The organism is Exiguobacterium antarcticum DSM 14480, from assembly GCF_000685865.1.
Classification (GTDB): domain Bacteria; phylum Bacillota; class Bacilli; order Exiguobacteriales; family Exiguobacteriaceae; genus Exiguobacterium_A; species Exiguobacterium_A antarcticum.
The window spans coordinates 1-57,671 of sequence record NZ_JMKS01000004.1; the positions used below are offsets into that span (position 1 = coordinate 1).

General features: G+C 45.5%; 55 protein-coding genes, 2 tRNA genes and 1 pseudogene (1 of these 58 running past the window's edge). 33 read left to right on the forward strand and 25 right to left on the reverse strand.

Annotation, left to right across the window (positions count from 1 at the left end):
• Positions 1 to 199 precede the first annotated feature (199 nt).
• Both putP and P404_RS0110590 read right to left on the reverse strand, forming a co-directional pair.
• Positions 200 to 1,672, reverse strand: coding sequence for a sodium/proline symporter PutP (gene putP, locus P404_RS0110585; protein WP_014970554.1), 1,473 nt, complete (start codon positions 1,670 to 1,672; stop codon positions 200 to 202).
• Positions 1,673 to 2,021: 349 nt separating this feature from the next.
• The gene (locus P404_RS0110590; protein WP_026830738.1) at positions 2,022 to 3,200 is read right to left on the reverse strand and encodes a MalY/PatB family protein; all 1,179 of its coding nucleotides are present in this window, start codon (positions 3,198 to 3,200) and stop codon (positions 2,022 to 2,024) included.
• 150 nt (positions 3,201 to 3,350) lie between these two features.
• On the opposite strand from P404_RS0110590, the gene P404_RS0110595 reads away from it, so the two are divergent.
• From P404_RS0110595 to P404_RS18050, 4 genes are all read left to right on the forward strand, one after another.
• On the forward strand, positions 3,351 to 3,548 hold the full coding sequence (locus tag P404_RS0110595) for a hypothetical protein (RefSeq protein ID WP_026830739.1): 198 nt from the start codon (positions 3,351 to 3,353) through the stop codon (positions 3,546 to 3,548).
• Between the two features lie 108 nt (positions 3,549 to 3,656).
• Positions 3,657 to 3,727 (forward strand) — tRNA-Thr (locus P404_RS0110600).
• 93 nt (positions 3,728 to 3,820) lie between these two features.
• The gene (locus tag P404_RS0110605) at positions 3,821 to 4,699 is read left to right on the forward strand and encodes a helix-turn-helix domain-containing protein (protein WP_026830740.1); all 879 of its coding nucleotides are present in this window, start codon (positions 3,821 to 3,823) and stop codon (positions 4,697 to 4,699) included.
• A 74-nt stretch (positions 4,700 to 4,773) separates the two neighbouring features.
• Entirely contained in the window at positions 4,774 to 5,628 is an 855-nt protein-coding gene (locus tag P404_RS18050) for a helix-turn-helix domain-containing protein (protein ID WP_269077484.1), read from the forward strand.
• On the opposite strand, the gene P404_RS0110615 is transcribed toward P404_RS18050, so the two are convergent.
• Positions 5,625 to 6,254 (reverse strand): FMN-dependent NADH-azoreductase, encoded by a 630-nt coding sequence (locus tag P404_RS0110615; protein WP_026830741.1) that lies wholly within the window; start codon positions 6,252 to 6,254, stop codon positions 5,625 to 5,627. The two genes, P404_RS18050 and P404_RS0110615, sit on opposite strands and share 4 nt — an antisense overlap.
• A gap of 149 nt (positions 6,255 to 6,403) precedes the next feature.
• On the opposite strand from P404_RS0110615, the gene P404_RS0110620 reads away from it, so the two are divergent.
• Complete coding sequence (locus P404_RS0110620) at positions 6,404 to 8,242, forward strand: putative bifunctional diguanylate cyclase/phosphodiesterase (protein ID WP_026830742.1); 1,839 nt, start codon at positions 6,404 to 6,406, stop codon at positions 8,240 to 8,242.
• A 64-nt stretch (positions 8,243 to 8,306) separates the two neighbouring features.
• On the opposite strand, the gene P404_RS0110625 is transcribed toward P404_RS0110620, so the two are convergent.
• Positions 8,307 to 8,993, reverse strand: a complete 687-nt coding sequence (locus P404_RS0110625; RefSeq protein ID WP_034774416.1) for an amino acid ABC transporter permease — start codon at positions 8,991 to 8,993, stop codon at positions 8,307 to 8,309.
• On the reverse strand, positions 8,990 to 9,832 hold the full coding sequence (locus P404_RS0110630) for a transporter substrate-binding domain-containing protein (RefSeq protein WP_014970546.1): 843 nt from the start codon (positions 9,830 to 9,832) through the stop codon (positions 8,990 to 8,992). The genes P404_RS0110625 and P404_RS0110630 overlap by 4 nt, the downstream gene beginning before the upstream one ends.
• A 296-nt stretch (positions 9,833 to 10,128) precedes the next feature.
• Between P404_RS0110630 and gltB the strand changes: the two genes are divergently transcribed.
• The 19 genes from gltB to P404_RS0110725 all read left to right on the forward strand — a co-directional run bounded on the left by gltB (position 10,129) and on the right by P404_RS0110725 (position 33,332).
• Positions 10,129 to 14,607: a glutamate synthase large subunit gene (gene gltB / locus P404_RS0110635; RefSeq protein WP_026830744.1), complete on the forward strand. Its 4,479-nt coding sequence runs from the start codon at positions 10,129 to 10,131 to the stop codon at positions 14,605 to 14,607.
• Positions 14,604 to 16,070, forward strand: a complete 1,467-nt coding sequence (locus P404_RS0110640; protein WP_026830745.1) for a glutamate synthase subunit beta — start codon at positions 14,604 to 14,606, stop codon at positions 16,068 to 16,070. The genes gltB and P404_RS0110640 overlap by 4 nt, the downstream gene beginning before the upstream one ends.
• Positions 16,071 to 16,482: 412 nt before the next feature.
• Positions 16,483 to 17,253 carry a hypothetical protein gene (locus P404_RS0110645; protein WP_236624379.1) on the forward strand — a complete coding sequence of 257 codons (771 nt, stop codon included), beginning with the start codon at positions 16,483 to 16,485 and terminating at the stop codon, positions 17,251 to 17,253.
• Positions 17,254 to 17,338: 85 nt separating this feature from the next.
• Entirely contained in the window at positions 17,339 to 17,860 is a 522-nt protein-coding gene (locus tag P404_RS0110650; RefSeq protein ID WP_014970542.1) for a TraR/DksA C4-type zinc finger protein, read from the forward strand.
• Between the two features lie 208 nt (positions 17,861 to 18,068).
• A complete protein-coding gene (gene adh / locus P404_RS0110655) occupies positions 18,069 to 19,589 on the forward strand; it encodes an aldehyde dehydrogenase (protein WP_026830746.1) in 1,521 nt (506 codons plus the stop codon).
• A gap of 22 nt (positions 19,590 to 19,611) precedes the next feature.
• Positions 19,612 to 19,980, forward strand: a complete 369-nt coding sequence (locus P404_RS0110660) for a DUF779 domain-containing protein (RefSeq protein WP_014970540.1) — start codon at positions 19,612 to 19,614, stop codon at positions 19,978 to 19,980.
• Between the two features lie 171 nt (positions 19,981 to 20,151).
• Entirely contained in the window at positions 20,152 to 20,499 is a 348-nt protein-coding gene (locus P404_RS0110665; protein WP_014970539.1) for a thioredoxin family protein, read from the forward strand.
• 25 nt (positions 20,500 to 20,524) lie between these two features.
• Positions 20,525 to 21,541, forward strand: coding sequence for a S66 family peptidase (locus P404_RS0110670; protein ID WP_026830747.1), 1,017 nt, complete (start codon positions 20,525 to 20,527; stop codon positions 21,539 to 21,541).
• Positions 21,542 to 21,561: 20 nt separating this feature from the next.
• Positions 21,562 to 21,903, forward strand: coding sequence for a hypothetical protein (locus P404_RS0110675; protein ID WP_014970537.1), 342 nt, complete (start codon positions 21,562 to 21,564; stop codon positions 21,901 to 21,903).
• Between the two features lie 24 nt (positions 21,904 to 21,927).
• The gene (locus tag P404_RS0110680; protein WP_014970536.1) at positions 21,928 to 22,860 is read left to right on the forward strand and encodes an alpha/beta hydrolase; all 933 of its coding nucleotides are present in this window, start codon (positions 21,928 to 21,930) and stop codon (positions 22,858 to 22,860) included.
• Between the two features lie 74 nt (positions 22,861 to 22,934).
• A tRNA-Leu gene (locus P404_RS0110685) sits at positions 22,935 to 23,018 on the forward strand.
• A 264-nt stretch (positions 23,019 to 23,282) separates the two neighbouring features.
• On the forward strand, positions 23,283 to 24,734 hold the full coding sequence (locus tag P404_RS17540; RefSeq protein WP_051590501.1) for an IS1182 family transposase: 1,452 nt from the start codon (positions 23,283 to 23,285) through the stop codon (positions 24,732 to 24,734).
• Between the two features lie 161 nt (positions 24,735 to 24,895).
• Positions 24,896 to 25,660 (forward strand): transporter substrate-binding domain-containing protein, encoded by a 765-nt coding sequence (locus P404_RS0110695; protein ID WP_014970535.1) that lies wholly within the window; start codon positions 24,896 to 24,898, stop codon positions 25,658 to 25,660.
• A gap of 36 nt (positions 25,661 to 25,696) precedes the next feature.
• Positions 25,697 to 26,341 carry an amino acid ABC transporter permease gene (locus tag P404_RS0110700; protein ID WP_014970534.1) on the forward strand — a complete coding sequence of 215 codons (645 nt, stop codon included), beginning with the start codon at positions 25,697 to 25,699 and terminating at the stop codon, positions 26,339 to 26,341.
• The gene (locus tag P404_RS0110705; protein WP_014970533.1) at positions 26,338 to 27,066 is read left to right on the forward strand and encodes an amino acid ABC transporter ATP-binding protein; all 729 of its coding nucleotides are present in this window, start codon (positions 26,338 to 26,340) and stop codon (positions 27,064 to 27,066) included. Before P404_RS0110700 ends, P404_RS0110705 begins: the two co-directional genes overlap by 4 nt.
• A gap of 355 nt (positions 27,067 to 27,421) precedes the next feature.
• On the forward strand, positions 27,422 to 30,283 hold the full coding sequence (locus P404_RS0110710; protein ID WP_026830748.1) for a 2-oxoglutarate dehydrogenase E1 component: 2,862 nt from the start codon (positions 27,422 to 27,424) through the stop codon (positions 30,281 to 30,283).
• Positions 30,284 to 30,337: 54 nt separating this feature from the next.
• Complete coding sequence (gene odhB / locus P404_RS0110715; RefSeq protein WP_034774420.1) at positions 30,338 to 31,591, forward strand: 2-oxoglutarate dehydrogenase complex dihydrolipoyllysine-residue succinyltransferase; 1,254 nt, start codon at positions 30,338 to 30,340, stop codon at positions 31,589 to 31,591.
• A gap of 193 nt (positions 31,592 to 31,784) precedes the next feature.
• Positions 31,785 to 32,678, forward strand: coding sequence for a glycerophosphodiester phosphodiesterase (locus P404_RS0110720; RefSeq protein ID WP_026830750.1), 894 nt, complete (start codon positions 31,785 to 31,787; stop codon positions 32,676 to 32,678).
• A gap of 207 nt (positions 32,679 to 32,885) precedes the next feature.
• A complete protein-coding gene (locus tag P404_RS0110725) occupies positions 32,886 to 33,332 on the forward strand; it encodes an Rrf2 family transcriptional regulator (protein ID WP_026830751.1) in 447 nt (148 codons plus the stop codon).
• A 75-nt stretch (positions 33,333 to 33,407) separates the two neighbouring features.
• Here the strand turns inward: P404_RS0110725 and mnhG are convergent, their stop codons facing one another.
• From mnhG to P404_RS0110760, 7 genes are read right to left on the reverse strand one after another with little or no spacing between them, the layout of a single operon-like run.
• A complete protein-coding gene (mnhG, locus tag P404_RS0110730; protein WP_014970529.1) occupies positions 33,408 to 33,782 on the reverse strand; it encodes a monovalent cation/H(+) antiporter subunit G in 375 nt (124 codons plus the stop codon).
• Positions 33,766 to 34,050, reverse strand: a complete 285-nt coding sequence (locus tag P404_RS0110735; protein ID WP_014970528.1) for a Na(+)/H(+) antiporter subunit F1 — start codon at positions 34,048 to 34,050, stop codon at positions 33,766 to 33,768. The genes mnhG and P404_RS0110735 overlap by 17 nt, the downstream gene beginning before the upstream one ends.
• Positions 34,050 to 34,526, reverse strand: a complete 477-nt coding sequence (locus P404_RS0110740) for a Na+/H+ antiporter subunit E (protein WP_026830752.1) — start codon at positions 34,524 to 34,526, stop codon at positions 34,050 to 34,052. Before P404_RS0110740 ends, P404_RS0110735 begins: the two co-directional genes overlap by 1 nt.
• Before the next feature lie 3 nt (positions 34,527 to 34,529).
• Positions 34,530 to 36,014, reverse strand: coding sequence for a Na+/H+ antiporter subunit D (locus tag P404_RS0110745; RefSeq protein ID WP_014970526.1), 1,485 nt, complete (start codon positions 36,012 to 36,014; stop codon positions 34,530 to 34,532).
• Positions 36,007 to 36,348 carry a Na(+)/H(+) antiporter subunit C gene (locus P404_RS0110750; protein ID WP_014970525.1) on the reverse strand — a complete coding sequence of 114 codons (342 nt, stop codon included), beginning with the start codon at positions 36,346 to 36,348 and terminating at the stop codon, positions 36,007 to 36,009. The genes P404_RS0110745 and P404_RS0110750 overlap by 8 nt, the downstream gene beginning before the upstream one ends.
• A 3-nt stretch (positions 36,349 to 36,351) precedes the next feature.
• Positions 36,352 to 36,792, reverse strand: coding sequence for a Na(+)/H(+) antiporter subunit B (locus P404_RS0110755; protein ID WP_014970524.1), 441 nt, complete (start codon positions 36,790 to 36,792; stop codon positions 36,352 to 36,354).
• Positions 36,789 to 39,194, reverse strand: coding sequence for a Na+/H+ antiporter subunit A (locus tag P404_RS0110760; protein WP_026830754.1), 2,406 nt, complete (start codon positions 39,192 to 39,194; stop codon positions 36,789 to 36,791). Before P404_RS0110760 ends, P404_RS0110755 begins: the two co-directional genes overlap by 4 nt.
• Before the next feature lie 342 nt (positions 39,195 to 39,536).
• Between P404_RS0110760 and P404_RS0110765 the strand changes: the two genes are divergently transcribed.
• Positions 39,537 to 39,815 carry a hypothetical protein gene (locus P404_RS0110765; RefSeq protein WP_026830755.1) on the forward strand — a complete coding sequence of 93 codons (279 nt, stop codon included), beginning with the start codon at positions 39,537 to 39,539 and terminating at the stop codon, positions 39,813 to 39,815.
• Between the two features lie 269 nt (positions 39,816 to 40,084).
• Positions 40,085 to 40,375, forward strand: a pseudogene (locus tag P404_RS19190) (transposase); the annotation flags it as partial.
• A 140-nt stretch (positions 40,376 to 40,515) separates the two neighbouring features.
• Here the strand turns inward: P404_RS19190 and P404_RS0110780 are convergent.
• The gene (locus P404_RS0110780; RefSeq protein WP_014970522.1) at positions 40,516 to 40,809 is read right to left on the reverse strand and encodes a hypothetical protein; all 294 of its coding nucleotides are present in this window, start codon (positions 40,807 to 40,809) and stop codon (positions 40,516 to 40,518) included.
• 291 nt (positions 40,810 to 41,100) lie between these two features.
• Positions 41,101 to 41,814: a YebC/PmpR family DNA-binding transcriptional regulator gene (locus P404_RS0110785; protein ID WP_026830758.1), complete on the reverse strand. Its 714-nt coding sequence runs from the start codon at positions 41,812 to 41,814 to the stop codon at positions 41,101 to 41,103.
• Positions 41,815 to 42,017: 203 nt separating this feature from the next.
• Here P404_RS0110785 and P404_RS0110790 point away from each other — a divergent pair, with 203 nt between their 5' ends.
• Positions 42,018 to 43,802: a glycoside hydrolase family 13 protein gene (locus P404_RS0110790; protein ID WP_026830759.1), complete on the forward strand. Its 1,785-nt coding sequence runs from the start codon at positions 42,018 to 42,020 to the stop codon at positions 43,800 to 43,802.
• Positions 43,803 to 43,869: 67 nt separating this feature from the next.
• On the opposite strand, the gene P404_RS0110795 is transcribed toward P404_RS0110790, so the two are convergent.
• The 9 genes from P404_RS0110795 to P404_RS0110835 all read right to left on the reverse strand — a co-directional run bounded on the left by P404_RS0110795 (position 43,870) and on the right by P404_RS0110835 (position 49,870).
• Positions 43,870 to 45,075: a DUF1015 domain-containing protein gene (locus P404_RS0110795; RefSeq protein WP_026830760.1), complete on the reverse strand. Its 1,206-nt coding sequence runs from the start codon at positions 45,073 to 45,075 to the stop codon at positions 43,870 to 43,872.
• A 12-nt stretch (positions 45,076 to 45,087) separates the two neighbouring features.
• Positions 45,088 to 46,245 carry a phosphoglycerate dehydrogenase gene (locus P404_RS0110800; RefSeq protein WP_026830761.1) on the reverse strand — a complete coding sequence of 386 codons (1,158 nt, stop codon included), beginning with the start codon at positions 46,243 to 46,245 and terminating at the stop codon, positions 45,088 to 45,090.
• On the reverse strand, positions 46,246 to 47,310 hold the full coding sequence (gene serC / locus P404_RS0110805) for a 3-phosphoserine/phosphohydroxythreonine transaminase (RefSeq protein ID WP_026830762.1): 1,065 nt from the start codon (positions 47,308 to 47,310) through the stop codon (positions 46,246 to 46,248). It abuts the gene before it with no gap.
• Between the two features lie 274 nt (positions 47,311 to 47,584).
• Complete coding sequence (locus tag P404_RS0110810) at positions 47,585 to 47,971, reverse strand: nuclear transport factor 2 family protein (RefSeq protein WP_026830763.1); 387 nt, start codon at positions 47,969 to 47,971, stop codon at positions 47,585 to 47,587.
• Positions 47,972 to 48,061: 90 nt separating this feature from the next.
• The gene (locus tag P404_RS0110815) at positions 48,062 to 48,262 is read right to left on the reverse strand and encodes a cold-shock protein (protein ID WP_014970516.1); all 201 of its coding nucleotides are present in this window, start codon (positions 48,260 to 48,262) and stop codon (positions 48,062 to 48,064) included.
• A 201-nt stretch (positions 48,263 to 48,463) separates the two neighbouring features.
• The gene (locus P404_RS0110820) at positions 48,464 to 48,664 is read right to left on the reverse strand and encodes a cold-shock protein (protein WP_014970516.1); all 201 of its coding nucleotides are present in this window, start codon (positions 48,662 to 48,664) and stop codon (positions 48,464 to 48,466) included.
• A gap of 201 nt (positions 48,665 to 48,865) precedes the next feature.
• Positions 48,866 to 49,066, reverse strand: coding sequence for a cold-shock protein (locus P404_RS0110825; RefSeq protein ID WP_014970516.1), 201 nt, complete (start codon positions 49,064 to 49,066; stop codon positions 48,866 to 48,868).
• A 201-nt stretch (positions 49,067 to 49,267) separates the two neighbouring features.
• The gene (locus P404_RS0110830; protein ID WP_014970516.1) at positions 49,268 to 49,468 is read right to left on the reverse strand and encodes a cold-shock protein; all 201 of its coding nucleotides are present in this window, start codon (positions 49,466 to 49,468) and stop codon (positions 49,268 to 49,270) included.
• Between the two features lie 201 nt (positions 49,469 to 49,669).
• Positions 49,670 to 49,870, reverse strand: coding sequence for a cold-shock protein (locus tag P404_RS0110835; RefSeq protein ID WP_014970516.1), 201 nt, complete (start codon positions 49,868 to 49,870; stop codon positions 49,670 to 49,672).
• Between the two features lie 900 nt (positions 49,871 to 50,770).
• Here P404_RS0110835 and P404_RS0110845 point away from each other — a divergent pair.
• From P404_RS0110845 to egtD, 5 genes are all read left to right on the forward strand, one after another.
• Complete coding sequence (locus P404_RS0110845) at positions 50,771 to 51,307, forward strand: GNAT family N-acetyltransferase (RefSeq protein WP_026830764.1); 537 nt, start codon at positions 50,771 to 50,773, stop codon at positions 51,305 to 51,307.
• Between the two features lie 61 nt (positions 51,308 to 51,368).
• Positions 51,369 to 51,833 (forward strand): NUDIX hydrolase, encoded by a 465-nt coding sequence (locus P404_RS0110850; RefSeq protein WP_026830765.1) that lies wholly within the window; start codon positions 51,369 to 51,371, stop codon positions 51,831 to 51,833.
• A gap of 189 nt (positions 51,834 to 52,022) precedes the next feature.
• Positions 52,023 to 53,006, forward strand: a complete 984-nt coding sequence (gene guaC, locus P404_RS0110855) for a GMP reductase (protein WP_034774422.1) — start codon at positions 52,023 to 52,025, stop codon at positions 53,004 to 53,006.
• A 137-nt stretch (positions 53,007 to 53,143) separates the two neighbouring features.
• Positions 53,144 to 54,418, forward strand: a complete 1,275-nt coding sequence (gene egtB, locus P404_RS0110860; protein ID WP_026830767.1) for an ergothioneine biosynthesis protein EgtB — start codon at positions 53,144 to 53,146, stop codon at positions 54,416 to 54,418.
• Positions 54,415 to 55,374, forward strand: a complete 960-nt coding sequence (egtD, locus tag P404_RS17545; RefSeq protein WP_034774425.1) for an L-histidine N(alpha)-methyltransferase — start codon at positions 54,415 to 54,417, stop codon at positions 55,372 to 55,374. Before egtB ends, egtD begins: the two co-directional genes overlap by 4 nt.
• Before the next feature lie 44 nt (positions 55,375 to 55,418).
• Here the strand turns inward: egtD and P404_RS0110870 are convergent, their stop codons facing one another.
• Entirely contained in the window at positions 55,419 to 55,757 is a 339-nt protein-coding gene (locus P404_RS0110870; RefSeq protein ID WP_026830768.1) for a hypothetical protein, read from the reverse strand.
• 101 nt (positions 55,758 to 55,858) lie between these two features.
• Positions 55,859 to 56,959, reverse strand: coding sequence for an NAD(P)/FAD-dependent oxidoreductase (locus P404_RS0110875; RefSeq protein ID WP_026830769.1), 1,101 nt, complete (start codon positions 56,957 to 56,959; stop codon positions 55,859 to 55,861).
• Positions 56,960 to 57,239: 280 nt separating this feature from the next.
• On the opposite strand from P404_RS0110875, the gene P404_RS0110880 reads away from it, so the two are divergent.
• A protein-coding gene (locus P404_RS0110880) for a hypothetical protein (RefSeq protein ID WP_014970508.1) crosses the window boundary here: on the forward strand, positions 57,240 to 57,671 show its 5' portion. The gene runs 117 nt beyond the window's last position; the window shows 432 of its 549 coding nt (coding positions 1-432); the start codon lies at positions 57,240 to 57,242; its stop codon lies beyond the right edge, outside the window.

Consider the following 57,671-nt stretch of genomic DNA (forward strand, 5'->3'; position numbering starts at 1 on the left):
TTGACGGAAGAAGTGTTGATTGAAGCGAAACGGGTTGCTCGGCAACGAATCGTCTTAAAAGCTCATTTCGAAAGCGACTTGTTTGACCGATTTGGTTTCGCACGGACGAAACGTAAATCTTCGAAACTGCATTATGGCGTCTTGGAACTGTGACGCATACAAAAAATGCCTCTTCGCAACTTGCGAAGAGGCATTTTGGTCATTCAACAGCTTCTTTTAATTCTTCTTCCATATCGTCAAACTTGTCCTGAACCGACTCGACAGGCTGTTTCGTCAACAGGCTGACGACAACCGTAAAGATCAAGCTTGTAAAGAATCCTGGGACCATTTCGTAGAGCGTCGTACTGAGGCCAAGCTGGACCCAAAGAATGACAGTGATCGCACCAGATAGCATACCGGCTAGGGCACCTTGTTTCGTCATCCGTTTCCAGTAAAGGGAAAGCAAGATGATTGGACCAAACGCGGAACCAAATCCGGCCCAAGCGTATCCAACGAGTGATAAGATGGTTGCAGAGGGATTCCAAGCTAAAACGGAACCGATTACGGCAATCACTAGGACTGCAATTCGACCTGTTAAGACCAATTGTTTATCTGATGCTTTTTTGTTCAAGAACGTTTTATAAAAATCTTCCGTCAATGCACTTGATGTCACAAGGAGTTGAGACGAAATCGTCGACATGATTGCGGCTAAGATGGCTGCCATCAAGAATCCTGTGATATAGGGGTGGAACAAGACGTCAGAGAAACGGATAAAGACGGTTTCTGGGTCGCCAAGCCCATTTCCTTGTCCTTCAAAATAGGCAATCCCGACAAGTCCTGTCATCATCGCACCAAGGATCGAAATGAACATCCAGCCGATTCCGATACGGCGTGCTTTTTTCAAATCTTTTACTGAGCGGATCGCCATAAAACGGACGATGATATGCGGTTGTCCAAAGTAGCCCAGTCCCCAAGCAAGAAATCCGATGATACCAAGGAGTGTTGTTCCTTTGAACGGATCAAATAACGTTGGATCTAAGTTTTCAGCATAACGATATGCCCCATCAATTCCACCAACGTCTGTTAACGCGACGATCGGGACGAGGACAAGCGCGATGAACATGATACAACCCTGGACGAAATCGGTCCAACTGACTGCGAGGAAACCGCCAAATAGTGTATAGGCGACGACGACCGCAATCGTCAAGAGCATACCATAATGATAATCAAAGCCAAACGAACTTTCGAATAACTTACCACCGGATACGATACCCGCTGATGTGTAGAACGTAAAGAAGACGATGATGATAACGGCTGAAACTGTACGCAGGATACGCGAAGTATCTTTGAAACGATTTTCTAAAAAGTCAGGAATCGTAATCGAGTCATTCGCCATCTCCGTATACAGGCGAAAGCGTGGAGCAAGAATCAAGTAGTTGACGTAACACCCGATCAATAATCCTAATGCGAGCCACAAGGCGGATACCCCCGTCGCATACATGGCACCAGGTAATCCCATCAACATCCAGCCACTCATATCGGATGCTCCGGCTGATAGAGCCGTGACACCAGGTCCTAAATCACGACCACCTAACATATAATCTTCTGTGTTTGTCGTTCGCTTGTACGCAATGTAGCCGATGGCAAGCATCATGACTAAGTACAAACTAATTGAAATCCATTCTTGCGTCATAACAATAAAGCCTCCAATAACGTTTTTTTTGCGCTGGTTAACTGTCTTGTCAAATAAGCACAATCGATTTGTTCCCCACCTTACAGGGGATGAAACAGTAACGCAAGTCTTCACACAGTCATTAAAAATGGCTTCAAGCCTTAACTATCAAGGGGTTGTGAAACTTTTTGTAGCTTGAAAAGTTCTATTTTTCTGAATTCCGTCATGGAAAAGTGATTGAAATGTAAAGGAAATGCCTTTTTCTATACGGAATAACTAGATATAATAAACTTATTTTGCTTTCTAAAAAACACCACACGTGTTGACAGGGGCTCATCAACGCGTGTGGTGTGACTAGGAAGAAGAAAACTCAATCCATGAAATTCAGTTTTTGATAAGCAGAGTAGAGACGATCCAAGGCTTCATCTAGCTGGCTTCGTGGGCAACCAAAGTTCAATCGTTCAAATGCAAGGGCATTTGTGCCAAAGGGACGACCATGTGTCAATGCCAAACCGGCCTCCTCGACTAACCAAGTGGCACGTATCGTATCGTCAAACGGGAGTGCTTGGCAATCGATCCAGAGTAAAAACGTCGCATCAGGTGACACCACAGTCAAGCGAGGCATCTCTGTCTGAATGCGTTGCACGGCGTGATTTCGATTAGCTTCTAAATAATACAGTAAGTTGTCTAGCCACTGTTCACTTTGAGGATCAGTATAGGCGGCGATGATGGCAGTTGAAGCCATGGCATTCGGATGAACGAAATGGGCTTGCTGGACCGCTTCGATTTTCAGTCGGGTTTCAGCTTCCGGTACAATGAGATAAGAGGCATATAGACCAGGAATGTTAAATGTTTTAGACGGGGCACTTACTAAAATCACCTTATCGTAATCAAACCCGATGATCGGATAGTGGCGTGAACTCGAAAAAATCAAGTCGGCATGAATCTCATCCGATACGATATACAAGTCGTATTGTTTAGCCAAATCTACTAGACGCTGAAGCTCGGACTGACTGAAGACACGTCCTGTCGGATTATGAGGATTACATAAAATGATCATCCGTGCCGTCTTCATCTGTTGCTCAAGCAATGAGAAGTCGATTTCATAACGCCCCTTCGTAAAAAGAAGAGGATTTTCAATCAATTGTCGTTCATTTGACTCGATCACATGATGGAATGGAGGATAGACAGGGGTTTGGATGATGATTTCATCCCCTTTTTCTGTTAAAGCCAACACGCTATGCGCCAGGGCGGGGACGACACCGCTGGAATAAAGAATCGTTTCCAGGTCAACCGGTTGATCATATCGTTTTTTAAACCAATGCGAAATCGCACGTTTTGCATCCTCTTCGAAGAGCGAGTAGCCGAAATGACCACTTGCTGCCCGTTTTGTCAGTGCTTTTGTAATACTGTCTGCGGGGCGGACGTCCATGTCGGCGACCCACATCGGAATCAATTGATCGGACCCGAATAATTGTTCCAACCCATCCCATTTCGCAGATCCGGTTTTTCTTTTTTCCAACACTTCATCAAAGGAGTATTCTTGCATCTGTCTTCATTCCTTTCAAAATAGAATTGCTACTGTCTTCACAGTACCGAACGGGCTTCATTTCGGCAAGTTCGAAAAATAAAGGTTTTAAACGGAGGGACGTTGGGAAAACTCAATATCGTACACAAAAAAAAGGACGGGGTGGATTTCATGTTACATTCTAAAGTGTTAGTTGGTCGATCACCAGAAGAGCTCGAAGAACGGTTGAATCATTTCTTTGAAGAAAATGGTGTCGGTTCAAATTCAATCATCACACTCAAATTCTCGACATTCGTTGCATCGAAAGCGGATGAACATTATTCCGTGTTGATTGTCTTTGATAACTCATTAACAAAAAAAGTCCTTTAATGAACAAAAGTAGCTATCTCGATCCAGTGAGAGTAGCTGCTTTTTCTATTCTTTCAAAAATGTTGAAATGATGTCAGGCTTACGTTATACTAATATTAGAAAAAATAGGCTTCCGTAGGTTAATGGCAGACCTCAGCAATGGTAATGCTGCAGTGCGAGTTCGATTCTCGCCGGAAGCATCAAAAATAAACAGGTCTTCCGTCACAAGTCAATTACTTGCGCGGAAGACCTGTTTTAGTTTGAATCAGGAATCGAACTTGAAGGAGACGTCCATGAATGAACTAAACATTTTGATTGGGAACGAAATCAAGCGGATTCGGCAAGAACGAAATTGGACTCAATCTGAACTGTGCCAAGGTATTTGCAGCCAAGCTGAGATCAGTAAAATTGAGAATGGACACAATTCGCCTACCGTTGATTTGTTGCAAAAAATCGCGAATCGGTTGCAGGTACCCGTTTCAGAATTTTTTATTAATGAAAACGAAAAGCAAACATTTCGAACGATAGATCTTGAAATGACGCAACTGATGCGCGCGACTAAGTATAGTGAAATGAAAAAACGGATTGATAGATACTTAAACGAAATAACTAATGAAGACGTAATCATCTTATTACATTACTATCGGTTGATCAGTGAAGAAGCAATGAGGAATATTGATTATCGAACTTGTATCTCACAATTACTTAACATGACGATGGAAAAACAACTAATGGAAGAATCATTTTTATTATACGTCAGAATTCAGATGGCGATTGCTGTCTTGTACACTAATCATAAGGAATACCAGCACTCTGATACAATTTATACGACTATTTTGCGACATGATTATAGTACTACTACGTATAAAAAAATAAAGTTGAAAATCTTATATAACTACATCAGGAACTTGATTAAACTAAAAAAATATTCATTAATCCTCATCAATACAGAAGAAGCGATTAAAGAAAGTAATCAGTTAAATGATATCAGTTACTTAGGTCATTTTTATTACCAGCGTGGTTATGCGTTCGAACAGTTATCAAGTTCGCACACATCGATTCAAGACGCGTATACGATTGCTTACGGAATTTTTCTGGCGACTGAAAACAATTCCTATGCCAAAATATTAGAAGATCACTTACGAGATAGTCTTTACTTTACTTTGGGTTAAATACTACAGTGCATGATTAACATTAGTCAGTGGATACAGGAAGGTAAAAAAATATGATGACGTCACTACCACATATGATTGGGAACGAAATCAAGCGAATCCGGAAACAAAAAAAAATGACGCAAAAAGAATTGTGTGAAGGAATATGCAGTCAAGCTGAAATTAGTAAAATTGAAAATGGTCGTAATTCTCCAACCATCGATCTACTGCAACAAATTGCAAAACGTCTGCGGGTACCGCTGTCCTTGCTATTTCGGGATCAATTAGAAAGCGATGCGTTTCGAGAGACGGATAATCATTTATCGAGTTTATTTCGCGAGCGAAAATACAAAGAGATGCGCAAAGAAATAGCTTATACCAATAGTGCGCATCACCATGAGATTTTTCTATTAAAGGCCTATTTCAGTATTTTACTGGACGTGAAGACAGATAAAATCGATTATCGTACAGCTTCTGTTTTATTATCACGGTTAACGGATCAAGAAGATATCTGGTATGAGTCACCGAAGATGTATATTCGTATTAAAATGGCAATTTCAAATTTACATACAGAAAATGAACAATATCATCTTGCAGAGAAAGTGTACGAAGAACTGGAGCAGTTACCCTATGATACAGAAGAGCTGAAAAAACAATTAATCAAGATTTATTATAACCATTCTCAGCTGTTAACATATGAAAAAAAATATGATGCTGGTTTGAAAATTACCGAAAAAGGGCTGAAATACAGTTTGTCGTTGAATGATGCCTCTTTTATTGCTCATTTTTACTACCAACGTGGGTATTATCATGAAGTGATGGGGGTAGACACCCCGTCGACTCGACGTGATTATACGATCTCGTATGCCTTGTTTCGGGCATTTCATTTAAACACATACGAAGAAATCGTTCTCGAAGGGAAAGAACGATTTCTACTATTTACGTTTTAAAATTGCTGACCGGCCTTCTCACACGCGGAGAGGGCTTTTTTGATGAGGTGTTCCGCTTGGTCCAGATATTGTTGGTGCCCTTCGAGGATGATGGTTTCGACGTCCTCGATTCCGAAAAAACGGAGAATATCAATCATGTAGCGGACTGCATGATCGGTATCCGCCTTGTCGGGCGTCGAGTAGTCGCCGCCTCTCGAGTGGAGCAACAAAACTTGTTTTCCTTTGACGAGTCCGACCGAACCATCCGGTGTATATCGAAAGGTTTGACCTGCTTGTGCCAGATAATCCATATAGTTATGCAACGGAGCGGGTACGGTTAAGTTCCACATCGGGAATGAAAAAACGATTTTATCTGCTTCGAGAAATCCTGTCAGATACTCCTGTAGCTTTTCGACCGGCACACTTTCGTCAGTATCAAGCGACTCCCCGCGAAACAGTTTTGCGGCCGACATGGCGAGTTTTAAATCAAAAAATGGCAATCGTTCTTCAAATAAATTTAAGACAATGATGTCATCTTCCGGATGATGTGTCCGGTAACTCGATAGAAACGTCTCATTCATTTCTGAACTGATTCCTTTCGACTGGTGGGTGCTATCATTAGCTTCGATGAATAATAGGCGACTCATAACGGATCGCTCCTTTCTATATTAGTCAATTACCCCAATCAAGGTGGACTTAGACGTCACACGAGAAACCAAAAGGATGGAGAATATAGGTTTTAATTCCATCTCAAAAAGGAAAAAGACAGGACAAGAAACCGAAACGAGGGGATGTTATGAAGGTGTCGTATCGACCTTCATCAGCGAGTCTTGACTATCACCGTGAAGTGAAAGCGAATTACCGCTTATTCGGAATGATCATCTTTGTATTGACCGGTTGTGGGGCGATTTTATATGTTTTCTCTAGTGCGATGGGTGAATCAGGGTTGGAACGGATCGATGTATGGCGTGCGGGCCTGATTGTTCTCGTCGGTTTTTGTCAATGGATGATTGGAAGAAGCAATTTAACTGAAAAGTGGAAACCCCATGTCATGTCCAGTGTATTTTTGTTGATTCCATTCATCAACCATCCCTTTCTTGATAGTGGAGCACAGACGGTGTGGGCGGCCTCGTTATTATTTTTACTGACCTCCCTCGTCGTCATCAGCCGGACGATGTTGTTGTATGTAGCAGGTATAAGCATCGTTTCTTTAGTGTATGTCTGGTTTGAATCGCCGGCTGGCGTCGCTGTATACAATGCGTCCGATCATATCGCCCGAATCGGTCTAGTTCTGATTGCGACGTTGATCAGCTTGTTGATTCATAACCAATATGTCACCCGTTTAGAACGGAATATCGATTATTTGTCCCGCCTGAAAGAACAAGCGTTTATCGATCCGATTACAGAACTGGCGAATCGGTCTTTTTTTGTCATTGAAACGGAAAAACAAGCAACGATGGGCGATATTATCTGCTTGATTGACCTGGATGATTTTAAGACGATCAACGATGCGTTTGGTTATCAAACGGGGGATCGTGCCTTGCATATCATCGGGAAAAGACTGATGACACGTTTTTCAGATTGTCTCGTCGCTAAAGCAAGTGGAAGTGCATTTCTTTTGCACGCCAGACCGAATCAACCGGTGCAAGTATTGTGTGATGCGATTTTATCGAGTATCGCGGAACGTGTCCAAATTGATTTCAAGCAAATTAATATGACGGCAAGCATCGGGGTTGCCTTCGTAAACGGGGCATCGATTGATCATGTCATCAACGATGCGGAAATCGCTTTGTTCACAGCGAAATCAAACCGGAAAAATACATTTGCGATTACCGATCAAGCAACACAAAATGAACGAAAACGAGCCTTGCAACTGACACGGGATTTATACGATGCAGACCTCGATCGTGATTTTTTTATTTTATTTCAACCACAAGTCGATGCGTCGAGTCATCGCATAACAGGAGCAGAAGCGTTGGTTCGTTGGAATCACCCGACGTATGGGCTCATTTCTCCCCTCGAGTTCATTCCCTTAGCAGAACGGACGCGGTTCATCGAGACACTTGGTGGGTGGGTCATGCGAAAGGCTTGCCTACAAGGGAAGATGTGGCTTGAACAAGGAAGGACCCCGATTACGATTGCCGTGAATGTCTCGCCGTGGCAGTTGCGTCAACCGGATTTTACAAAAAACGTACTCGATATGTTGAACGTGACGGGATTTCCACCTTACTTATTGGAAATCGAAATGACGGAACATATCTTCGTGGAAGGTACGGCGCAAATCATTGATACGCTGAATGAACTTCATCTCCACGGGATTCGGATTGCACTTGATGATTTTGGAACAGGGTTTTCTTCGATGCAGACACTTGTTGAACTGCCGTTTGATCAACTAAAGATTCCAAAAGAAATCGTCGAAGCGGCGATTGATTCAGAAGAGAAACGGGCGATTGTTGAGATGATCATTCAGTTAGGAAAAAGACTGGATATGTCGATTGTCGCAGAAGGAATAGAAGTGACTGAAGAAGCCGAGTTGTTAAAACGACTCGGATGTCATACGTTACAAGGCTACCTGTTCCACAAGCCATTGGAAGCGATTTATGTCGAATCTTTTTTGGATCAAGAAGCACAATAAGAAAAAGCTCACTCGTCTTTCCTACACGTCATGCGACGCGGAAAGGCAAGTGAGCTTTTTTTGATTACACATAACGTGCAAAATGACGTTCAAGTACTTCTTGGACAGTGGCGATGATGGCGCAAATCCCCCAATAGATAAAGGCGATCACGAAATAAACCGTCATATAATCAAACTCACGACCGCCAACGATTTTAGCCCGCTGAAAAATCTCAGGAACGGTAATCATCGCAGCAAGCGAAGAGGCTTTGACTAAATCAAGAAGGACATTCGATAACGGAGGAATCGCTAAACGAACGGCCTGAGGCAAGATGATGCCTGCAAGAATCCTGTAGCGTGACAGACCTAACGATTCAGCGGCTTCCTGTTGTCCCCGGTCAATCGACAAGATGGACGAGCGGATGATTTCGGCCATATAAGCGGCACTGTTCAAACTAAATCCAGCAATCGCAGCAGTGATTGCATCTAACTGGATATTGATGACGGGCAAACCAAAATAAAGCATAAAGAGTATGACCAAAATGGGCACGCCTCGCATAAAAGAAATGTAGAGAGTCGCCGTTATGCGCAAGAGACGCGATCGAGAGAGGCGTGCTAACGCCAGCAACAATCCAAGACCCAGTCCAATCAGCATGCTCAGAAGTGAGATCCAGAGCGTATGCCCTAATCCGCCTAAAATATAAGGGAATGCCTCGATTGCAAGATCAGGGTTGAAAACGGATTGCCAATCAATATCGGGCAAGGCGTTCATTTCACGTCGACGAGCGTCGACTTGATATCAGGCATTTTCGAGACGTCTTTATTGGCATAAAACGTTTTCGACAGTTTGGCAAGTGTCCCATCCTTTTTCATCTCGTCAATCTGTGCGTTGATGTTCGATTGTAATTCTTTATTGTCTAAGTCCATGATGAGACCAACTTGACTTGGATTATAGGCGATGTCAGGGTGAATCGTAATATCAAAGTCTTTAAAGAAGTCGATGGCCAGGCTTTGCAGATAATAATCGTTTAAGATGACATCCGTCCGACCGTTCGAGACGTCCCGTAAATATTGATCGTTCGTTGCGTTATCATATGTGACTTCTTTTGCCCCGTATTGTTTAGCGACCTGCATATAAGTGGTCGTCGCTTCACCAGCCGCTTTTTTTCCTTTTAAATCTTCAAGTGACTTAATGCCTGACAAATCACTTTTACGAACGATTGCCGTTCCGTACGTATATTTATACGGTTTAGAGAAAGCGAACTTTCCTTTTCGTTCTTCCGTGATCGTAATATCGTTTGCTGCCAGGTCGACTTGCCCTGTATTGACGCTCGTCAACATCCCGTCAAATGACATTTCCTTGAATTTCACTTTTAAATCAAGTCGTTTCGCGACTTCCTTGACGACCTCGACGTCAAATCCTGTCAGATTGTTATTTTTTTCTTCATGAAAAGAGGTCGGATAAAGCGTTCCGGCCGTTGCGACCGTTAACGTCCCGTCTTTCTGAATTTTATCGTATGCGGTCATTTGTTTTTCTTCCTGACCACATGCACTAAGGGACAGGGTAGTTCCTGCAATCAAGAGCCCTATCCACTTTACAGAGTTTTTCATCGTATTGAATTCTCCTTTTCCTACGTACCTGGGTAATTTTCTTACTCTTTAAAAATACCATGGAAGAATCAGTTCGCGCAAAAATAAATACGGTTTCAAAAAGGTTTTCATTAAAAAAGAATTCAGAAAAATTATTCATCCATATGTAAGCGTTATCATGATTGATAGGACGTCCATCAACGTCTTTTCATTTCGTGGATCGAAAAATATACATGGTGGCGAATAAACATAAAAACGTGTAAAGTATATTTTAACTGAATATACAGAAAACTAGGAACGGTTAGGAGCGTGGTAATATGTCATTTCATCAAATGCCGCAACGTCAGGGACTCTATGATCCGAAACAGGAACACGATGCATGTGGAATCGGTGTTTACGCCCATCGGACTGGACAAGCGAGTCATGAAATCGTTCAAAATGCCCTGAAGATGTTGTGTCAGATGGAACACCGAGGGGGGCAAGGCAGTGATGCCAAAACAGGAGACGGAGCAGGAATCCTGACGCAGCTTCCGGATCGATTATTCCGACAGACGTTACGCAATATCAGCTTACCCCAGAGTGGGGATTATGGTGTGATGATGATGTTTCTTCCGCGAGAAGATCGATTGCGACAACGACTGGAGCGTGCATTGGAATCGATTATTTTATCCGAGGGGCAGCGACTGATTGAATGGAGAACGGTCCCTGTTTCGAGTACAGTCATCGGGGAAAAAGCCCGCCAAACGGAACCGGTCATTCGTCAATGTTTTATCGAGGCCAAAAAGGTCGAAGGATTGGCTTTCGAACGGACGTTATTTCTGATTCGCCGTTTATTTGAGCGAGAAGCAGATCAGTTAGGAATCGAACAATATGTGTTGAGTAGCTCGAGCGAAACGATTGTCTATAAAGGGTTGGTAACGACCGATCAACTCGGGTTGTACTTTGATGATCTTCGAGACGAACGGTATCAGTCCGGTTTTGCGATTGTTCACTCGCGCTTTAGCACAAATACGTTTCCGAGCTGGAAACGTGCCCATCCAAATCGTTATTTGATTCACAATGGAGAAATCAATACGTTACAAGGGAATATCCGAGCCATGCGGAGCCGTGAAAATAGTTTGGCAAAAACGACGTATGGTCGCCGGGCGGAAGACGTCTTACCGATTCTCGATGAGTCAGGTAGCGATTCATCGATGCTCGACAATGCTTTCGAGTTTTTATACTTGTCCGGTCTGACGTTAGCAGAGACGGCATTGATGCTCGTACCGGAGCCGTTTGAGCATGCAGAGGTTCGTCCGGCAAAACGGGCCTATTACGAATACCACAGTAGCATGATGGAACCGTGGGATGGTCCGTCAGCGATTGTCTTTACAAACGGAAAGCAAATCGGAGCGACGCTTGATCGAAACGGCTTACGACCGGCGCGTTACATGATGATGCGTGATGGTCATTTCATGTTATCTTCTGAGTCCGGTGTGCTACCGGTCGCGGAAAGTGACATCTTATTTAAACGACGGCTCATTCCTGGAGAATTGTTATTACTTGATTTTGCTTCCGGACAATTGATTTCAGATGAAGAAGTCAAACGGGAGCTCGCGATGCGCCATCCGTATGCGGAATGGTTGGCAGAAGAACGGATTTCGTTATCGACGACCGTTTCTTCAGAAGAAGTCGACGATGTAGGCACTTTACAGCGCTTATTTGGTTATACGCGTGAAGATATTGATCAGTATTTGATTCCACTCGTAGTGGAGAAAAAAGACCCGCTCGGAGCGATGGGAACGGACATCCCGTTAGCGGTCTTGAGTGAACGGCCACAATCATTGTTCCGCTATTTTAAACAGTTATTTGCGCAAGTAACGAATCCACCGATTGACGCCTTGCGGGAACAGATTGTCACCTCGACGATGACCTGGCTCGGTCAGCAGGGAGAACTGTTGACACCGAATCGTCGAAACTGCCGACGGGTCCGTCTGGCTTCACCGATTTTACGACCGACTGAAGCAGCTGCATTAAAACAAACAACACTGGTCCAAAAAACACTGTCGACCTTATTTGATGGTCAGCTAGAAGAGGCCCTTGAGAACTTACTCGATCAGGCCGTCCATGCTGTTCAGAGCGGGTGTGAATTATTGATCCTGTCCGATCGGAATGTTCGTCCGGGAGCGGTCCCGATGCCGATTCTTCTTGTGACGAGTGCGGTCCATCATCATTTGATTCGTCAAGGGTTACGAACAAAAGTCAGTTTGATCATCGAAGGGGGCGAAGTCCGCGAAGTCCATCATTTTGCAGCCTTGATTGGTTATGGTGCCGATGCTGTTCATCCATATTTGGTGTATGCGACATTACAGGATGCGTTAGGTGAGACGATGACGGATTATGAAGTACGGTACCAAGCGGCCGTGACGGAGGGAGTCGTCAAAGTCATGTCCAAGATGGGGATTTCGACCGTCTTCAGTTACCGTGGGGCGCAAATCTTCGAAGCCATCGGAATTTCAGAACAGGTCATCGATCGATATTTCACGGGAACCGTTTCCCAGTTAGATGGTTTATCGCTTGATTTGATTGAACAAGAAGCGGTCCGTCAGCATGAAGAAGGTATTCAGCGGACGTATCTTGAGTCGGGAAGCGTGTTCCGTTATCGGCATGACGGGGAACATCACGCCTTTAATCCGGCGACGATTCACTTATTACAGCATGCTTGTCGAACTGGGCGATATGATTTGTTTAAACGCTATTCTGCTCAGATTCAAGAGGAACCGGCGACATTTTTACGTCATTTGATGACGTTCAAAGAGACGGCACCGATTCCGATCGATGAAGTCGAACCCGTGAGTACCATCGTCCAGCACTTCAAGACGGGAGCGATGTCGTACGGATCGTTGTCGAAAGAGGCACATGAGACATTAGCGATCGCGATGAACCGATTGGGTGGGAAAAGTAATAGTGGTGAAGGCGGGGAAGAAGAAGAACGATACGAACGAGATGCCAATGGTGATTCCCGGATGAGCCGTATCAAACAGATTGCATCTGGTCGGTTCGGAGTGACGAGCCATTACCTCGTCCATGCGGATGAATTACAAATCAAGGTGGCTCAGGGCGCGAAACCAGGTGAAGGGGGTCAATTGCCTGGTGAAAAGGTGTATCCCTGGATTGCGCGCGTCCGTGCCTCGACGCCGGGCGTCGGCTTGATTTCCCCGCCTCCACATCATGACATTTATTCGATTGAGGACTTAGCGCAGTTGATTCATGACTTAAAACGGGCGAACGATCACGCCCGGATCAGCGTCAAACTGGTCGCCAAAGGTGGTGTCGGGACGATTGCAGCTGGTGTTGCGAAGGGGCTCGCCGATGTCATCGTCATCAGTGGACATGATGGTGGAACAGGTGCGTCACCTAAAACGAGCATTCAACATACCGGCTTACCATGGGAACTGGGTTTAGCCGAGACCCATCAAACCCTTGCATTGAACGGACTTCGGGATCGTGTTGTCTTGGAAACAGACGGTAAACTGTTAACCGGGCGCGATGTCGTGATTGCAGCAATGTTAGGGGCGAATGAGTATGGATTTGCGACAGCCCCGTTGATCGCCGTCGGTTGTATCATGATGCGGGCCTGTCATCTGGATACGTGTCCTGTGGGTGTCGCGACGCAAGATCCAAAATTACGTGAGAAGTTTACGGGAACGGCGGATCATGTCGTGCACTTCATGGAATTCGTAGCGGAAGAAGTACGTGAATATTTGGCTCAACTCGGTGTCCGGAGTTTGTCAGAGCTCGTGGGTCGGACGGATTTGTTGCAAACCTCCGATCGGTTGACGACACACTGGAAAGCCGCGAGTCTCGATTTGTCCCGCCTGTTCGTCATGCCGGACTATCAAGCGGCGAAACGACAGGATCAACAGCATCATCTGTCTGCATCGTTTGACGGACGGGAGTTGGAACCACTCGTGACGGATCAATCCTTCACGGAACGGCAGACGTATGCGTTTGATATCACCAATACGGACCGTGCCATCGGAACGAATACGGGAGCACGTTTGAGTAGAATCTACGGTGCGATGGGGCTTCCGGCTGATCGTTTGACGCTGAACCTAACCGGATCCGCGGGTCAAAGCTTAGGTGCCTACTTGCCGCGGGGAATGACGCTACAAGTCATCGGTGATGCCAATGATTATGTGGGCAAGGGGTTATCGGGAGGAATCATTTCCGTCCGTCCACAGCCTCGGTCCAGTTTTGTTTCTTCGGATCAAGTCATCATCGGAAACGTCGCCCTGTATGGAGCGACGAGCGGAGAACTCTATATCAACGGTCAAGCCGGTGAACGGTTTGCTGTTCGAAACAGCGGGGCGACAGCAGTCGTCGAAGGAATCGGAAATCATGGTCTTGAATATATGACGGGTGGCAGTGTCGTCATTCTAGGGGATGTCGGGCTGAACTTTGCGGCCGGCATGTCGGGTGGTGTTGCTTACGTTTTGCCGAAAGACCCAGGACGTTTTCGGTCGCGGGTCAATCTGGAACTTGTGACGATGGGAGCTGTCACGGATCCGGAAGAAGCGACCCGGTTGAAAACATTCATCGAACGACATGTTGCGCGAACGAACAGCGAACAAGGTCATGCGGTCCTTGCGAACTGGGATCATGTGCTCAGCTCGTTCATCCGTGTCATACCGACGACGTATCAAGCGGTGACGACACTGATGGCAGATTACGCACAACAAGGACACAATACGGAAGAAGCGATGTTACTTGCGTTTGAGACGCATATTGGACGCGGAACAGGAGGTAAAAAATGAATAGACGGGATCAATTCATGTCAGTTCCTCGCCAGTCCGGCCAGGAACGGGATAGTAGTGAACGAATCGGGGATTTTAACGAATATAAAGAACGCTTCACAGAAGCGGAAGCGTCAGAACAAGCAAGTCGTTGTATGGATTGCGGGACACCTTTTTGCCATGTCGGGGAAACGTACGGTCAAGTGAAAATCGGTTGCCCCGTCTACAATCTGATTCCAGAGTGGAACCTCCTCGTGGAACAAGGAAACTTCAAAGAGGCACTGGGGCGGCTTCAACAAACCAATAACTTTCCTGAGTTCACGGGTCGGGTGTGTCCTGCCCCGTGTGAAGGGTCGTGTACGTTATCGATTAATGAACCGGCCGTTACGATTAAGCAGATCGAACGGACGATCATCGATATCGGATTTGAAAAAGGATGGGTCCAACCACGTATCCCGGCAATCAGAAGTCAACACCGGATTGCCATCGTTGGTTCTGGACCAGCTGGTTTAGCCGCAGCCGATCAATTGAACCAGGCAGGTCATCAGGTCACTGTTTTCGAACGGGAGGATCAGATTGGCGGATTGCTGACGTACGGGATTCCGGCGATGAAGTTGTCGAAAGAGATCGTCGCCCGACGTGTCCGTTTACTGGAGACAGAAGGAATCCGCTTTCGGACCGGCGTGACGATTGGCCTTGATCTGTCACTGGATCAATTAGAGGCAGAGTACGATGCAGTCATCCTTTGTGTCGGAGCGACCGAACCGAGAAAATTACATGATGTACCAAGTCGTGGTGTCGGATATGCAATGGATTATTTGACGAGTGTGACGCGACATCTGTTGACAGGGCAGTCGTTAACAACACTTCACGACACAAAGGGAAAAGACGTGTTGGTCATCGGGGGTGGAGATACGGGAGCCGATTGTGTAGCAACGGCGCTTCGTCAAGGATGCCGGTCAGTCGTCCAGTTTGGGAAACACGAGATGCCGGGCCAAGTTCGTTCACCGGAAAACATGTGGCCCGACACACCAAACTTATATACGCTTGATTATGGATACGAGGAAGCACTGGTTCAGTTCGGCCGTGATCCCCGTGAATATTTGATTGCGATTGACCGGTATACGACGGGTGATGCCGGGCAATTAACGGGTGTCTGGACGATTCATAACGAAAAAATCCGTCACCCAGATGGTCGGATCGAATTCCGAGCCATTTCAGGGACCGAAAAATACTTCCCGGTTGATACGATGTTGATTGCGATCGGCTTTAGTGGTGTCGAACAAGATGTCTTGGGCCACTTAGCGGTTGATAGCGAAAATGGAAAGATTAAAGCAGCAGCCTATGCAACAAACCGTCCCGGTGTATTCGCGGCAGGGGATGCTCGACGTGGACAATCCTTAATCGTCTGGGCGATCCGTGAAGGACGGGAAGTTGCTGAAGTGGTCGAGCACCATCTGCTGACACTAAAAAAAACAGGATGAAGATGATGGAAACGTTCGGGTCCTCTTGTTGAGGAATCGGGCGTTTTTTTATCTGAAAATAGGCGAGAATACTTCCGCTTCTAAGCGTTTAGGGCAAAGTCCTAGCGTAGGGGGAGTTCAAGATGTCAAACAAGCAAATGGGTCGATTTTCAGTAATCTAGATTTTACGAATTTGATCTAAAGTTTAGTTGATCATCATTTAGATCATAATGTTAAAAAACTATTTTCTCGACGTTGATTTCCAGTTTTATAACATAAATCAGTTGGCTTGTGTATAACAGATTTAGAATATTCGTTATCGAATATTTTTTAACTTCTTTGCGATGTACGCTATAGAAACGGAACTAATGTCTCATCCGATTCCAAGTCAAGAGAAGGTGGAATTATGCTGAATTATAAAGTGAACGTATATATGAGCAAAGGTACACGACCTAAAACAGGCAGTACCAACACGACAAAACACTTAGTCTATACCAGTCAATTTTTATCGCATACACCCGTTCAACTGTTACACCAACTCATTTTTAATCGTTTGACGTTGGAACAGGAAAAAAATCAGAGTCTCATGTACACGTTAGAAGTGAACACGGTCGTTGATCAATATGTCATCGATGTTCGTCTGTATTCAGATGAAGCGGTCTGTGCGACGATTGAACGTGGATTGATCGAATTGATTGAACGTGAAGAAGTGCGGCATATCCCGCCGCTTGAAATCGGAAAACCTGATTTCGCAGAGTTTGCTCACCTCGTCCTCCACGTCAGACCGGACGCACTCCGAATCGATCGATCAAAAATGCAAGAGATTTTTGATCGATCAGGGGTGCACGGGAAGATCATCTTACAAAAAGAACGGATTGATAGCCGTGAACCCTGTCATTCGATTCAATTGTTGATTGGCGGTTCGGAAAAAAGTTTGTATAGCTTATCCCATTATCAATTGGATCCATTATTCCGCAAGCATGGTCTATTGATTCAGTCGCTGAATTTGTTGCCGTTCGATCTGTTTTCCATCCGTGATAAAGTGGCGATGTTATCTTCTGCCGACGCGAATCGTCTGTGGATTGATGATATTTCCACCTCGAAGAATGGACGAAGCCATCAAATTTGTTTTAAGGACGGTCAGGAATTCATGACGGTCATCTGTGATTTACACGGAGCGATTCGTTCCTATAAATGTTCGTGAACGAGTCTTTGACGTTTAACATGGTTTCATTTCGGTTAAATCCTTTAGAGAAGAAGTTGAAGCTAAAGAATTGGAGATGAACAAGATGTTATCAGAAAAACAAATCGAGACTTTTAAAACACGTCTACTTAAAGAAAAAGAAAAAACAGAAACGAATATCGAAAACCGAGAAGTGGATTACGATACGGGCGAATTATCAAGTTATGATAACCACCCGGGTGATTCGGGGGACGAGTTGTTTTTACGTGAACGCGATCAAGCCATGACAGATATGCAGGAAGACATGTTATCCGACGTGGATCTAGCATTGCAAGCAATTGACAATGGAACGTATGGCGTCTGTAAGGTTTGCGGAAAAGAGATCGAACTCGATCGTCTGGATATCATCCCAGAGACGCTCCTTTGTATCGAACACGCAAAAGAAGAAGCAGAACGCGAAGGCAACGATCCGATGTCGCGTCCGAGTGAAGAAGATGTTCTTGATCCATCGGTCACGGCAACAGGGAAGGATATTGATGGTACAACGGATGGCTTCAGCAAAGTCAGTGAATTCGGAAATTCGGATACACCTTCTGATAAAGAGGATGGCATCGACCCGACCCGTTAAGCCAATCAGCATTAAAAACCGTTCATCCTCAGGTGGTGAACGGTTTTTAATTTTAAAGATATTTGATAATGTCGGAAAATTTTGACTTTTGACGAAAAATTGGTAGGATAGACAAGAGAGGTCATTTCACATACGAAAAAAATGAAAGCGCATACATGGAATTACTTCTCGCCGCTTGGCCATTTTATTTTGAAGGAGGAACAGTAGCATGATTTATGAGATTCCAAACACGCAAGGGTCGAAGGTACAATACAAGGATCGGTATGAAAACTTCATCAACGGAAAGTGGACAGCACCCGTCGGAGGCGAATACTTTGATAACATCACGCCGATCACAGGCAAAGTGTTATGCCAAGTCGCGCGTTCTGGAAAAGAAGATGTTGAACTTGCACTTGATGCAGCCCATGCAGCAAAAGACGCTTGGGGAAAAACATCTGTTGCAGAACGTTCCAATGTCTTAAATAAAATCGCGAATCGGATGGAAGAAAATTTAGAGATGTTAGCGTATGCGGAAACACTCGAAAATGGAAAGGCGGTTCGGGAAACATTAAATGCCGACTTACCACTAGCGATTGACCATTTCCGCTATTTTGCAGGTGTCATTCGCGCTCAGGAAGGATCGATTGGTGAGTTGGATAATGATACGGTCGCTTATCATTTCCATGAGCCGCTCGGTGTCGTCGGTCAAATCATTCCATGGAACTTCCCGATTCTGATGGCAGTCTGGAAACTGGCACCAGCACTCGCGGCGGGGAACTGTGTGGTCTTAAAACCAGCGGAACAGACGCCGGCTAGCATCATGTTGTTGATGGAATTGATTGAAGACTTATTGCCACCAGGTGTCTTGAATATCGTTAATGGATTTGGACTCGAAACAGGGAAACCCCTTGCTTCGAGTAAACGGATCGCGAAAATTGCTTTTACGGGAGAAACGACGACGGGACGACTCATCATGCAATATGCCTCTCAAAACATCATTCCCGTCACGCTCGAGTTAGGAGGGAAATCACCGAATATCTTCTTCGCTGACATCATGGAGGCGGATGATGCCTTCTTCGATAAAGCGATTGAAGGATTATTGATGTTTGCCTTGAATCAGGGTGAAGTCTGTACGTGTCCGTCTCGGGCATTGATTGAGGAGTCGATTTATGAACCGTTTATGGAGCGGGTGCTTGAACGTGTCAAGGCAATCAAACTCGGAAATCCGTTAGATGCAGATGTCATGATGGGAGCTCAGGCTTCAAGCGAACAGATGGAGAAAATTCTCTCCTACCTCGAGATCGGAAAATCTGAAGGGGCAGAATGTTTGATTGGAGGAGAACGGAACCACCTCGACGGGGATTTAGCGGAAGGGTACTATATCCAACCCACCATCTTTAAAGGGCATAACAAGATGCGAATTTTCCAAGAAGAAATTTTTGGTCCCGTTCTATCGGTCACGACCTTTAAGACAGAAGAAGAAGCCTTACAAATTGCGAATGACACGTTGTATGGTCTAGGAGCTGGCGTTTGGACACGTGACATGAACAGAGCCTATCGGTTCGGACGGGCGATCGAGGCAGGACGCGTCTGGACGAATTGTTACCATCAGTACCCAGCACATGCTGCGTTCGGTGGGTATAAGATGTCTGGGATTGGTCGCGAAAACCATAAGATGATGCTCAACCATTACCAACGGACCAAAAATCTACTTGTCAGTTACAGTCCAAACAAACTTGGTTTCTTCTAAATTGAAGAAAGGGTGTGGCGACGTGGTCGAACGTGTGCTTGCGACGGATGCTGGTTTAGAATTGATTGAATTGCTGAAGGCGAAACACGGACCGCTGATGTTCCATCAATCAGGTGGCTGTTGTGACGGAAGCTCCCCGATGTGTTTTGCAGAAGGGGATTTATTTTTAGGAGATCATGATTTATGGATTGGGACGATTGGTGGCTGTCCGTTTTATATTCATGAAGATCAATATGAATACTGGAAACATACGCAACTGATCATTGATGTCGTCAACGGAAGAGGAGGCATGTTTTCACTAGAAGGTGTCGAAGGGAAAAGGTTTTTGACACGTTCTCGTGCCTTTACTCCGGATGAATATGCAGAACTGGCATCATCTGCTAAAAAATAAAGGGCAATGATTCAACACCCGAACCAAACTCCTCAGCGGCTCGCGCTGAAGCGTTTGGCTTCGAGGTGTTGTTTGCTGTCTAGAAAAATCAGAGTTGAGAGTCATCTGTTGTTTATTACCTGTAACACGTTATAATTAAAAGATATTTCAGCAAAAAGGAGGTCACCCGTCATGGAGATATTCCGTGAATTAAAATCGATTGAGTCGGTCAGAGCATTCTATCTCGGACAACCGGCTAGTTTTTTGTACATATCTAGTCCGGATTGTGCCGTCTGTGCCTCGTTATTTCCTCAAATCGAGCCGATCTTGGCAAACCATCCTGAATTTCAAGCGGGGCGTGTCGATTTGGGTGATGTGCCTCAAATCGTCGGGGAATTTTCTGTCTTTACGGCCCCTACTTTATTGTTGTTCGTCAACGGAAAGGAAGTCCATCGAGAAGCTCGCATCGTCCCGATTGAACCGTTTAAGCGAAAAATGGAACAAATCGGCGACTTCGTTCGAACGGCCGAACAACAGTAAAAATGACTACAGAGGAGGTTAGGACATGCGATATCCTTTTTTAGGTTGGACGGGACAAACGATTGGAGTGACCGCCCCGTCTTCCGGATTGCCAGAAGCACTGCACCCATTACTAGAAGAAGCCACCCTTCGTTTTCAGGATCGGCAAATGGCTGTCGAAATCGGACAAACGGTTTGGGCACAAGAAAAAGCGCAAAGTGCCTCTGCCGAAACACGAGCCGACGAATTGAATCACATGTTACGAAATCCGGAAATCGATGCCATCATCCCACCGTTCGGAGGAGAACGCGCCATCGACGTATTACCGTATCTGGATTTTGCGCAGCTACCGGAAAAATGGATTCTTGGGTATTCTGATATCAGTACGCTGTTGTTTGCGATTACCGTCAAATCGGGTATCGCTACGGCACATGGTCCGAGTTTTCTTGAGATGCGGAGTGAAGAGTGGGATGAGACGACGACAGCCTGGCGCCGTGTGCTCGCGACACCAACTGGTGGAACGGTCACGCAGTGGACGTCGACTTCTTATCAAACGAAGTGGAATCATGCAGAACGTCCCGCACGGTACATGTACCATGTAGATGCTGAGACGCAGTGGAAAGCATTGGATCAGACACGTTCCGAAGCAACAGGACGACTGCTCGGGGGGTGCCTCGAGACGATTCGTCACTTGGCCGGGACGCCGTATGGAGATGTCAGGAAGTTTTGGCAAACCCAGATTGATGAAGAACCAATCCTTTGGTATTTCGAAGCATCGGAAGCCAGCGCGACGGATATCCATCGTTCGCTGATGCAGATGGTGTTGGCAGGATGGTTCGATCAGGCGTCAGGTATCCTGTTTGGCCGGACGGCAGCGGGTCAAACTGTCGAGGACTATACGTTGCTTGACGTCTATGAAACGCTCAGTGAAAAGACAGGGGTACCGATTTTTTATGATCTCGATATCGGTCATCAACCCCCACAGCTGACTCTCGTGAACGGGGCACTGGCGACGATACGGATTCAAGGAAAAGATTCCAGATTAGACATGACATTCCGTTGATCTGGAAGAGGAGGGCAAAGATGGCCAGTCGAAATTTTCAATCGTTAGCGGCCTATAAACGGATTCATATCAATCCCGAGACACGCCGCATGACATTACCTGAACCATTTTACGATGCGTTACAATTGAAGGATGAACTGATGTTAGCACAAGTGGGTGAAGTGTTGATCATTCGTAATCCACAGGAGATGGTGACGGCGGAAACGGATCTGTTGTCGGCTATCGTCGAAGAAGGTTTTTCCGGACAAGAGCTCATTCAAGAGTTTGCGTACCGAAAAGCGCAACAAGAACATCGTCTGCGCCAACAGGTGTTACAAGAGGAAGATTCTGAATCCTCGGCACAATTACAAATCGATTTATGAGCGGTGACGGGGAGTGTAGAAGTGATGCGAAAACGAACGAAAATCGGATTAGGTGTGCTTGGATCGGGCATGCTTGCAGCAAGCTATTATTTTTATGAAATGGCGATCGCAACACATCCGAAACCATTCTTGACGAACAATCGGGACTTGAGTGATGAAATGGTCCGCTTGATGCAGCCGGGGCAGACATGGATCAAGGAACAGCCTTTGGAACAGATTGAAGTCCAGGCACGGGATGGTCTGACATTACGGGGACATTATTTACCACCACTCGTTCCGTCGAACCGGACGGTCATCTTAGTTCACGGATATGGCGGTGTCGGGACGGATTTAGCAGGTTTTGCGTATCTGTACCATCAAGCAGGATTTCATGTGATGATGCCGGATAATCGTGGACATGGTAAGAGTGAGGGACATTACATCGGCTTCGGCTGGCATGATCGGGAAGACTGTCTGTGTTGGACGGAGTATTTGATTGAGCGACTTGGTCAAGACAGCGCAATCTTTTTACATGGTGTTTCCATGGGAGGAGCCACCGTTTTGATGACAAGTGGGGAAGTTCTACCTGCGCAAATCAAAGGCATCATCTCGGACTGTGCCTATACATCCGTCAATGCCGTCCTCGCCTATCAAATGAAACGGATGTATCGTCTGCCGCATTTCCCGTTTTTGGCCATGACCAGTGTCTTGACGAAACTCAAGGCGGGTTATTTCTTCAGTGAGGCATCGGCATTAAAACAAGTGAAGCGGGCAACGGTCCCGATTTTATTTTTACATGGCGGAGCCGATACATTTGTCCCGACTTCGATGGTCTATGAATTATATGAAGCGTGCCCGACTGAAAAGGAACTGGTTGTCATTCCGAACGCCTCTCACGCGATGGCTTATTTCGAAGATCCGGACACCTATGATACCGTCGTCGAACGGTTTGTCCGTCGTATTCTGACCGAGGCTTGAGAAATACAATGAAAAGTATTCTGAAACCGTTGACAATAAAATATCTATTTAGTATTCTGATAACATAAATAGAAGTCGTCGTGGCGGAACTGGTAGACGCGCTAGACTCAGAATCTAGTGGTGGCAACACCGTGGAGGTTCAAGTCCTCTCGGCGGCATTTCATGTTAGTGATAAAAGCATCCTTTATAAAAGGGTGCTCAGACTGAAGACAAAGTAGTGGTTTTTCTCTTAATCGGGAAGAACCGCTTTTTTTGTTCGCTTCGAATCGTTTTCCTGGGACAAGCATCGCGCCGCATCGCTTCGCTGCTGGGTCGCTCCTGCTTGTTTTTCCCTAGGAAGCGATTTCGAGCGAACAAACGCTTTTTCTTTCACGCTTCCGGGTATACAACTAGCATAGATATTCGAAAGAGGAGGAATTCTTATGATGGGAAAAAGAGGCCAACATCATCGTTCTGAGAACATCACCATCACATTGGAACAATTGGTCCCGCAGGACCATCTCGTTCGAAAAGTAGATCAGGTCATGGACTTTGAATTCATCTATCCTTTAGTAGAGAAACTGTATTGTGAAAATAACGGAAGACCCAGTATCGATCCTGTTTTATTGATTAAGATGGCGCTTCTCCAATACTTGTTTGGTATTCCATCGATGCGTCGGACCATCAAGGAGATTGAGACGAACGTCGCATATCGGTGGTTTCTCGGAATCGGACTGGATGAGAAAGTGCCTCATTTCTCTACTTTCGGAAAAAATTACGTCCGGCGGTTTCAGGACACGGATGTGTTCGAAACCATCTTTTATCGTATCCTCTCACAAGGTGTCGAAGCTGGGTTCGTGGACCCTTCGGTCCTATTCATGGATTCCACACACATCAAGGCGAACGCAAATAAACGGAAGTTCAAGAAGAAAAAGATTGTCCGTCGCGCTATCCAACAGTATAAAGAAGAACTCGACCTGGAAGTCAACGAGGATCGGGTACTGCATGGAAAAAAGCCCTTCGCCCCCAAGGAGAGCCGTCTTGAAACACGCGAAATCAAGGAAAGTACAACAGATCCCGAGAGTGGTTACTACGTGAAGGGGGAACGTGAACGACTATTCGCTTATTCTTGTCATACAGCTTGTGATCGAAACGGATTCGTACTTGGATTGATCCTCACACCTGGAAATGTACATGATAGTAAAATGCTTGAACCTCTTCTTGAATCCGTCACTCATCATTTCAATCAGCCATTCGCCGTCGTAGCCGATTCTGCTTACAAGACAGTCCAGCTCGCACATCATCTCCTTCAACGAAACATCTTACCGGTTTTTCCTTATACACGCCCCAGAGGGGTGAAGGGAATGTTCAAAACGAAAGACTTCTATTACGACGAATACTATGACTGTTATTTGTGTCCCGACAATCAAGTTCTTCGTTATCGGACGACCAATCGAGAGGGGCATCGGGAATACGTCTCTGACCCAACGATCTGTGCGTCGTGCTCTTTTCTTTCACAGTGCACGAAGAGCCAAGAGAATAAAAAAATGATCCTACGCCATATCTGGCAGGAAGCAATGGATGAGGTGGAGCATTTGCGGCATACTTCTGTGAACCGGGCATTGTATCGAAAACGACAGGAGACCATCGAACGTGTCTTCGCAGACGCAAAAGAAAAGCATGGCATGCGTTGGGCCCGATATCGTGGTCTGAAAAAAACAACGCTACAAGCGATGCTTACTTTTAGTGCCCTGAACCTCAAAAAATTGGCGAACTGGTCATGGGATTCCGGTGGGAATCCTTGTTTTCAACATCACTTTTTACGACTACATAAGACAAACCCTCATTTCAACGTTGAAATGAGGGTTTGTCTACGATCTGAGCATCCTTTATAAAAGGGTGCTTTTATTTTTTTTAGAAAGTATTTAATTAATGACATTAAGAAGTTTATTCGTAAAATTTGCATTTTTCTGATAAAATACGTGTTAAGAAAAGTGATTTTGAGGAAAATAGATGAAGAAGGTGTCTGTTTTCAAGACAAGAGAGGAGTAACAATATGAAAAAGCATTTATCGGTTTTATTTTTATTGATCAGCTGTTTGTTGGTATTAAGTGCGTGCAGTATCGGTTCGGAGGATGAGACATCAAAAGATAAGACCTACAAGGTCGGAATCGATGTCACGTATCCACCGTTTGAGTACAAAGACGGGGATACGTACAAAGGGATTGACATCGACTTGATCAAAGCGATTGCCAAAGACCAGGATTTCAAGATTCAGTTCGAAGCAATGGATTTCAGTGGGATCATCCCAGCACTCCAAGCGAATCAACTGGACGTAGCAATTGCCGGCATGAGTATCACACCGGAACGGAAAAAAGTCGTCACGTTTTCGGATCCTTATTTTGAAGCGGGCTTGATTTTAGTCGTCAAGGAAGACGACAACAACATTAAATCAGTGGATGATCTGAAGGGTGAGAAAGTAGCTGTCAAGAAAGGAACGACAGGTGCCAAATACGCGACGGATAATGCGGATAAATTAGGCATCACGGTTACCCAATTCAATGATAGCCCAGCGATGTTCCAAGAAGTCAAAAACGGAAACGCTGCTGCGTTGATCGAAGACTACCCTGTCATTTCGTATGCGAACAAACAACAAAACTTAGGTCTGAAATTAGTTGGCGATCGGCTGAATGGCGATAACTATGGAATTGCTGTCTTAAAAGGGGAAAACGAAGAGTTGATGAAAAAAATCAACAAAGGACTCGCTAACCTGAAAGAAAGTGGCGAATATGACAAAATCGTCGACACGTATTTAAAGTAAGCCATCTGAACGAAGGACAAGGGAGTTGAGTCACTGATGGAAGTCGCAAAAACGGCGTTTCCGTTTTTCTTGGAAGGATTACAGATCACCCTCTATATTTTCATCATCGCGGTCATCGCTGGGTTTTTAATCGGCTTGATTGTCGCCTTGATGCGTTTGTCACCGCTTAAGATTTTAAATGGAATCGCCATCGTCTACATCGATGTCATTCGAGGAACACCGTTCATCGTCCAGCTGTTCTTCATCTATTTTGGACTCAATTCGCTTGAATGGTTATCGATGGACCGGATGTATGCCGGTATTTTGACCGTTGCGATCAATGCCGGAGCGTATTTTGCTGAAATCATCCGAGCCGGAATCCAATCGATCGATAAAGGGCAAACGGAAGCAGCCCGGTCGCTTGGGATGACAGGTCGGCAAACGATGACACAAATCATCTTACCGCAAGCCTTTCGGCGGATGTTACCGACAATCACGAATCAATCGATCATCAGCTTGAAAGATACATCCTTGTTGTCGATCATCGGAATCGCGGATTTGACACAGCAAGGACAAGTCCAACAGGCGACGACGTTTGAACCGTTCATTGTCTGGACCGTCGTTGGTCTGATGTATTTTGTTGTCATCTATCTCCTTTCACTGTTAGCGAAATTCTTGGAACGGAGGTTTACGCTGCGATGAGTATCATTGAAGTGAAACAATTAAAAAAATCATTTGGTGCAAACGAAGTGCTCAAAGATATTTCCGTTGACATCAAGGAAAAAGAAGTGGTGTGTGTCATCGGACCTTCAGGATCCGGGAAAAGTACGTTTCTACGCTGTTTAAATCGGTTGGAAGACATTACCGGCGGAACGGTCGTCATCGATACGCACGATATCACGGATCCGAAAGTGGATATCAATAAAGTCCGGGAAGAAGTCGGAATGGTATTCCAACACTTCAACTTATTTCCGCATAAGACGGTGCTCGAAAACGTGACACTTGCACCGATGAAAGTTCGAAAAACAGAAAAAAATCAAGCTAAACAACGCGCTTTTGAATTACTCGATAAGGTCGGATTACGGGAAAAAGCAGATAACTATCCGGGCGAATTATCCGGTGGTCAAAAACAACGGGTCGCGATTGCCCGCGCCCTAGCGATGAATCCGAAAATCATGTTGTTTGACGAACCCACTTCAGCGCTCGACCCAGAGATGGTCGGGGATGTACTGGCAGTCATGAAACAGTTGGCACTTGAAGGGATGACGATGATCGTCGTCACCCATGAAATGGGATTTGCGCGCGAAGTGGGGGATCGTGTGTTGTTCATGGATGGTGGGTTTATCGTTGAAGAAAATATTCCGAGCTTATTGTTTGATGCTCCACAACACGAACGGACGCAGTCATTTTTAAGTAAGATTTTGTAAAAGACAGCCATCAAGTTTTCTTGCCTCTTTGGAGGGAAGAAAACTTGATTTTTTTAGGTGGAAAGTCCTTTTCTCCTTAGAAACGTTTGATTCATAAAGAACAAAGGGTACAGTCATAAGAAAAACTTATACGTTTACGACTGAGAAATTGGGAATTCGAAACGCACTGACCTAAAAGAAGTAGTAATATAATAACTAAGGCAAACACTTTTGACATATAGGCCTTCGTCATGGTTACATTCGCTAGTTGATGGAGGAACGTAACGATGGTCGACTTTTTATGTCATTTTATTTGAAAGCGCTAACAGGCAGAGGGTTGGAAATGTACTGATACGTCAGTACGAAGGTGAAATGAATGAAACGGGGGGAACCGTACATGGCAAGCCGGGAACAGGAACAACAAACATTTTATGGACCCAATCTTGGGTACATCATCGAATTGTATGAACGTTTTCTAGAAGATGCTTCTTCGGTTGACGAGGAGACACGGAGTTACTTCGAGAAAAATGGGGCGCCAGTCGCTGAACCAGTCGTTCAACAAACGGTCGAGACGGGTGATTTCGAAAAATATTTGGCGGCCAGCCGATTAGCGGATCAAATTCGTGCAAAAGGTCATTTAGCTGCTGACATCTATCCATTAAAAGACCATCCGCGGGAGATGGAATTATTCGAACTTCGTCAATTCGGACTGACGGAAGCTGATTTACGTGGCATGCCGGTGACACTCGTTTGTCCCGATCCACCAGTACATCTGGCGGATGCTTTTGAAGGAATCGAACATTTAAAAGCACAATACACGGGAGCGGCAGCAGTCGAGTTCCAACATGTCGATGATTTGGATGAAAAAAAATGGTTACGGCAAAAAATTGAACAAGGGGCGCTGACGGCCACATTGTCAGTCGATCAGAAAAAACAATTGTTCAAACGCCTAGCTGAGACGGATCTTTTTGAAAAATATTTGCATAAAACATATGTCGGACAAAAACGATTTTCAATCGAAGGTTTAGACGCGATGGTATCGTTGCTCGATACGATCGTGGGTCATTTGATTGCGAATGGTTCGGAAACGATCAATATCGGCATGGCACACCGGGGAAGATTAAACGTCTTGGCGCATGTCTTAGGCAAACCGTATGAAATGATCTTCGCGGAGTTTCAACATGCACCAAACCATGACCTGGTCCCGTCAGAAGGATCCATTGGCATTACGTACGGTTGGACAGGAGACGTCAAGTATCATTTAGGGTTGAATCGGAAAATGGAACAGCAGTCGAGTAACGTCCGCATGACGCTTGCGAACAATCCATCACACCTCGAGTTTGTTGATCCTGTCGTCGAAGGTTTTACACGGGCAGCACAAGATGATCGTTCCCAAAAAGGGGCACCACGCCAAGAACAAGGCAAGGCAGCCGCCATCTTGATTCATGGGGATGCAGCCTTCCCGGGACAAGGAATCGTCGCTGAGACATTGAACCTGACGAACTTGAAAGGGTACAACACGGGTGGAACGATTCATATCATTGCCAATAATACGATTGGCTTTACGACTGAACCGACGGATTCACGTTCGACACGCTACTCGAGTGATTTGGCGAAAGGATACGAAATCCCGATTTTCCATGTCAATGCAGATGAACCGGAAAGCTGTCTGGCAGTCGCCTTACTTGCGAGTGAATACCGGGCTACCTTCCAGAAGGATATTTTGATTGATCTCATCGGTTATCGTCGATTCGGGCATAACGAGATGGATGAGCCGATGAACACGAACCCGGTCTTATATGAGTTGATTCATAAACATGACTCGGCACGTGTGTTATACGCCAACCAGCTTGTCGAACAAGGCGATGTCACCAAAGAAGACATCACGACGATTGAAACAGACATCAATGACATGATGAAAGCAGCACGTGAAAAAGTGCCGAACGTTGAAAAAGAATACGGTGGTGTGATGCCAGATGTCGTCTTCAAAGGAGTTCCGACGATCGAGACAGGTGTTGCAGTTGAAAAACTGATGGCGTATAACGAACAGTTGCTCGAATGGCCAAGCGGATTCAGCGTGTTCCATAAACTTGAAAAAGTCTTGAAACGCCGGACGGATGCCTTGACGACGAAAAATGGAATCGATTGGGGCCATGCGGAAACGTTAGCCTTCGCTTCGATTCTCTCGGACGGGACGCCGATTCGTTTGAGTGGTCAGGATTCAGAGCGGGGAACGTTTGCCCAGCGGAACATCAACTTAAATGATGTCAAGACAGGCAAAGCCTTTTCGCCGATGCACAGCTTAAAATCTGCAACAGCGTCATTTGCTGTCTACAATAGCCCGTTATCCGAAGCAGGTGTTCTCGGTTTTGAATATGGCTATAACGTATTTGCGCCAGAAACACTTGTCTTGTGGGAAGCCCAGTACGGGGATTTCGCGAACTCCGGTCAGGTCATCTTTGATCAATTCATCTCCGCCAGTCGAGCGAAATGGGGTCAAACATCCGGCCTCGTCATGTTGTTACCGCACGGATATGAAGGTCAAGGACCGGAACACTCAAGTGCACGTTTAGAACGATTCCTATCGTTGTCCGGTGAGAAAAACTGGACAGTGGCCAACGTCTCGAGTGCTGCACAGTATTTCCACTTACTCCGTCGCCAAGCAGCAATTCTTGGAAAAGACGAAGTCCGTCCGCTCGTCGTGATGACACCCAAAAGTTTATTACGACATCCGTTAGCCACATCGGATTTATCGGAGCTGACAGACGGTTCCTTCAAACGGATCGTTGAACAGGCGGGGCTTGGTCAATCACCGGAGCAGGTCGAACGGATCGTGTTCTGCAGTGGAAAAGTGGCGATTGATCTAGCAGAAGCAGTCTCGAAATCTGATGACGACTTCAACTGGTTACACATCGTCCGGATTGAAGAGATTTATCCATTCCCGGCAAAACAGTTAAAAGCCTTGTTGGAACGTTTCCCGCAGGTCACGGAATTCGTTTGGGTTCAAGAAGAACCAAAAAACATGGGCGCTTGGACATATATCGAACCGCGTCTCGAGTCAGTCGCAATCAACGGTATCACACAGGTCCGCTACATCGGTCGTCGCCGACGTTCAAGTACGGCGGAAGGTGACCCGACAGGACACAAGGTCGAGCAAGCGCGAATCTTGACAGAAGCTTTGACGCGACAGACTGTCGAAGAGCCGACTACACCAACTACTTCTGAAACGAATGTCTAAGTATCATCTGATTTGGGGTCAAACACGAAAAGAGTCTTAGGGGGACGAATGAACATGGAAATCAAAGTGCCAGAACTTGCAGAGTCGATTACAGAAGGAACGATTGCATCATGGTTAAAACAACCGGGTGAACAAGTGGAAAAAGGAGAAGCGATTGTTGAACTAGAAACGGATAAAGTCAACATTGAAGTACCATCCGACGAGGCTGGGATTTTATCGGAGGTCATGGCTGCTGAAGGAGACACCGTGCGTGTCGGTGAAACGATTGCGATCATTACGGCAGGTGGAGAAGCAGCACCTGCACAAGTAGAAACCAAACAACCAACAGAGCAGGCAAAAGCTCCCGTTGCGGAGCAACCGAAAAAAGAGCAACCAGCAGCCGTTGCGGCGACAGAAAAAACGTCCCTCGCGGATCGTCCGATTGCGTCACCTGCCGCTCGAAAGTTGGCACGTGAAAAAGGAATTGATCTATCGCAAGTTGCAACACAAGATCCGCTTGGCCGGATTCGTGTCCAGGATGTCGCGACGTTCGAAGTCGCTCCACGTGAACAAGCGAAACCGACTCCACCACCAGCGCCTGCACCAACTACGCAAGCGGCATCAGGAAAACCGGAAGAGCGGATCAAGATGTCTCGTCGTCGTAAAACGATTGCCAATCGTTTAGTAGAAGTCCAGCAAACAGCTGCGATGCTCACGACGTTCAATGAAATTGATATGTCTGCCGTCATGTCCTTACGTAAACGCCGTCAGGAAAAATTCGTCAAGGACAACGAAGTCAAGCTTGGTTTCATGTCGTTCTTTACGAAAGCAGCGGTCGCGGCACTGAAAAAGATGCCGTACTTGAATGCTGAAATTCAAGGGGATGAAATCGTTCTTAAGAAGTTCTATGATATCGGGATTGCCGTATCGGCACCAGACGGATTAGTCGTTCCGGTCGTCCGTGACGCGGACAAAAAGAACTTTGGTGAAATCGAAAAGGACATCATCAGTTTAGCCGTCAAAGCACGTGACAATAAACTGGGGCTATCGGATTTGACGGGTGGTACGTTTACGATCACAAACGGTGGGACGTTTGGTTCGTTGATGTCGACGCCGATCCTCAATGGACCGCAAGTCGCGATTCTCGGGATGCATGCGATTAATCTTCGTCCTGTTGCAATCGACGCCGAACGAATGGCAAATCGTCCGATGATGTATGTGGCGCTCTCCTACGATCACCGTATCGTGGACGGCAAAGAAGCCGTGACATTCCTAAAACACATCAAGGATTTGTTAGAAGATCCAGAGTCATTGATTTTTGAAGCATAAGTCGATTTGAGACAGAGGCGTTCTTCCTACGATAGGGAGAACGCCTCTTTTCGTCTCTTCAGATAAGCAGGTGATCCGTTTGATTACAAGTCTGTCATCGATTCTAAAAACTTCTTCACCTCAACTATATGTTTCCTTCACAGTCGTCACGTAAGATTCAGTTTGTAAGTTACTTTTAAGGGGGAAATACAACATGATGAAACAGATTGGCGTTACCGTACTTACAGGAGCAATAGCCGCAACTAGTATCGGGAGTATCGACGCTTCGGCACATGCAAAACATGATCTACTCGACCCAAATCGTGTCGTTAACATTGCCCACCGAGGTGCTTCCGGGTATGCACCTGAACATACGATGACGGCGTATCAACTGAGTCATAAAAAATTAAAAGCCGACTACATCGAAATCGATTTGCAGATGACGAAGGACGGTCAATTGATTGCAATGCACGATGAGACGGTCGATCGGACGACAAACGGAACAGGTGCCGTCAAAGACAAGACATTAGCTGAAATCAAACGCCTCGATGCGGGGAGCTGGTTCAATACAGCGAATCCTGATTATGCGAAGGCTGAATATAAGGGACTCCAAGTTCCGACACTCGATGAAATTTTTGATAAATATGGCAAACATGCGAACTATTATATTGAAACAAAATCACCTGAAGTTTACCCGGGAATGGAAGAAAAACTACTGAAAACATTAAAAGGTCATGGTCTATCCAGCGACCGTGTTAAACCGGGACAAGTCATGATTCAATCGTTCAGTCAAGCAAGTCTATTAAAAGTTAAAGCACTTGATGAAGGTTTTCCACTCGTCCAGCTGATGGAAGCACCAACAGTCCAATCAATCACGCCTGAGGCACTTGACGAAATTCAGACATACGCAGTCGGACTCGGTCCCTCATTTAAAGGACTGACGCGCGAAAATACGGCAATGATTCGGGAACGTGGTCTGTTGCTTCACCCCTACACGGTGAACGAGAAAGTCGACATGGAACGGATGCTCGATTATGGAGTGACGGGAGTTTTTACGAACTATGCGGATCGTTTCAACGAAGTATTATATGACATGAAAAAGAAATGAATCGTTTAAAAGTCAGTTTCCTTTTTAGGAATACTGACTTTTTTTTGTTGAAATGAATCCAAGGCTTCATTGGTTACGTATACTTCAATGAAAGATTTTAAGAGCATACAATGTGTGTTCGATTGATGCCGGACATGCTACGATGAAACAGGAGCGTTGAACAAAGCTGATAGAGAGCTTCATGAACAGGGAATGGAGAGGAACGACATGCGAATCACACAATATACGGATTACGGATTACGTGTCCTGATTTATCTAGGTCTTCATCGGGAAGAAATAACACCGATGCCGACGATTGCCAATCATTATGGTATTTCATCGAATCATTTGATGAAAGTGACCCAACAGTTGACAAAACTCGGTTATGTCGAGTCAACACGCGGACGAACGGGTGGACTGCGACTCGCGAAGGACCCGGCAGACATCAACATCGGACAAGTCGTCCGTGAAATGGAACCGATGGAAATCGTCGACTGTTTTTCAGCGGAAGGTCGATGTGTGATTGAACCAGGCTGTCACTTAAAAGGGATTCTCGGGCGAGCTTTACGTGCCTTTTTAAAAGAACTTGAACAGCATACATTAGCGGAACTCGTTGAGAACAAGGACGAGTTGACACTTTTGTTTTCCTCATCACCGTCGTCCGTTCATTCATGAGAAGTAAGGTGAACGAGACAAAAAAGACATCATCTTTTCCGAACCCATTCGGAAGATGATGTCTTTTTCGATTGTTTATTTTCGGGTCGATCGTTTTTTAGGATTGACGTGTTCCGGGTTTTTCGCCAAATCATCTTGGACGGATCCCTTCCATAAGGGAACATCGCTATAATAGGCAGCACGCGCAATTAAATGGCCACCAATCGGGGCGGTAATCAATACAAAAAAAATACCAAGTAAGACGCGGGACGAGAAGAAACCGTCTTCAGCGACAAAATAAATGATGACACTGATCAGGATACTCATCACCCCAAGCGTCGCACTTTTGGATGCGGCATGGGCACGGGTATATAAGTCGGGTAGCCGAATGAGACCCAGTGCAGTTACAAGACTGAAAAAAGTCCCGATCAAGGCAAAGGCGGCTACAAAGATATCACTGATTGCGATCACGTTCGATGATCTCTCCTTTCTCAATGAATTTAGAGAAGGCGACAGTACCGATGAACGCTAAGATTCCGATCAACAAGATGACTTCGAGATAGTCACTTGTCCGGAGAATGATGGATACCAATCCGACGACAGAAATCAGACTGATACCGATTGAATCCAGGGCAATGACCCGGTCGGCGACTGAAGGTCCTTTAATGACCCGGTAAAATAAGCCAAGCATCGATAAGAAGACACCACCTAAAGCGATGAATAAAATCGTCTCTAGCATTATCGACTCACCTCCAAAATAGCTTTTTCAAAACTGTTCCGGATGGAGGAGACGGCTTCATCCGCTTCTGGCATGTGCAGGGCATGGATATAAAGTGTTTTATTGTCGTCTGAAATATCGACGACGAGTGTCCCGGGTGTCAACGTGATCAGCATCGATAGCAAGGTGACTTGCCAATTATGCTCGAGTGCCGTCTCATACGCGAAGATACCCGGTTTGATATCAAGTTTTGGTTTGAGGATGATCGACAAGACTTCGAGATTCGCGACGACCAGCTCGTATAAAAACCGGAAAAACAAACGGATCAGCGCGATGAACGGTCCGAGATAAAAACGGTTGCTGAATCCCCGGCGCATGGCAAACATCGCAAGCAAACCTAACAGATAGCCGATGATAAACGATGAAGTAGAAAAGGAGTTGGCGAGAAACATCCAGAGAAATGCCAACAAGATATTGAGTAATAACTGGAATGACATTGATTAATCTCCCTTCAAGACAGCTTGGATATAAATCGACGGATCGACAAGTGGATCGACCGCTTGAGAAATAAACGGACGAACCGCTTCAGCGCCTACACCATACACGACCGTAATGGCGACGAGTAAAATCGCTGGTGTCATCAATTGTTTGAGCAGGTGGCGTTTCGGTCCGGTGTAGGTCTTTGGTGTTCCCCAAAATCCGCGAATGAAGATTTGCATGACGGAATAGAGAACAAGTAAACTCGAAATCAAGACGATGAACGGTCCGACAAGGTCTCCGGCCTCAAAGCCACCTCGGACGATGAGAAGCTTTCCGATGAAACCACTCAGTGGCGGAATGCCAGCCAGAGACAACGCGGCGATGAAATACGTCCAACCGAGCAACGGATAGTCTTTGATCATACCGCCCATATCCTTCAACTTACTGGATCCGGCAATTCCGATCATGACGCCAATCAATAAGAACAAAGCTGCCTTGATCAGCATGTCATGGATCAGGTAAAAGACAGCACCTTCGAGCGACTGCCGCGTCATGACGGATACGCCATATAAAATGACGCCGACAGCTACGATGATGTTGTAGATTAAGATCTGTTTGACGTCTCGGGTTGCGAGGGCACCAATCACTCCAATCAGAATCGTTGCAAGCGCAAGCCAACCGAGAATCTGATGCGTGAATTCAGGCTGATGGGAGAAAAACAGACTGTACGTCCGCAAGATCCCGTAGACTCCAACTTTCGTCAACAGTGCCCCGAATAAAGCGAGGACGGGCGTTGGAGGCACTTGGTAGGAACCAGGAAGCCAAAAATACAAGGGAAAGATGGCTCCCTTTAAACCGAAGACAATCAAGAACAGAATCGCGATGACACTGAGAATACCAGGTTGATCGATTTCCGTGATCTTTTGCGAGATGTCGGCCATGCTCAGTGAACCGATGACACCGTATAAAAAGGCGACGGTCATGACGAACAAGGCGGATGAGATGACGTTGATCAAGAGATACTTCAACGATTCGCGTAACTGAGCCGGTTTTCCTCCCAGTACAATCAAGACGTAAGACGAGATCAAGAAGACTTCAAAAAAGACGAACATGTTAAAAATATCACCTGTCGTAAAGGCACCATTGACCCCGACGAGTAAAAATTGGACGGCGATGTAGTAATAAAAACGTTGATGTAAATCGGACAGGTAATAGATGGAATACCAGACGACAAAAAAGACAAGCAGGCTAGTCGTAAAGACAAGCAGGGCGGATAACATGTCAGAGACAAGGGTGATGCCAAATGGTGCCGGCCAACTGCCAAGCGTCACCGTCAAAATCCCTTGCTGCCGGACACTGTAAATCAGATAAGCGGCCGCAGCGATGGTCACGAGGGTTGAGCCAAAAGAGAGCGTCCGTTGTAGGCGCAGTCGATCCGGGAACAACATCAAGATGACACCGGTGATCAGTGGAATCAAAATCGGTAATAACGGTAAATTAATCATGCGTATCGGTTCCTTTCATTTCCTCGAGATTGTCTGTACCCAGTTCTTGATAGGCCCGGTAGGCGAGCACGAGGAAAAATGCAGTCACACCGAAACTGATGACGATTGCCGTTAAGACAAGAGCCTGTGGGAGTGGATCGGTATACTGGGTGACGCCGTCCTTGATGACGGGAGCGGCGCCCGTTTTCAGTCCGCCCATCGTCATGACAAGCAGATGGGCCGCATGACTGAGAAGGCCGGTACCGATGATGATACGTAAGATACTTTTTGAAAGAATGAGATAGACGGCACACATCGTTAAGATGCCTGCAGCGATCGCCATGATGATCTCCATGCGTTAATCACTCTCCCCAATCGTTTGAATGATCGTCATCGTCACACCGACGACGACGAGATAAACACCTAAATCAAACAACATTGCCGTGTGTAAGGACGTTTTTCCAAACAACGGTAAGTTGAAGTAATCGTGGGCGTGTGTAAAGAACGGTACATTGAACAACAAGGCACCAGAAGCCGTCAAAACAGAAATCAACATGCCGATCGCCGTCATCTGTTTGTAGTCGACCGGTAAGATCTGCCGGAGTGTCTGGATGTCAAAGGCTAACAAAACTAAAACGAGTGCGGAAGCTGTGACAAGCCCCCCGATGAAGCCGCCACCCGGTGTGTAATGACCGGCGAAAAACAGATAAACGGCAAACAAGAAAATAATGAAGGTGATGAACGTCGTAGATGATTCTAGGATGACGTCGTTCGTGTGTTTTTTCATGGGACTTTTCATTTGTCGATTCCTCCCGTCTTCCGGAAATTGATCATCGCATAAATACCGAGTCCGGCAATCGCTAAGACACTGATCTCAAATAACGTATCAAATCCACGGAAGTCGACTAAGATGACGTTGACCATGTTTCCACCTGCTGCTAAATCAGCGACGTTATCAATGTAGTACTGGGCAATCGAAGCGAATGAGCGCTGACTGAGCGAAGCGAGTGCAACCAACGTGACACTTAATCCGACGAGCGCAGAAATCGCAGCGTTCCCGAGTTTAAATTTGATTCGTTCTTCTTTTCGGCTGATTTCCGGCATATGATAAAACACAAGCAGGAACAGTGCGACGGAAACGGTCTCGATGACAAGTTGTGTCAAAGCGAGGTCAGGTGCCCGGAATAAGACGAAGAACAAGGCGACCGTATAGCCAACGACACCAAGCAAGATGATCGATGTCAAACGGGATCGCGCAAACGTGATCGACAAGGCGCTACCGACCAAAACAAGTGCCAAGACGACTTCATAAGCATGCACCGTGCTGAGTGGGTCGACATCGAATTTAAAGGCATCGAGGAAATACATGCTCGATAAGACGAGGACGACGATGAAGCCGAAGATATAGACCAGGTAGGAGCGCATATAACCGGTCATGACGGTATCATGGATGGCGGTTGAGGCGTGTTCCCCCCGGCGCAGCAATCCATCATACTGATGATTCAACGAGACGCTTGTTGGCATCCGGTTGTAAAGTGTAGACCATTTCGGCAACGTCAAGAATAGCAGCGTGCCGACCGAAATGATGAGAAGCGTCAAAAAGAGTTCCAGATTAAACCCATGCCAGAGCTTGATGTCAACTGAAATCGAGCCCCCTTCAGCAACGACTTTCGGTAGAATCGCTTCGACTGCAGGACGAATCAGCGTGTTCGAAAGTAAGTTCGGGAACAATCCAATCAAAACGACGAGGGAAACAAGAACGAGTGGAGCGAGTAACATGCCAATCGGTGCTTCGTGCGGTTTTTTCGGAAGTTGTTCGAGTTTTTTTCGTCCAAGAAACGTGCGGTAGACAATCAAGATACTGTAGACAAACGTGAACATACTCCCGACGACTGCGAAAAACGGGAATAAAAGACCGAACGTATCCAGATGAAACAGTCCTGATCGGGACACTTCAAGGACACCGGTCAAAAACATCTCTTTACTTAAAAAACCATTGAATGGAGGGACACCCGCCATCGATAAGGTCCCGATGGTTGCAATCGTAAACGTCACCGGCATCAGTTGGGACAACCCACCGAGTTTTCGAATATCACGTGTGCCCGTTTCATGATCAACGATGCCCGCCATCATGAACAAACTTCCTTTAAACGTGGCATGGTTGATGAGGTGGAAGACAGCGGCGACCGTCGCAATCGTGTAGAGACTGTCGGGAAGGATGTCAACCTGTAAAGCGGCCGCTCCTAATCCAAGCAGTGACATGATGAGACCGAGTTGCGAAATCGTCGAATAGGCTAAGATGGCTTTTAAGTCGACTTGTTTGACGGCGTTTAACGACCCCCAGAAAAGTGTGAACATTCCGACACCGGATACAAGATAAAACCACAACGGTGTCTCAGCAAAGATCGGACTCATCCGGGCGACCAGATAGAGACCGGCTTTGACCATCGTTGCTGAGTGGAGATAGGCACTGACTGGAGTGGGTGCCTCCATCGCGTCCGGTAACCAGATATGGAATGGAAACTGAGCAGATTTCGTGAAGGCCGCCAGTAAAAACAGGACGAGGGCGACCGTAAAGAGTGGATCCCCATTATACGTACTGACGGTTGCGAGCGATTCACGGATGCTAAACGAACCGGACAGTAACGATAAAATTGAAATCCCGCCGAGCATCGATAAACCACCAAAGACAGTGATCAGCATCGATTTTTGGGCACCGTATCGAGAACGTTCACGTTCGTACCAATATCCAATCAACAAGAATGAAGAAATCGATGTCAGTTCCCAAAAGAGATACATGACGATCATATTGTTCGATAAGACAATTCCAAGCATTGCGGTCATGAAAAGAAGCAGGTAGACATAAAAGTTGTGTAACGCTTCTTTTTTCGGATCCAGGTAATAGACGGAATAAAGCACGACCAGTGAACCGATTCCGGTAATCAATAATGCGAACAACAGACCAAGACCGTCGACGTAGGCGACGAAGTTGATGTCGAGCGATGGAATCCAGTTCATCGTTGCGACTACCGGTTTTCCAGCCATTGTCTGACTGATGTACTGACTGAAGTAGACGACTAACGTAAGTGGAACGAGCAGAACGAACCATCCTGTATGTACGGATGGAATCTTCTTATAGAGAAGCGGAATGAAGAGACTTACAAGTAACGGCAACAAGATTGCCAAATGAAGCAAAGACACATGATTCCCTCCTTATGATGTAATACAATCGAAAAAATGAAAGAAGGACGTTGTACGCAAGCGGCAAGTATGGCTTGTGACGTGTCCTCTTCAACATAGACATTCGATTTTCGTGAAGCTTCTGTTAAAAGTATAACGTACATTTCCTGTCTCTGCATGACCCGAACCTTTTTGATTTAGTGCAGGAACGCGGTTTTTGAGCGAATTATTAAATATGTAGGAACACGGCAGAAAAACAGTGAAAAACTTTCAAAAAAATATTTTTAGAGTCATGTTGATTACCTGATTGGGTTTAAGGGAAAAGCATTCAAGTATAAAAATCCAGTAAATAGAGGTGTCGTCATGAGAAAAACATTTAAACAAGGATTAATCGTCGGTGGAATAGTTGCTGTATCCGTGTTAGTGATTCAGCGGTATAAACAAAGTTGCTCGAATGCTCAGGACCAGGATATCAGTCATTCAGCTAAACTCGATCAACGTCCGAGTATCGATGCCAAGACGGATGAAACGGAAGTGGGTCTGACGCAACTGGATTCGATTCATCGTGCAGACTGGCAAGCCAATGGTTTCCCACAAACACATGCGGAACTGGAACGATTAGAAAAAGAAGAAAATCAATAAAAAATACGCTCTCACAGGAGAGCGTGTCAGACTGAAGACAAAGTAGTGGTTTTTCTCTTAATCGGACTGGATGAGAAAGTTCCTCATTTCTCTACTTTCGGAAAAAATTACGTCCGGCGGTTTCAGGACACGGATGTGTTCGAAACCATCTTTTATCGTATCCTCTCACAAGGTGTCGAAGCTGGGTTCGTGGACCCTTCGGTCCTATTCATGGATTCCACAGACAACAAGGCGAACGCAAATAAACGGAAGTTCAAGAAGAAAAAGATTGTCCGTCGCGCTCTTTTCTTTCACAGTGCACGAAGAGCCAAGAGAATAAAAAAATGATCCTACGCCATATCTGGCAGGAAGCAATGGATGAGGTGGAGCATTTGCGGCATACTTCTGTGAACCGGGCATTGTATCGAAAACGACAGGAGACCATCGAACGTGTCTTCGCAGACGCAAAAGAAAAGCATGGCATGCGTTGGGCCCGATGTCGTGGTCTGAAAAAAACAACGCTACAAGAGATGTTTACTTTTAGTGCCCTGAACCTCAAAAAATTGGCGAACTGGTCATGGGATTCCGGTGGGAATCCTTGTTTTCAACATCACTTTTTACGACTACATAAGACAAACCCTCATTTCAACGTTGAAATGAGGGTTTGTCTACGATCTGAAACACGCTCTCCTGGGAGAGCGTGTTGTTCTGTAAACGTTATTCAGGCACTCGTCGATACAAGCGACTGAATACGCTCGCTGTGTGCCGTGTAGGAAGACAGGTGTTCAAATTGATGCAGGGTAAGAGTCGTCATGCGGCTATGACCTGTGCTTGATTCAAGCAGCAGGTAGGCTTCATTTTGATCCTGACCGCCACCGTCAAAGCGGATTTTAGCTGTAATCGTTCGTCCATCGTTCGTTTGCATATAAATATCGTAACCACCGAAATCAACTCGGGTAAAGCGATTTGCTTCGCTTACGATTCGTTTAAAGGTTTCTATCAATGAGTAAGACATACAAGTTCCTCCTTATGTGAAAAAGCGCATGGGACCTAACGATCAATCGCAAATCCGTATCGAATATCTCTTTTCCCATTATATAGAAGAATCAAACCTTTTAAAAGAATCTTTTTTAGTGTTGCTATGAAACGCGTTCCATAGGTTATCGTACAATTAGACAGCGCGTGACTAGCGAGACAGCTAGGCGTCAGCTGGAATACTGACAAAAAGAGCGGACAAGCTCTTTTTGTCATGAAGGCATCAAAAAAGGCAAAGCTCGAATACAGAACTTTGCCTACGTGTAAGACGTCATAATTCGACGTTATGGTATACCTGTTGGACATCTTCCAGATCTTCTAAGGCATCAATCATTTTTTCGAACTGTTGGACATCTTCTTCTGATAATGTGACTTCGTTTTGGGCAAGCATCACGAGTTCCGCAACTGAAAATTCTGTGATACCGGCTTCTTTTAAGCATTCTTGAACGGCATGAAACTGTTCTGGTTCCGCATAGATGATGACCGACTCGTCTTCCTCTAAAATATCACGGACATCCAGATCGGCTTCCATCATCAACTCAAGAATATCGTCGGCCGTTTTCCCTTCGAAGGCAAAAATGGCTGTCGCATCAAACATATAAGCAACCGATCCACTGACACCCATGTTCCCGCCGTTTTTTCCAAAAGCAGCACGTACATCAGAAGCAGTCCGGTTGACATTATTCGTCAACGTCTCGACGATGACCATCGAGCCACTTGGACCAAATCCTTCATAACGCAACACATCAAAGTTCTCTTCAGCGCCACCTTTTGCTTTTTCAATCGCCCGATCGACGATTGCCCGTGGAACGCTGTATGTTTTAGCCCGTTCGAGGACGACCTTTAGCGCCTGATTCGATTCAGGATCCGGTTCGCCTTGTTTGGCAGCCACATAAATTTCACGACCGAATTTGGCATAGACCCGGCTTGTATTTTTGTCTTTCGACGCCTTTTTTTCTTTAATATTATTCCATTTACGACCCATCAGAATCCACTCGCTTTCACATGACTTCGATTTAGTTAGGAACTTGCTGGTTCCCTCTGCTTTCTCAGTATACCTCATAAGTTGTTGATTTCTGAACTGAAAAGGTGAGGGCAGTAGTGTTTTTTCAAGATTGACGTTTACAGGTAGTCGGAAATTGGGAAGTAACAGGAGATGAAATCTAGTGTTTGGAAGGGTGAAGAGAGATGAACAGAGCAGCAGTATTCCACCGTGCCTTGTCGCCGTATGTGTATAAGTATGATCAGGAGACCGTCCACATCCGTTTGATGTCCGCCAAAGGAGATTTGGATCGTGTCGAGTTGGTCCATGGGGATCCGTATGAATGGGACGCGGAAAAAGAAGAAGACCGTGACTGGAATTTCGATCCAAACAAAGAGAAGTTCTGGAAAACGACGACGACGGAGATGACGTTCTCCGGATCGGATGCGACCCATGATTATTGGTTCGTGGCCATTAAACCGGCGAAAAAACGTGTCCGTTATGGATTCAAAGTCAATGCGGGGGAAACGTCTGCCGTCTATACGGAGCGTGGTTGGTATGACGAATTGCCACTCGATCATCCCGGATATTATTTTGCCGTTCCGTATATCAATGCGGTGGATGTGTTTGACGCACCTAAGTGGGTAAAGGACACGGTTTGGTATCAAATCTTCCCGGATCGGTTTGCGAACGGTGATCCGGCGAATGATCGACCTGGAACGATTGCTTGGGGAGCGGAAGCCCCTGCCTTTGATAATCATTTTGGTGGTGACTTTCAAGGGGTGATTGATCATATTGACTACTTGAAAGCCCTTGGGGTCACAGGCATTTATTTCTGTCCGATTTTCGTGGCACCTTCTAACCATAAATACGATACGCTCGATTACTTACGACTGGATCCGAGTTTCGGGACAGAAGAGACGTTCCGAGAAATGGTCCAGTTGCTTCATGACAATGGAATCCGGATTCTGCTTGATGCCGTCTTTAACCATGTCAGTGTCGATCATCCGGCGTTTCAAGATGTCATGAAATATGGAAAAGAGTCGAAATATGCTAACTGGTTCATGATTGACGAATTTCCGATCCAAACGACGCCAGAACCAAACTATGAAGTGTTTGCTTTTGAACCAAACATGCCTAAATTAAATACAGCCCATCCAGATGTCAAAGACTATTTATTGAAGGTCGGACGATACTGGGTTGAAGAGTTTCAGGTCGATGGTTGGCGACTGGATGTAGCGAGTGAGGTCGATCATGCGTTTTGGCGAGAATTCCGGACCGCGGTACGCACTGCCAATCCAGAAGCATACATCGTAGGGGAGTGTTGGACGGATTCTCAGGAATGGTTGCTTGGCGATCAATTTGATGCCGTCATGAACTATGGACTGACGGAAGCCTTTCTTACATTCTTTGCGACAAACGAGACGAAGGCTACGGCATTCAGCCACGCGGTCGTTCGAAATCTCAACGGGAATACGATGAATGTCAACGAGGTGATGTTCAACTTAGTCGATTCGCACGACACCCCGCGCGCCTTGACACGAGCGAACGGGAACCACGAACGGATGAAACTGCTGATGTTGTCTCTTTTGACGTTCACGGGAAGTCCGGTCATTTATTACGGTGATGAAATTGGTCTGACGGGTGGTCAAGATCCGGATAACCGAAAGTGTATGGTCTGGGACCCGGCGGAGCAGGATACGGCACTGCTGGCGTATGTCAAACGTTTGATTGCTCTACGGAAACAACACCCAGGTCTTGCCAATGCAGGGACGTATCAATTCGAACGGTTAAACGATGAAACGGCCAGTTTTGTCATCCGTCGCCAGACCAATCAGGCAACGTATTTGATTTTGTTTAATAACGGACCGGAAGCCATCGACTTTACCTTCGACGAACCGACGATTGATTTGTTAGAAGAACGTCCGTCTGCAAAAACGGTTGTCGTTCCTCCTGTATCTGGAAAGATACTTCAAGTACAATCTTCATGAACAAACGAAAAGCATCCGCTCAGGGATTTTCCCATGATGGATGCTTTTTTTGAGTTTCAACGAGTATTCATTTGAAAAACGGATGAATCAATAAGCCACTTCTCAATTTAGGTTCAAACCAAGTCGATTTGGGCGGCATGACTTCATTAGCATCGGCGACAGCCATCAACTCCGTTAAACTTGTCGGATGCAAATGAAAGGCGACGGCCATCGTTCCTTGATCGACAAGCTGTTCGAGTCCGGCATACCCTCTGATACCCCCGACGAACTGAATCCGAGAATCGGTCCGTGGGTCTTCGATGCCGAGGAAAGGGGTCAACACTTCATCTTGTAAAATCGCGACATCCAGATTCTCTTTGACGGATGGATGTTCCTTCTCATAATCAAGTGTATACCAGTGTTGTTTGACATACATTTCAAACCGATGTGGCTTCGTTTCCGTCGCTCGACCGGGCGTGATCGTGAAACGACTGCTGATCCGTGTCAGTAACTCGTCAACGGATTGACCATATAAATCTTCAACGACACGATGGTATCCTTGGATGTTCAATTGATCACTCGAAAACGAAACGGCAAGGAATAAACCGGCGTCTTCATGATGATTTAACCGGGCGACTTGAGAAGCGGCTTCTGCCCGGTGATGACCGTCTGCAATATACAAATGATCATGTCGGGCGAACTGGCTACCAATCGTCATCATTGCAGCGCGTTCTGTAATCTTGAAAATCGTATGTTCGATGCCGTCTTCCGCCGTGAATTGATAAATCGGGTGCTGTTGGTCCTGCTCGGAAATGACGCGGTCCAGTTCGAGATCAGGATGATGCGCAAGTAAGATCGGGCCAGTATGAGCAGCTAGTGACTGGACATGTCGAACGCGGTCTCGTTCTTTGTCGGGACGCGTGAACTCATGTTTCCGGATGATACCTTGATCGTAGTCAGCAACAGAGACACATCCGACGAATCCAGTCTGAGTATGTGTGCCATCGCTTAGCCGGTACAGATAGTAACTTTCTACGTCATCAAATGTCAGAATCTGGCGTTCGATAGCTTCTTTGAAATGAAGAGCCGCTTGTTGATAGACGCGCGGATCGTGATCATCGATGAAGTCAGGTAACGTCACTTCGGCTTTATCCATCCGTAAAAAAGATAAAGGGCGACGTCGGACTTCTGCTCTTCCTTCCGACCGATTAAAGACGTCATAAGGAAGAGAGGAGAAAGCTTCCGCGTATTTAGGTTCAGGACGTAAAGCATGGAATGGTTCAAAAGTAGGCATAATCAACGCTCCTTAAAGTAGTCGTGTTTTGAGCACGCCGGGTATCGAGTCCAACTGGCGTAATGAGATCGTTTCATCCAAGTGGTTATCGATGTCGATGATCGTATAGGCGATGCCACCTTTACTGCCGTTGATCATATTTGCGATGTTGATTTGTTCCGTCGCGAGGACGGAAGCAATCTGCCCGACCATGTTCGGAATATTTTGATGGGCAATCGTAATCCGGCGTTTCCCAGAGTAGGGAAGTTCGACCGACGGGAAGTTGACTGAGTGGCGGATGTTACCGGTCTCCAAAAATAGTTTAAGCTGATCGACCGCCATGATGGCACAGTTTTCCTCTGCTTCGCCGGTCGAAGCTCCGATATGTGGGAGCGGGATGACACGCGGCAGGGACAGAATGAATGCGTTCGGGAAGTCGGTCACGTAATTGGCTATGCGACCTGACTTTAAGACCGTTGCCAAGGCGTGTTCGTCAATCAGTTCACCCCGGGAAAAATTGAGTAGCGTTGCTCCTTGTTTAATCTTCGACAGTAAGCGTTCGTCGAGCAGATGGTGCGTCGCATCGATCAAAGGCAGGTGCAAGGTGATATAGTCGCTCGTCGCGAGTAACTCTTCGAGGTTCGTGACACGATGGACTTGATTGGACACACGCCAAGCCGATTCAACAGACATGTGTGGATCATATCCGGAAACCGTCATCCCAAGCTCGTGTAACGTATTGGCTAAGCTCGCCCCAATCGCCCCAAGACCGACGATTCCAATTCGTTTACCGAGCAGTTCTGTGCCGGCAAATTGTTTTTTGTTTGCTTCAATCCGCTCCGGAATATCGGGCCCACGCAGATTATTAGTCCATAAAATACTTGGAATCAGTTTACGGGCGGTCAAGAACAGGCTGGCGATGACCAACTCTTTTACGGCATTCGCATTGGCACCGGGTGTCGAGAAGACGGGAATTCCGCGATTCGCCAATTGGTCGAGTGGGATGTTATTGACTCCTACACCAGCTCGGGCGACGGCTTTTAAGGATTCATTAAATTTCATTCCGTGTAGATCTTTGCTTCGAACAAGAAACGCATCCGGCGTTTCGATGTCATGCTTGACGAGGTACTGATCGGTAAAGCGTTTTAAACCTTTGTCAGAGACATCGTTCCAAAGTTGTACGTGATACATTTAGCGTTCCCCCTGTTCAAATCGGTGTAAGGCATCTAGGAGGGCGTCGACTCCGGATGTTGGCATGGCATTGTAAAGACTAGCACGCATGCCACCAACAGAACGATGTCCTTTGAGATTGACGAGCTGATTACGTTCTGCAAACTTTAGAAATTGTTCATCTAAGTCAGTCTGCCCCGTCGTGAACGGGATGTTCATGCGACTACGATCCGTTAGGGCGACAGCGTTTGAGAACAACGTCGATTGATCCAAATACGTATAGAGAGCGGCGGCTTGTTGGCGGTTTCGTCGAACGACCGTCTCAAACCCTTGTTCTTTGATCCATTCGAGGACAAGTTTTGTTAAATAGATACTATACGTTGGTGGTGTATTGTAAAGAGAATGATGCGTAGCATGTGTGTCATAACGCAAGTATGAGCCTAACAATGCTGGTGTTCGTTCGAGAAGGTCGTCTTTGATGATGACAAGCGTCATCCCTGCCGATCCTAGATTTTTTTGGGCACCTGCATAAATCAAATCGAACTGACTGATATCGATTGGTTCAGACAAGATCGAAGAGGAAAAGTCTGCCACTAAAGGAACATCGACTTGCGGTACATGGGTGTAAGTCGTCCCTTCGAGTGTATTGTTCCACGTGATATGAAGATAGTCGGCGTCGGAAACGACCGGATCAGTCGGAATAGAACGATAGAGGTTTGACGCGGATGAGGCGATAATCCGCGTCTTCGCATAGACTTGTGCATCTTGAATCGCTTTTTGGGACCAACTACCCGTATCAATGAAGTCGATCAGATGCTGATTTGTCGCCAAATTGAGCGGTAACATTGAAAACTGGAGCGTGGCGCCACCTTGTAAAAATAAAACATGATAGCCGTCCGGCACCTCCAGCAGCTCACGGAGCAAAGATTCTGTTTCGTTTAGGATAGTTTCGAATAAAGCGGAACGATGACTTAGCTCCAAGACGGATTGACCGGATCCTTGATAATTCAACAACTCAGATTGGGCTTTAAGTAAAACCGGAACCGGTAACACAGCTGGACCAGCGGAAAAGTTAAAAACCGTCATGTCATTCCTCCTACAACAATTTTCAGAAAATATTCACAACTAAAGTGTAACGGAATGAAAACAGTTAATCAAATGTCTTTTGAGCGGAAGGTGTGATGGAGGAGGGCGATGTTCAAACGATGCTGTAATCAAGCGCAATCTAGTGGATTCTCTGAATTAGCTTAAGTTAAGGAAGGGGAATGGAGTGTAAAGCAAATAGGACCAGCCGTCTTCATGAGATGCTGATCCGAAATCTAAGGCACGCATACTGTGTGATAAGTAATTGCTGAAGGTTTCAGGAGGGATCGAGTGGTGTCAGTTGATTGAAATGCCATTTCCAGCCTTTTGTTGTCCAGTGGTACAAGGAGACACTCCGAAAACGACCAACGTATGAGGTATGACCATACGAAAAGGTATCTTCTACTATTTCTTGCACAAGTGCAGTTGTTTCAAATACTTCGACTACCATAGATTCGTTTGTCTGGTCGATCCATTTGATTTGATTTAAATCAACATAATGATCGAGGTACGTCTCGGCATCAAATTGACGCCCTTGTCCATCAATAAAAGAAAAATTGTCCGATAACAGTTGATTCATCGCTTGCCGGTTCCCTTGCATCAAGTAATCATGCCGGTTTGTAAGGAGTGTTTGCAACTGTATATGTTTAGTTGATGGTTCCATCTAAATCATCCTTTCAGTCTTTTGGTAGGGGAATGCCTCAAAAAGAAACAGAAACAAAAAAAGACTCTGCAACAGCAGAGTCTCGGAAAATTAAAGTTTAGAAACGTTAGTTGCTTGCGGTCCGCGTTGGCCTTCTTCAACTTCAAACGAAACTTCTTGACCTTCGTCAAGTGATTTGAAACCGTCTGTTTGAATAGCTGAGAAGTGAACGAAAACGTCGTCGCCGCTTTCACGTTCGATGAAGCCAAAACCTTTTTCTGCGTTAAACCATTTCACTTTACCTTGTTCCATGTGTGTTGCCTCCTGCGTATGACTGAGCCATACTGATTATTACTACCGTGATCAATTTCATCGAGTCAAAAGTGTAACCTTCATATCTCCACCGAACAACAATAATTACTTAATAATATACCATGTCCGGTCTGAAAAAGATAGGGGAGATTGAAAAAGAATTAAAAAAGAGGATCCGCGACAGCGAATCCTCTAAGGAAATTAAAGTTTAGAAACGTTAGTTGCTTGCGGTCCGCGTTGGCCTTCTTCAACTTCAAACGAAACTTCTTGACCTTCGTCAAGTGATTTGAAACCGTCTGTTTGAATAGCTGAGAAGTGAACGAAAACGTCGTCGCCGCTTTCACGTTCGATGAAGCCAAAACCTTTTTCTGCGTTAAACCATTTCACTTTACCTTGTTCCATGTGTGTTGCCTCCTGCGTATGACTGAGCCATACTGATTATTACTACCGTGATCAATTTCATCGAGTCAAAAGTGTAACCTTCATATCTCCACCGAACAACAATAATTACTTAATAATATACCATGTCCGGTCTGAAAAAGATAGGGGAGATTGAAAAAGAATTAAAAAAGAGGATCCGCGACAGCGAATCCTCTAAGGAAATTAAAGTTTAGAAACGTTAGTTGCTTGCGGTCCGCGTTGGCCTTCTTCAACTTCAAACGAAACTTCTTGACCTTCGTCAAGTGATTTGAAACCGTCTGTTTGAATAGCTGAGAAGTGAACGAAAACGTCGTCGCCGCTTTCACGTTCGATGAAGCCAAAACCTTTTTCTGCGTTAAACCATTTCACTTTACCTTGTTCCATGTGTGTTGCCTCCTGCGTATGACTGAGCCATACTGATTATTACTACCGTGATCAATTTCATCGAGTCAAAAGTGTAACCTTCATATCTCCACCGAACAACAATAATTACTTAATAATATACCATGTCCGGTCTGAAAAAGATAGGGGAGATTGAAAAAGAATTAAAAAAGAGGATCCGCGACAGCGAATCCTCTAAGGAAATTAAAGTTTAGAAACGTTAGTTGCTTGCGGTCCGCGTTGGCCTTCTTCAACTTCAAACGAAACTTCTTGACCTTCGTCAAGTGATTTGAAACCGTCTGTTTGAATAGCTGAGAAGTGAACGAAAACGTCGTCGCCGCTTTCACGTTCGATGAAGCCAAAACCTTTTTCTGCGTTAAACCATTTCACTTTACCTTGTTCCATGTGTGTTGCCTCCTGCGTATGACTGAGCCATACTGATTATTACTACCGTGATCAATTTCATCGAGTCAAAAGTGTAACCTTCATATCTCCACCGAACAACAATAATTACTTAATAATATACCATGTCCGGTCTGAAAAAGATAGGGGAGATTGAAAAAGAATTAAAAAAGAGGATCCGCGACAGCGAATCCTCTAAGGAAATTAAAGTTTAGAAACGTTAGTTGCTTGCGGTCCGCGTTGGCCTTCTTCAACTTCAAACGAAACTTCTTGACCTTCGTCAAGTGATTTGAAACCGTCTGTTTGAATAGCTGAGAAGTGAACGAAAACGTCGTCGCCGCTTTCACGTTCGATGAAGCCAAAACCTTTTTCTGCGTTAAACCATTTCACTTTACCTTGTTCCATGTGTGTTGCCTCCTGCGCATGACTGAGTCACACTGTTTATTACTATCGTGATCAATTTCATCGAGTTAAAGTGAATCACTTTGTATCTCCACCGAACAACAATAATTACTTATGAATATAACACGAACCATCCGAAAAAGGAAGTAATAAACAAAAGAAAAACGAATTATCTAAAATTTACCTATAATAATAGTCGGGAACACGCTCATTTCTCTACGGTCAAAACGGATGTAGGGAGGAGGGATCATTTTCCTTTATACCGAAGTCGAATCTCATCTCAATTGTTCTTTCGAGTACGAACAGAATGTGAAACGTCACACCTTACAGAAGCGAATCTTGGGCGCATCGTGATGAAGCGGATATCTACAGGAACGCCACATCTCTAAATGCGGGTATGGTTTAACAAAAAAAGAACAAGCTGACAAAATAAACAGGAAACGCAGACCTTACCTCGAAAAATGAATTAAGTGATTCTAATGCATCATCTGACGGGTTCTCGTTGAGATTTTATTTGTTTGACTGCTGCAATTAAGTATCCGTGTATAGAAGGAAAGCGATTGGGATCTGTCCAGATGTCATGGAACATTTGTTTTAATGTCATTTGAATCCGGTGTTCGTCGGGTAACATTCGTGTAAGTAGTAGATATAATGATTTTTCATATCGGTCGTATAACAATTCGAGAGCGGATCTATTTTTTAATTCGATTTGTTGGAATAACTCTTCATCAGTACGCATGCTCTCCTCCTTGTAGTCGTTTACATCTTGTTTTGTAAACACTTTGTTACTTGTTACTTGTTTGTTGTTGTAATTTTCCCGATAAAAAAAATATCAAACACCTTAACTCTTTGATATTAAGATATTTAAGGAATACGTTAGTCTCAAAGAAGGAGAATGACGCCATGAGTTCGATTTATTTACGTGTGTATACGAAAGAAGACGCACTGGCATTGCTGGATCTCAGCGTTCGAAACCAAGGACATTTTGAATATTGGATGCCGGTCAAACCCCCAAAAGATACCTATACGCTACCGAAACAACTTGAGCGAATTCAACAGTTGGAGGAGAACCAAAGAGCAGACCGTTCGTATGCGTTCGGGATATTTTTAACAGAAACGAATCAACTGGTCGGAGAAGTGTCTGCGGCGTTCGTCGAACGTTTCCCGGCAGAGACGTGTATGATCGGGTATCAACTTGATCAGCAGTATAACGGACAGGGCATTATGTCGAATGCCGTGCGCCAAGCTGCGCGTCTCTTGTTCGATGAATACCAGTTCCACCGTTTGCGGGCCGAAGTCATGCCTGATAATATCGGATCGATCCGCGTCTTGGAAAAAGTGGGATTCAGACAGGAAGGGATCGCAAAAAAGAGTTTGTTCATTAACGGTGCCTGGGAAGACTTCGTATTGTTTGCACTATTAAAAGAAGAACTCGAATGAGGAGAAACGCTCGAGCACAGTCTTTTAGCAATACATCAGGATTGTCAAAGGAGAATGATTTATGCCCATGTCGACTTATTACCAGAATCTGCGTCAAAAAACAGGAAATCAATTGTTGTTCACGCCATCTGTCGGTGCAATCATCCGCGATGCATCGGGACGAATCTTGTTCCAAGATCCGGGAGGTCCGTTCTGGAGCCTTCCGGCGGGCACAATCGAACCGGGCGAGCCGCCGGCAAAAGCGGTGATCCGCGAAGTATATGAAGAAACTGGATTGATTGTCCGTCCGGTCCGCTTGATCGGCTGTTTTGGAGGAGAGGCGTTTCGCCTGACGTACCCGGATCAAAACCAGGTGGAGTATATCGCCTTTATTTTTGCGTGTGAGGTTTTGGAAGGGACGTTAACAGCGATTGATGGAGAATCCAAACAACTGTGTTATTTCGACAGGAAAGATCGTCCACCCTTAGCGCTTCCTTATCCCGATCATATTTTTGAAACAGGAACGGAAAGTAGCTTTTTTGAATGAGAAGAAGCATGGATTGATCAATTAAAGATGGAATACTCTATAAAAGACGAACATTAAAAGGATTTTGAATAGAAAAATATGCTTTTTGGTGATTTTATTTTGACAAGCTTCCTAATGTTCGATATAGTATCCAAGTACGAACGTTACTATTTAATCAATAAAAAATATTCGTTATTTGGGGTGCTAGTGATGGATGTAGTATTTGATTATGAAGATATTCAATTAATTCCTGCAAAATCAATCGTAGGAAGCAGGTCGGAATGTGATACGACGGTTGAGTTTGGTGGACGACGTTTTAAGTTACCGGTCGTACCGGCCAATATGCAGACAATCATTGACGAAAAAATTGCGACCTATTTGGCAGAGAACGGTTACTTTTACATCATGCATCGTTTCGAGCCCGAAACACGACTGGATTTTGTTCGGTCGATGCAAAAACGCCATTTGATTGCATCAATCAGTGTTGGCGTGAAAGAGGAAGAATATACATTCGTCGAGACGTTGGCCCAAGAAGGCTTAACGCCGGAATACATCACGATTGACATCGCCCATGGACATTCGGAAGCGGTCATTCGAATGATCCAACATATCAAGCGGCTGTTACCGGACAGTTTCGTTATCGCCGGAAACGTCGGGACACCGGAAGCGGTTCGTGAACTGGAACACGCCGGAGCGGATGCGACAAAAGTCGGAATTGGTCCGGGGAAAGTGTGTATTACGAAAATTAAAACGGGATTTGGTACGGGAGGCTGGCAATTGGCAGCATTAAGATGGTGTGCCAAAGCTGCCAGTAAACCGATTATCGCTGATGGCGGGATCCGGACCCACGGCGACATCGCAAAATCAGTTCGTTTTGGGGCGACGATGGTCATGATTGGTTCATTATTCGCCGGACATGAAGAGTCACCGGGGGAAACGCATGAAGTCGATGGACTACGTGTCAAAGAATACTTTGGATCAGCTTCCGAGTTCCAAAAAGGTGAAAAGAAGAATGTCGAAGGAAAAAAAATGTTCGTTGAACATAAAGGCATTCTGTCTGATACATTGATTGAGATGGAGCAAGATTTACAGTCCTCGATTTCTTATGCAGGCGGCAACAAACTGCAAGCCATCAGAACTGTCGATTATGTGGTCGTCAAAAATTCGATTTTCAATGGGGATAAAGTGTATTAAAAACAGCGGAGTAAGATCTTTCAAAGGTCTTGCTTCGTTTTTTTTTGCTTTAAAAATGATAACGCTTACTTTATTGGAAAAGGGGTAAAGAGAATGGTGTATATTTTCAGAAAAATCCAATTAAAGGAGTGCCTCGCATGAGACTGGAAACGACGACCTACTTAATAGACAAGTTTTCTGCTGTCCGGAAGCAAACACTGTCTTTGATCGAACCGTTAGAGCAAGAGGACTTTGTGATTCAAGCCAATTCAGATGTCAGCCCACCCAAGTGGCATATCGCGCATACGACATGGTTTTTTGAACGCATGATCCTTCAAGAATACGATGCCGAGTATATAGTGTTTCATCCGGCCTACAATTACTTGTTTAATTCCTATTACAATTCGATTGGTCCGTATCAGCCCCGTCACCAGCGCGGGGTCTTGTCACGACCGACCGTCAGAGAAGTGCTAGCGTACCGGGAACATGTCGATCAAGCCATACTGTCATTGTTACAACAAAAACGAGACGAACCGGTGCAGCAAGTCATTGAACAGTTGATTGAAATGGGGCTTCAACATGAACAGCAACATCAAGAATTGATTCTGATGGACGTCAAATATAATTTTTTTGTCAATCCATTGTTACCTGCGTATCAAAAAAGAGAAAAATCTCAACGGGACGACCGTCCTGTTGTTCCACTGGAGTTCAAGCGATTTGAAGGCGGGCTTGTTGAAATCGGTCACGATGGGCAAGGATTTGCCTTTGATAACGAAAATCCGGTTCATAAAACCTGGCTCGACCCGTTTGAGCTGGCAACCCGCCCTGTCACCAATCGCGAGTTTCTGGCATTCGTCGAAGCTTTAGGTTATGACCAGTCTGAACACTGGTTGTCTGATGGTTTTCATGTCGTCCAGCAACAAAACTGGAAAGCGCCTTTATATTGGATGAAAGAGAAAGAAGGAACGTGGTCGATGTTCACACTGAATGGAGTGGAGCCGTTGGATTTGGACGAACCCGTTTGCCATGTCAGTTTTTACGAGGCAGATGCGTATAGCCGTTGGTGTGGAAAACGATTACCGACAGAGGCCGAGTGGGAATATGTCGGGCGTCAAGTCGACCGACAGGGTAACTTGATGGGACGAGGTTCCTATCATCCTAGTCCGATCATCTCAGGTTCACAGGAAATGCGGGGGATGTTTGGGGATATCTGGGAATGGACAGCGAGTGCGTATGCGCCGTATCCTGGAAATCGTCCGCTGGAAGGGGCGTTAGGGGAATACAACGCGAAATTCATGTGTAACCAGATGGTACTTCGAGGTGGAGCATGTGTGACTCCCGATGATCATATCCGGGAGACATATCGTAATTTCTTTCCGCCGGATAAACGTTGGCAGTTCAGTGGCATTCGATTAGCAGGTGATGTTCAGTGAGCCAGCAGGTCGAGAGTTATGATATGTATACGAAGCAACACAACATGCGTAAAGAAGTTTTAGACGGGCTCTCGCAAGTCCATAAAATACTCCAAGCAAAATATTTTTATGATCAAGCGGGGTCGGAATTATTCGAACAAATTACCTACCAACCAGAATACTATCTGACTCGGACGGAACTCGACATCTTGTATCAGCATCAAACCGCGATTGCCGATTGTATCGGACCTGTCCATACATTGATTGAGTATGGAAGCGGCAGTAGTCGAAAGATTAAAAGTCTGCTCAGCTCACTTCACCAACTAGAGGCGTATATGCCAATTGATATTTCGAAAGAATTTTTGATTCAATCGGCGCATCAGCTTTCGCAGGATTATCCCGACCTCCAAATCAAAGCAGTTTGTGGTGATTATTCCGGATCCTTACGCTTACCGATTGAAGACAAGTTAAAAAAAGTGATCTTCTTTCCCGGCTCGACCATCGGAAACTTCGACCCGGCAGAAGCGGCTGACTTCTTCAGACGTTCGTCTCAATTGTTAGAAAAAGGTGACGGATTTTTGATCGGAATCGATACAAAAAAAGAAGCCACTGTTTTACATCAAGCCTACAATGACGAGGCCGGTATCACGGCACGGTTCAACTTGAATATATTAAATCACATCAATACGTCGCTTGGCGGGACATTTGATTTGGCCTTGTTTGACCATGTTGCTTTTTATAATGAAGAGTTCGGGCGCATCGAGATGCATCTTAAAAGTCGGATCGATCAACTCGTGACGGTCGCCAACCAGACGTTTACGTTCAAACAAGGGGAAACGATCCACACAGAAAATTCTTATAAATACAGTATCGAAGAATTTCAGTTGTTGGCAAACCAAAATGGATTTACACCGGTCAAGTATTTTACGGATGCGAGGGAGCACTTCAGCGTACATTATCTAGAAAAAACACGATGACAGACAAACGACCATGCCCTGACGGATGGTCGTTTGTCTGTCGCTTAACTTAATCTGCTTCCGTCCGGGATCGGATGCTCCGGACAGGCTAAGACAGGCATGAGTCGATCAAGAGTACCTAATTCCAGAATGCGACCGAAAGAACCGGCGACGATGCCAGGAACATTGAGCACAACAAGTGCTTGCTTGCCGATGAGCTCTTCGTACTCAAAACGAGTTTCTTTCCAATCTAAGAACAGGGATTGTTGAAAGGCTTCAAAATCAATCGATAAGTAAAGCAAAGCGGGTTCATCATCCGAAACACGCAGCGAGCGGATTGTACCGACTCGAATGTCTAGTGCTTGAAACTGTTCCAATGTCAGCAAGGGTTTAATCGGGTGCACATCATAATCTCCTTCTAATTCTAATTTGAACAGAACGTTTGTTCTTGTTTTAAAACGGGTATAACTAACTACTTAGGTCTAACAGATGGGCAGTTGCTCATTCAATGAGGAAGATAATCTTCGAGATTGATGTCGAGTTCTTCACCTAATGCCAACTTCGCCAGTTCGCGCCCGAGATAGGGGCCGATTGTTAATCCAGAAGCACCAAGTCCGTTGGCGACAAGGACATTCGGATGGGACGGCAGTCTTCCGATAATCGGTAAGGACGTACTTGTATAGGGGCGGAGCCCGACGCGCATCTCGTTAATGTTCGATTCTTCCAAAGCTGGCGCAACCGGCAAGGCGCGTGTCAACAAGGCATACATTCCTTTTACGGTAGGTTGTAGATTGTAATCAAGCTGTTTTTCGTGTGTTGAACCTAACGCTAATTTTCCATCTTCAATCGAAACAAGATATAAACCCCGTTGTCCCATGATAACAGGCCAATGTTGGGTGTGGTCGGCTGCGATATCGAGGTGGAGAATTTGTCCTTTTTCAGCACGTATGTCAAGACATGTCTGTAACGGTTCCAGTAATTCGTTGACCCAGACGCCGGCCGTTAAGATGATGTGTTCGGCATAATGAACTTGTTCGTCTACGAGGACACCTTTGACTTGACCGTCAATGACGACTAACGACGCATCGGCGTTTAACACCGTCGCCTGCTGTTTGATGGCACCACGTTCTAAGGCGGCACGTAACGCGCGGCCGTCGACGCGGGCTCCTCCAGAGACGAACAAGGCATCCTCAACATATTCGATCAACGGAAACATGTTGCGAACCCGATCAGCGGTCAAGCGCTCGATCGTTTCAATCGCAGGAGCTTCCGGAAAACGATTTTCAGCAATGACTTGCATCTTTTCGATTTTTGACGTTTCGTGTAAAGCGATGGCACCAACTTTTTGGTAGCCGGTTGCAGTCTCGCCAAGTGCCTCAAGTTCTGGAATCAAGGTGTCATAGTAATGGGCGCCGTTATTTGCTAATCGATACCACGCCTTATTTCTACGTTGTGTCATCCAGGGGCAGATGATTCCTGCTGCGACGTGTGTGGCACGACCGGCTTCTTTTCGATCAATCAGTAAGACGGATGCACCTTGCTTCGCTAAATGATATGCGGTTGATGTCCCGAGAATACCTGCACCAACGATAATATGGCTATACATGTTCTTCATCTCATTTCTGTTCGTAATCTAGTTTTAGTGTAAAGAAAAAAACAACCGGCGACAAATTCAAGTATAGTGCCCCCTTGAAAACATTTTAAATATGGGGAATGGTGGGAAAATAAAACCTTTTGTCAAAATCTTTCGTATACTCAATATAAACCTATATTTCACACGAAATTTACGATTAGAACTTGCCTAATTAGGAAAGATACCCTTATAGGCATCATATCCCGACATCATCGACTCGAGCATGCAGTCATCATTGAAGGAGGGGAAGGCAATGAACATTAGTCGCGCCATTGTACGCAAACGCTACACGGATCACACTTTGTTTTATTCTGCCATCCTAATTTGGAAGTTGCTCTTCTTCCTACCCTTACTCATGTATGTCAATAGTGGGTCGGACAACGTTTTTCGTCTTTATTTCGTGCCTTATTTGACGGTCATCCTTTTATTCCGTGTCATGACATACTTTGCCACGTATAAAGCGTCTTTTATGGAAATGACCGAGATGGGTTTATCCGTTTTCCTGATCATCGCAGATTTCTATTTGATTGCGTTATTTGATATTCCATTACCGTTCGGACTAGTCATCATGCTGTTATCGATTTTACACTTTACAGCTGCGTTTAGTCGTTTTCGTTGGTTCCGTCGTCGCTTGTGGTTGAATCGCCATCTTGAAATCTTAAATTTTCTCACCGATCATGGTGAG

Coding starts and splice junctions, on each gene's coding strand:
- putP (WP_014970554.1), bottom strand. CDS start 1,672: ATGACGCAAGAATGGATTTCAATTAGTTTGTACTTAGTCATGATGCTT.
- P404_RS0110590 (WP_026830738.1), bottom strand. CDS start 3,200: ATGCAAGAATACTCCTTTGATGAAGTGTTGGAAAAAAGAAAAACCGGA.
- P404_RS0110595 (WP_026830739.1), top strand. CDS start 3,351: ATGTTACATTCTAAAGTGTTAGTTGGTCGATCACCAGAAGAGCTCGAA.
- P404_RS0110605 (WP_026830740.1), top strand. CDS start 3,821: ATGAATGAACTAAACATTTTGATTGGGAACGAAATCAAGCGGATTCGG.
- P404_RS18050 (WP_269077484.1), top strand. CDS start 4,774: ATGATTGGGAACGAAATCAAGCGAATCCGGAAACAAAAAAAAATGACG.
- P404_RS0110615 (WP_026830741.1), bottom strand. CDS start 6,254: ATGAGTCGCCTATTATTCATCGAAGCTAATGATAGCACCCACCAGTCG.
- P404_RS0110620 (WP_026830742.1), top strand. CDS start 6,404: ATGAAGGTGTCGTATCGACCTTCATCAGCGAGTCTTGACTATCACCGT.
- P404_RS0110625 (WP_034774416.1), bottom strand. CDS start 8,993: ATGAACGCCTTGCCCGATATTGATTGGCAATCCGTTTTCAACCCTGAT.
- P404_RS0110630 (WP_014970546.1), bottom strand. CDS start 9,832: ATGAAAAACTCTGTAAAGTGGATAGGGCTCTTGATTGCAGGAACTACC.
- gltB (WP_026830744.1), top strand. CDS start 10,129: ATGTCATTTCATCAAATGCCGCAACGTCAGGGACTCTATGATCCGAAA.
- P404_RS0110640 (WP_026830745.1), top strand. CDS start 14,604: ATGAATAGACGGGATCAATTCATGTCAGTTCCTCGCCAGTCCGGCCAG.
- P404_RS0110645 (WP_236624379.1), top strand. CDS start 16,483: ATGAGCAAAGGTACACGACCTAAAACAGGCAGTACCAACACGACAAAA.
- P404_RS0110650 (WP_014970542.1), top strand. CDS start 17,339: ATGTTATCAGAAAAACAAATCGAGACTTTTAAAACACGTCTACTTAAA.
- adh (WP_026830746.1), top strand. CDS start 18,069: ATGATTTATGAGATTCCAAACACGCAAGGGTCGAAGGTACAATACAAG.
- P404_RS0110665 (WP_014970539.1), top strand. CDS start 20,152: ATGGAGATATTCCGTGAATTAAAATCGATTGAGTCGGTCAGAGCATTC.
- P404_RS0110670 (WP_026830747.1), top strand. CDS start 20,525: ATGCGATATCCTTTTTTAGGTTGGACGGGACAAACGATTGGAGTGACC.
- P404_RS0110675 (WP_014970537.1), top strand. CDS start 21,562: ATGGCCAGTCGAAATTTTCAATCGTTAGCGGCCTATAAACGGATTCAT.
- P404_RS0110680 (WP_014970536.1), top strand. CDS start 21,928: ATGCGAAAACGAACGAAAATCGGATTAGGTGTGCTTGGATCGGGCATG.
- P404_RS17540 (WP_051590501.1), top strand. CDS start 23,283: ATGATGGGAAAAAGAGGCCAACATCATCGTTCTGAGAACATCACCATC.
- P404_RS0110695 (WP_014970535.1), top strand. CDS start 24,896: ATGAAAAAGCATTTATCGGTTTTATTTTTATTGATCAGCTGTTTGTTG.
- P404_RS0110700 (WP_014970534.1), top strand. CDS start 25,697: ATGGAAGTCGCAAAAACGGCGTTTCCGTTTTTCTTGGAAGGATTACAG.
- P404_RS0110705 (WP_014970533.1), top strand. CDS start 26,338: ATGAGTATCATTGAAGTGAAACAATTAAAAAAATCATTTGGTGCAAAC.
- P404_RS0110710 (WP_026830748.1), top strand. CDS start 27,422: ATGAAACGGGGGGAACCGTACATGGCAAGCCGGGAACAGGAACAACAA.
- odhB (WP_034774420.1), top strand. CDS start 30,338: ATGGAAATCAAAGTGCCAGAACTTGCAGAGTCGATTACAGAAGGAACG.
- P404_RS0110720 (WP_026830750.1), top strand. CDS start 31,785: ATGATGAAACAGATTGGCGTTACCGTACTTACAGGAGCAATAGCCGCA.
- P404_RS0110725 (WP_026830751.1), top strand. CDS start 32,886: ATGCGAATCACACAATATACGGATTACGGATTACGTGTCCTGATTTAT.
- P404_RS0110735 (WP_014970528.1), bottom strand. CDS start 34,050: ATGCTAGAGACGATTTTATTCATCGCTTTAGGTGGTGTCTTCTTATCG.
- P404_RS0110740 (WP_026830752.1), bottom strand. CDS start 34,526: ATGTCATTCCAGTTATTACTCAATATCTTGTTGGCATTTCTCTGGATG.
- P404_RS0110745 (WP_014970526.1), bottom strand. CDS start 36,014: ATGATTAATTTACCGTTATTACCGATTTTGATTCCACTGATCACCGGT.
- P404_RS0110750 (WP_014970525.1), bottom strand. CDS start 36,348: ATGGAGATCATCATGGCGATCGCTGCAGGCATCTTAACGATGTGTGCC.
- P404_RS0110755 (WP_014970524.1), bottom strand. CDS start 36,792: ATGAAAAGTCCCATGAAAAAACACACGAACGACGTCATCCTAGAATCA.
- P404_RS0110765 (WP_026830755.1), top strand. CDS start 39,537: ATGAGAAAAACATTTAAACAAGGATTAATCGTCGGTGGAATAGTTGCT.
- P404_RS0110780 (WP_014970522.1), bottom strand. CDS start 40,809: ATGTCTTACTCATTGATAGAAACCTTTAAACGAATCGTAAGCGAAGCA.
- P404_RS0110785 (WP_026830758.1), bottom strand. CDS start 41,814: ATGGGTCGTAAATGGAATAATATTAAAGAAAAAAAGGCGTCGAAAGAC.
- P404_RS0110790 (WP_026830759.1), top strand. CDS start 42,018: ATGAACAGAGCAGCAGTATTCCACCGTGCCTTGTCGCCGTATGTGTAT.
- P404_RS0110795 (WP_026830760.1), bottom strand. CDS start 45,075: ATGCCTACTTTTGAACCATTCCATGCTTTACGTCCTGAACCTAAATAC.
- P404_RS0110800 (WP_026830761.1), bottom strand. CDS start 46,245: ATGTATCACGTACAACTTTGGAACGATGTCTCTGACAAAGGTTTAAAA.
- serC (WP_026830762.1), bottom strand. CDS start 47,310: ATGACGGTTTTTAACTTTTCCGCTGGTCCAGCTGTGTTACCGGTTCCG.
- P404_RS0110810 (WP_026830763.1), bottom strand. CDS start 47,971: ATGGAACCATCAACTAAACATATACAGTTGCAAACACTCCTTACAAAC.
- P404_RS0110815 (WP_014970516.1), bottom strand. CDS start 48,262: ATGGAACAAGGTAAAGTGAAATGGTTTAACGCAGAAAAAGGTTTTGGC.
- P404_RS0110820 (WP_014970516.1), bottom strand. CDS start 48,664: ATGGAACAAGGTAAAGTGAAATGGTTTAACGCAGAAAAAGGTTTTGGC.
- P404_RS0110825 (WP_014970516.1), bottom strand. CDS start 49,066: ATGGAACAAGGTAAAGTGAAATGGTTTAACGCAGAAAAAGGTTTTGGC.
- P404_RS0110830 (WP_014970516.1), bottom strand. CDS start 49,468: ATGGAACAAGGTAAAGTGAAATGGTTTAACGCAGAAAAAGGTTTTGGC.
- P404_RS0110835 (WP_014970516.1), bottom strand. CDS start 49,870: ATGGAACAAGGTAAAGTGAAATGGTTTAACGCAGAAAAAGGTTTTGGC.
- P404_RS0110845 (WP_026830764.1), top strand. CDS start 50,771: ATGAGTTCGATTTATTTACGTGTGTATACGAAAGAAGACGCACTGGCA.
- P404_RS0110850 (WP_026830765.1), top strand. CDS start 51,369: ATGCCCATGTCGACTTATTACCAGAATCTGCGTCAAAAAACAGGAAAT.
- guaC (WP_034774422.1), top strand. CDS start 52,023: ATGGATGTAGTATTTGATTATGAAGATATTCAATTAATTCCTGCAAAA.
- egtB (WP_026830767.1), top strand. CDS start 53,144: ATGAGACTGGAAACGACGACCTACTTAATAGACAAGTTTTCTGCTGTC.
- P404_RS0110875 (WP_026830769.1), bottom strand. CDS start 56,959: ATGTATAGCCATATTATCGTTGGTGCAGGTATTCTCGGGACATCAACC.